Below are 51,443 nucleotides of genomic sequence, written 5' to 3'. Positions count from 1 at the left end.
CGAGCAGCAGCAAGCGAGAGGGGTGTGGTGACAGGTAGTCGGCCGAGTGACGGGGGCTCGGGGCCGGCCACCCGGAGGGGCGGACCGAATTGAGGGGGCGTCAAGGTCCGGGATTGGCTGGTGATAAGGCAAGACTAACAGCTGGGAGCCACGTTCGGGGAGATCTCGGCATTCTTTGTGCTTCATTTCTGGTCGCGAGATAGACTCTGGACTCAGAGCACACCACACCGGACCGCTCCGGAGGGTTATCGAGATCCGTACCACGGCCTCGCCGGTGCTTCGGTGAGGCAGAGCACCCACCCGATCGCGTCACTCCAACCGTAGCCCTTACAGCTCGTCTACGTGCAGGTTTCCCGTTTCCCTCCGCTCGAATCGACCGGACGGCACCCCCAGGACAAGGCAGGCAGTATGTCGAGCACAGACCGTGCTGACCAGCGCGAAGCAGCCCAGCGAGAAGCCACTGACGCGGTCGTGCGCGCCCTCGAATTGCCTGCGAGATCACTTGTGCCCGAGCGGGGGCTTCGAACGCAGGTGATCATGGCGACCGGGTCCGGGAAGACCCGGGTGGCGGTCCGCAGCGCAGAGGAGCTCCACGCGGGCCGTGTGCTGGTGCTCGTGCCCTCGCTGGACCTGCTCGCCCAGACCGAGGCCGCGTGGCGCGAGGGAGGCCGCCGGGGCTCGATGATCGGGGTGTCCTCGCTGCGGGGTGAGGAGGTGTCCTTCCCCAACACCACGGACGTGGACGAGCTGGTGGAGTGGACGCGGGGCCTGGACAAGGTCACCGTGTACGCCACGTACGCCAGCCTCGGGCTGGGCACGCTGGAGCGGGCGCACGCCGGGGGCCTCGCGGCCTGGGACCTGATCGTCGTGGACGAGGCCCACCGTGTCTCGGGCCGGATCGGGAAGCCGTGGGCGGTCGTCCACGACAACCAGAAGATCCCCTCCCTGCGCCGCCTCTACATGACGGCCACGCCCCGGCTGTGGCAGCTCGGGGACGAGGACGAAGCCGGCGCACCGGGCGAGCTGGTCGCGAGCATGGAGGACGACCCCGAGGGCCCCTTCGGCAGCCGCTGCTTCACCCTGACCCTCTCGGAGGCCATCGACCGGGGAATCTGTGCCCCCTACCAGGTCGTATGCGTGGACGTCACCGACACCGCCCTCCAGGCCGCGCAGCTCCTCGGCGCCGAAGGCCGCTCGGTAGAGGTCCGCGGGGCCCGGCTCGCCGCTCTGCAGACCGCCCTGGTGAAGGCGTCGGCGGAGGAGAGCTTCCGGCGCACGCTCGTGTTCCACCACGTGGTGAAGGAGGCCGAAGCGTTCGCGGCCGGCCTTCCCGACGTCGCCGCGCAGCTGCACGCCTCCGACCCCGAGCTGTACCCCAAGACGATCTGGGCGGACTGGCTGTGCGGCGACCACAAGCCGCTCCACCGGCGCAGGCTGCTGGGTGAGTTCGCGGCCGGGATCGCCACGGACGGCACCGTGGTGGAGAAGTGCTTCCTGTGCTCGGTGAAGGTTCTGGGCGAGGGGGTCGACACCAAAAACTGTGACTCCGTGTACTGGGCCGACGTACGCGGCTCGATGCCCGACCTGGTCCAGGCGGTCGGCCGGGCGCTGCGGATGCAGCCCGGCGAGGGCAAGATGGCCTCGCTCGTGGTGCCGGTTCTGCTCGGGCCGGGCGAGACGGCGGACAACATGCTCACCTCCCGGGCGTTCGGCGGGCTCGCCAAGCTCCTGGAGGCGCTGCGGGCACACGACGCCAGGATCGTGGAGACCCTCGCGGAGCAGCAGGCCCCGAGCCGCTACAAGCCCGTAGCCAAGGACGACAGCGGGAAAAGCACCGGTGGTGGGAGCGGCGAGGGCTCCGGGGGCGTCAGCGCCCCCGCCAAGGCCCTGCTGAAGTTCTCCACGCCCCGCGACCCGGCCGCCCTCGCCGCATTCATCAACCTGCGGGTCCTCAACCCGGAACACGAGCACTGGCGGCGCGGCGTGGAGGCCGCCGTCATCTACAACCGGCTGCACGGCGACCTGAAGGTGCCGTTCACGTTCCGCGTGCCCGCCACCGTCGACGACCAGGAGGCCGAAAGCGAGGGGTGGCCGACCTCGCTCGCGGGCTTCCCGCTGGGGCAGTGGACCGCTGACGCCCGCCGGTTCTACGCCCGCGGCCGTCTGGACGAGGACCGCATCGCCCAGCTGGAGAAGCTCGGCATGATCTGGTCGCACTACGACGTCGCGTGGGAGGAGGGCCTCGCGGCCGCGCGCGGGTGGGCGGCTGAACACGGGCACCTCCTGGCCCCGCTGGACGCCACCTTCCAGGGCGCGAAGGTAGGCATCTTCCTGAAGAACGCGCGGGCCGCCGCCCGGAAGGCTGCCGAGATCGAGCAGCGGCGTGCCGAGGGGCTGCCGGTTCAGTCGTCGGCCGGGGCGCTGTCGGACGAGCGGCGCGAGCAGCTGGAGGAGATCGACGCGTCCTGGTGCCCGAGCTGGCCGGTGACGTGGCAGCGTGCCTTCCACCTCGTGCGGATGCACCTGGACGCCGGTGAGGCGCTGCCCACCGAGGCGGGCGACGTCGTGCGCCAGGGCGAGGACCTGGGGCGGTGGGTGCAGTCCGTGCGGCTCGGCTGGGACCAGCTCACGACCGTGCAGCAGTGGATGTGCGAGCAGGTCCTCGGGATCGAGCCCGCGACCGAGGACGAGAAGCCCAAGCGCCGTACACAAGCCGACAAGTGGGCGATGAACTACGAGGCCGCCAAGCAGTTCTACGAGCGCGAGGGGCACCTCCAGATCCCGAGGAAGCACGTCGAGCGGATCGTCGGCGAGGACCAGGAGGAGCGGGAGCACAAGCTGGGTGCCTGGATCGGGAACCAGCGCTCCCGGGCGGCGACGCTGACGCCGGAGCGGATGGAGCTGCTGTCCGCGATCGGGATGCGGTGGTCCTGACGGTGGGCGTCCTCGTCACCGCGGCCGCCGCGCTCGCCGCCGGCTACCTGCTCGGACGGCTGCGCCCGCGCCAGCGGACGGGCGACTGAGCGGCCGATCAGGTCCGCCACGCCGGGGCGTGAGTCCGGGGCAGCGCCGCCCGCCAGACCGCCGCCGTCCTAACCCACGTTCTCGTCCGTTCACGCACCAGCCGACGCATAGCTGGAGCGAATCCGTCGCGCGGATCGGCGGTGTGACGCGATCGTGGACGACGTCGGCGTAGGACTATGAGCCAAAGCCGCAGATCACCAGGACCGCATACTCGAGCCAGCCGGTCAGCGGCTGCCGCGGACTGTCCTTCTCCGCAGCGCCCCTACACGGCGTGCGACTGGCCGCTCGTACTCCAGAGCGGAGCGCCCCCGCGGCCGACAGCCGCACCACCCTTGTGGGTGCTGACTGCCGCCCGGCCCTGCGAGACGTTCAGTAGAAAGTCGAGCACACCACAGACCACTCAAGGCACGGTCGCTCAGCGCGGCCGGGCCCCGCTTTCAGGCGAGCCAGCCGTGCCGCAGCGGCACCGCGCCGCACCCCGAGGCCCAGGACCGAGTTCGTCGGGTCCGTGGCTTCGTCCGCGAGCCGTGTGCCGTTCATGATCGTCTTCACGACAAACCGGGCATCAGCTGGTTGTCAGGTTCACGCGCCATCACCTGGCATCTGGTCGCTGACTTCATACCGGTCCCTTGCATTGAGGGACACGTGAGCACTGCGATCGACAACAGGGACAGAGATCGATCGGTAGCGGTCACAAATAACGGAAGAGTCGTCCTGTATGTGCAGGACGACTCTTCCGATGCCCTTTCGCGCGCCAACGCATCTGGGCTGTTATCCCTGTTCAGGCGTGGCGTGAGCCAAGCACACAAGGCACCGTCGGATCAGTTCGGCGATGTAAAGCAAGTATCGACTCTCGGGCAAGGGAACTTGAATAAATGCGAGACATAGTGAATCAACCGGCGTTCAAGGGCAGGAATATCGGCCACTCGTACCGTCACCTTCGCAGGTCAGCGATTGATTCAGGTTGTCCCATCGCACCTGCGGGCTTCTGATGCCATGAGACAGGCCTGCAATAAGAACTCCTATCGCAATGACTTCAGGCGTCGCCAGCAAATGAGTGCGCAGCCGAGGGTGAGGGCGGCTTCGTGGATGTCGTCACGGATCTCCCAGCGGATCCGCAGGCGGCGGAACCCGTGCAGATGGGCGAACGCGCGCTCCACGAGCGAGCGTTGGGTGCACAGGCCCGGTGCCGCGGCGGGCGATCAGCGGCTTCACCCCGAGGTCCCGGACCAGGCGCCGGTACTTGTCGTGATCGTAGCCGCGGTCGCCCAGCACCACGTCGGGGCGGCGCCGGGGCCGGCCCCGCTTGCCCCGCACCGGCGGCACGGCCTGGAGGAGCGGGATCAGCTGGGTGACGGCGAGCGGGATGCCGGTGGCGTCGGTGATCAGATGGTGTTTGCTGCCGGTTCTGCCCCGGTCGACGGGACTTCGTCCGGTCTTGGGTCCCCTTTTTACGCCCGGATGTGGGAGCCGTCGACGGCCGCCCAAGAGAAGTCCAGGGCGTTCGCGCCGCGCAGCTTGGCGAGGAGGACCTCATGCAGCCGACGCCACACCCCGGCCTCGGTCCATTCGGCCAGGCGGCGCCAGCAGGTCATGCCCGACTCGAAGCCGAGTTCCTGCGGCAGATGTTCCCAGGAGATCCCGGTATGCAGCACGAACAGGATGCCCTGGAACACCAGCCGGTCCGGATGGCGCTTGCGTCCCGGATGCCGGGTCCGGCGCACCACCTTGGGCAGCAGCGGCTCGATCACCGCCCACAACTCATCATCGACTTCCCACGGCTTCGGCCGAGCCGCCCCGCACCCCTGATCACCATGCCTGGATTGATCCAACCACCTCGAAGATCATTTGATTAGGAGTTCTAAGTGCCAAGCTCCTGCGGAGGAGGCGCCGCGGATGGCAATATGTGTGCCGCCTGAGCGGTAGCGCCAACTACCGTTCTATGGCTGCCTTTTGGCGCCTCTCGACGTGCGACTGCGTTTTTGCCCTCGCCAATCGGAGGCACCTGCAAGGCACATCTGAATTTCGTCGGATCAATGTTCTATTAGAGAGGCGATGTTTTCGGATGTCACGCCCTGAGAAACCGGTCCCGGATCCCGAGAGTCCACTCGGCCAGTTCGCTACGACATTACGCAACGGCCGCCGTGCACTGGGGATCTCCTACGCTGCTCTTGCGGACCGCACGCGCTTCCAGAGTCCCGTGACCCTGCAACGGGCAGCATCGGGCAAGGCTTTACCCAAACTCGAGGTCGCGCAGGCGTTCGCACACGGGTGCGGACTGGATGTCGATGAGATCACCCATCTGTGGCACTCCGCCCACCGCGGGAGTACAAAGACACGGTGGGCCACCGCCACCCGGCCCGCAGCGTCGGTTCCAAGGCCTCACCTTGTCGAAGACGTTCCCGGCCTGTGCGCGGCTCTGCAGGAGCTGCGGCAACTGAACGGAGCTCCGTCCTTCCGCGTCATGGAGAACAGGGCGCAGGCGGCCAATCTGAAGCTGTCGCGCAGCACCGCCTACCGCATCTGCGCCCACCGGCAGCCGCCAGCGTCGCCCGACTCGCTGGAAGCCTTCCTCGTCGTCTGCCAGGTGGCGCCCCGCCAGCGTCCGGAGTGGCACGAAGCCTGGCGCCGGGCGCAACGCCACGCCAGTCTGGACGACCAGAGGGCCGCACGGCGCGAAGAGGCCAGGCAGCTGGAGGCGGTGGCCGCCGACAACTTCGGTGGCAGGGTGGTGCAGGACACGGCTGTCCGTCTGCTCCGGAAGGCCGGCTTCGAGGCCATGGAGCGCTATCGCGGGTTCGAGAGGCCGTGGACGGTGGAGTGCGCGCAGTGCGCCGCCACGTTCAGACTGCGGCTGTCCGATGTGCTGATGGGACGGGCCGCCTGCATGGAATGCCCGAGGGTCAACGGTCAGGTACAAGAGGCCTGGGCCGAGCTGCTGGCCAGCCGGCCCGAGGCTCTCGACCGGGGCTGCCAGCGCGCCCTACGTGCCGCCCGGGTGCTCCCGGCTCGCATGCAGCACGGCCATCTGGACGTGCCCGTCTTCGTCCCCGACCCGGACACGGCCCGCGCTCTGCAGGTGTCGTCATGGCACCTGGCTCTCGACGTCGTCCTCCAGCGTCATATCCGCAGGCCGTTCCTCCTGAACGTCATGCTCGTACAGGACTACAGCTTCCGGAACGGGCAGCGTCAGCGCCGGATCGCCAAGGCTGCCGGCCTGGTGAAGGGCCCTGTAGAACCACTGTCTACCGCAGCAGACGAGGACTCGTCGCAAAGTCACCCCGTGAACGGTCCACAGCCGACCGCGCATGCAATCCCGGGCACCACCCCCGCCCGGCGGACGCCTGCCCAGCCGTCGTTCACTGGGCCGGCCACCAGCAACAGCGGCCCCTGACACACCACACGCCCAGAGCCGCGTCCCGCTGCACCAGCGCTCTGTCATCTCGAAGGCACGCGGCACAGCACGCGCACACCGGCGAAACACAGGCATCCGCACCACCAGCGACACCCGCCTTAGAACCCGTGCCGGACGAATCGGCCCGTTGCGCCGGCGTCGCGCACAACGGACACCGTCCCGGGCGGTCCCGGCAAGTTACCTTTCCCAGAAGGACAACTCGACATGTACCGCTCAACGCCGCAGTTGACGGCGAGCACCTCACACCCAGACATCCGCCTGCTACTGGGCAACGACGCCCCCCAAAGCACCTTCAGCGACACCTGGACCTGGACGACCGCCGTCGGCCTGGCCAGCCTCACCGTCACCATATGCTTCACCGTCTACCAGGTACGCAAGAAGAATCGTGCCAAAGAAGCCGATCGGTACCAGCCCGACTACCATCTGCTCGACGAAACCGTCGTCGAGCTCGAAAAGTTGCTCAGCATCGCCGCACGCAAAGCGGACACGACAAGGCTCTGCGAACTCCTCAGCCGCGTCAAACAGGCCGAACGACGTTTCCCCGGTCTGCCGTTCGGCGCCGTCGTCGCCCACATCGATGCCTACAGGAAGTGCGCGCTGCCCGATGACTTCGCCCGGAAGCTCACCGCCAAGAAGGTTTCAGCCGACACCCTGCTGGACCTGTCGCGCCAGCAGGGCGCCTCGATCGCGGGTGCCCTCGTAGCCATCGAGTCAGTACAGGGCGAGATCGACCGCCGTACGTCCTGACCGTCGCCGCAGCCACGCCGACGATGGACAGGACGTCCGGGAGCGTCTCGCGGGCGTGGCCTGGCAGTTCGCGTCCGATGCCCGCGGCCTACGGGAAGAGGCAGACCGGCCACGGCGGCTCGGCGCCGCTCACGGACGGCTCCCGAGGACCTGTCCAGGGTCCATGTCGATCGCCGTGTTTGGCGGAGTGTCAGCTGAGCAGGATGCGCTGGACGGAGGAGCGGGAAACCGGCCCGGCCGTAGGTCTGGCGCTTGAGCAGTTTGATCCTGTGGTTGACGCCCTCGGTGCGTCCGTTGTGCCAGGGCAGGGTGAGGGCAGCGTCGACGGCGGCCCGGTCGCGTTCTAGGCCGGTGGCGAAGGAGTGCAGGAAAGACAGGTCGGCCGGGGGTGAGGAGTGCGGCGAAGTCTGCGCCGCTCGCCGACACGCTGGAGCAGTCCGAGGTCCGGCTCTCGAAGCCTTCCTTCGTGTCTACCGCCCCGGCGTTCGAGGCGTGTGGACGGAGTGCAAGCCACGCGAGACGGCCGAGGGCATTGTGGGTGCGGTGACGGGTTCGGCGGCAGTGTCCTGAACGCTCCCGACTGGGCCGGTACGGCGACGACGGCCGTCTGCGCTGCGCCGGTGGGGCGCGTCGGGCGAGTTCGGTATCAGGCTGGAGCAGTGCTCTTCTCCGCAGTTGCGCCGGAACCCTGACCTCCGCACCACCCATGCTCCACGCTGAGTCCGTGGAAGCTCTCGGTCTTCTTCTCGCCTTCGTGGCAACTGTGTACACCGTCGTTGCGTACCACCGCCCGCCGTGCGGGCAGCGAGGACACCCCACTCCCCTCGTCGCCGCGACTCTGTCCTGCGGCCGGTGCAGTACGCGCTGCTCATCGCCGGCATCGCCACTGGTGCAGCTACCGTGCACACCCTCCGTGTACACGGTGGGAACTGGAGCAAGGTGCGCCACATCTACTTCGACCCTGATGCGTTGCGTATCGTCCCTGTTCCTTGCGTGCGCGCTCGGAATCTGGCTCTACCGCAGGTGACGGGAGCTTACGGCGCACGGCGGTGCGGTGCACGCGCCCTTGATTCGGCGCGATCACCGGCCCGCCCCAGGACGCTGAGCATGATCTTCGCGTCGTCAGCCGGAGGGTTCTCGATGGCCGTGCTGACGCACACGCAGTACTCCGAGCACTTCGGCAACTGGTAGGTCGGCGGCTGCCCGTCCTGCCGGTACACGTCCGGGCCGGACTCGCGCACACCGCACGGGGCGGGCCCGGCCGGTGTGGCCGGGTCCGCCCCGTGCGGTGTTCGGATGTCGCGGTGTGGGGCTAGTCCAGTTCCATGTCCCCGAAACCGAAGATGGTGTTCCAGCCGTGGCTGACGATGTCGCCGCCGGTCTGCGCGGACTCGCCGATGGCTGCGGTGTTGCCGTCGTCGGCGACGGCCGCGCCGGTGCCGGCGACGGTGGCGGCGGCCGCCAGGACGGCGGCGGCCAGAGCGGTGCGGATACGCATGGTGCACTCCCTGTGGAGGTGGATGGACCACCTCATTTCACACGGGCGGTGAGTGGATCGGGGGCGAGGCGCGGGACCGCATACGGGTGATCGTTCAGGGGAATCGTGGTGCGTGTCAGATGAGTGAGCCGGCCGAGCCGCCGTCCAGGCGGCCGAGGTCTCGCAGGTGGCGGATGGTCCGGAAGCAGGACGCGTAGTCGATGAGTTCCTCGATCACCAGGTCCGGGTTGGACCGCTTGAGGTACTTGCGGGTGACGTCCTCCTCGTCGGCGCCCAGTTTCACGGCGATCGCCCGGAGGTCGGCCCGTTTGCGCTCGTCGTCCAGCGGTCCCAAGAACAGGGTGGACACCGCTGCCCGGCGTTCCCGGCAGGTTTCGGCCAGGCCGGCGGTCAGCAGCCGGAGTGCGGCCTTGCTCGCCGCGTAGGGCGCGGACTGGCGGTCCGCGTGGTACATCGCCTCGGAATTCACCACGACGACGGAGCAGAACCGTTCCGGTGGCTGCCGGTCCAGGATCTCCAGGGTGAGGTGGTAGGGGGCCAGGGCGTTGACCCGGAGCATTTCCTCGGTGTCCGCGAATCCGAGCCGGGGCCGCTGGTGGAAGTCGGCGTAGTACACGGCGCTGTGCACCACGAGGTCCCATCCGTCGCCCGCCGCTGCGGCGACCTCCGGACAGGTCTCGGGGCGCGACAGGTCGGCGGAGCGGTAGTCGAACGGCACCGGCCTCTCGACGGCCGCGGCGGGACGCCGCCCCGCTCCCGTCACCGACCAGCCCTCGGCGGCGAGCCGGCGGGCCGTGTCGAGCCCCAGGCCGTGGCTGGCCCCGGTGACCAGGGCGCGTCCGGTGCCGTCAGCGGTCATCGGGGTGCTTCTTCCGCCTCACCAACAGGCCCGCTTCCGTCGCCACGAACGCGGAGAACAGCTGGGGGCTCCGGCCTACCGCTCCGGCGTACGCACGGACGGCTCGTGTCTCCCGCTGCGGATCGGCGTCTGGGTCGCTCTCCGCGCCGAAGTCGCCGTGTGCGAAGGCGTCGTCGGCGATGAGCAGGCCGCCGGGCTGGAGCAGCGGGAAGCCCAGTCTGAGGTAGGACGGGTAGGACTTCTTGTCGCCGTCGACGAAGAGCATGCCGACGCTCTCCCGTTCCATCTCCGCCAATGGCCGGCGGCGTTGCCGCGTTCGCCGGTGGCGGCGAAGCCGCCGTCGGGCAGGGCGGTGAGCGAGGTGCAGGAGCGGGGGGCGCCCTGCGGGGCGGTCCACAGCGGGGTGCGGGTGCGGATGTCGACGCCGGTGGTGACGTCGAGCTGGGTGCCGATCGCCAGTACGCCGCCGGAGACGGCCGGGCTGCCGGTGTTCTTGGCGTCCAGGGCGAGTTCACCGCGTACGGCGCCGGTGCGGGCGTCGAGGAAGAGGCAGTGGCCGTCCACCGGGCAGACGGCGATCTCGCCGGTGGCGTGCAGGGCGGCGGGGGTGGCGCGGACCGAGGCGCCGGCCTCGGCCCGCCACAGTTCGGTGCCGTCGGGCGCCAGGCACAGGACGTGCTCGGCGCAGGCGACGACCGCGGTGCCCTCCGCGGTGCCGACCGGCCCGGCGTACGGGTCGCGGTAGGAGGCCGAGCCGCCGTGTGCGGCGTGCCAGGGCTGGGGAAGGGTCCGTTCGAAGACGACGGCGCCGGTGCGGACGTCCAGGCCGGTGCAGCGGCTGTGGAAGGCGCTGACCAGCAGGACGCCGGAGCCGGGCAGCAGGGTGGGGGTGGCGAAGACGGGGGTGGCCGGTTTCACCGACCAGACCAGGCCGCCGCGCAGGTCGAAGCAGGCGATCAGGCCGCTGGTGGCGGCGACCACCACGTGCCGGCCGGCGGGGGCGAGTACCGGGGAGGCGTAGACGGCGCTGTCCATGCGGCGCTCCCAGTAGACCTTCGACAGGTCGCGGGAGTACAGGCGGACCTGGCCGTCGTCGCTCGCGACCACCGGGCCCACGCCCGCGATCAGTGCCGGTGTGGCGCTGACGGAGACCGGGACGGTGCGGTCCAGTGTGCGGTTGTGGTAGGTCAGCGTGCGGTGGCCGGCCACGACCGGTTCGTGGTCCCAGCGGCGGGCGGTGGCGGCGGCCGCGGGCAGGACGTTCTTGACCGGGTCGTGGCGGAAGGCGGCGGGGGCGGGGCCGGGTGTGGGGTCAGACATGGGCGACCTCGCGGGGGGCTGCCCAGTGGTCCCGGCGCAGGGCGCGGTGGAAGACGTACGCCAGGACCGCCGTGGACACCCCGTTGCAGGCGATGGCGAGGAACGGGGAGTCGAGGACGAAGACCGCGTACCAGGCCAGCGGGATGGTCAGGAGGTAGGTGGTGAGGGTGGAGGCGCCGAAGAGCAGGCCGCCGCGCTGGTGGACCGTCAGCATCTCGCCGTGGACGGCGGAGAGGACGTAGACGGGCAGGGGCAGCAGGAAGGCCAGCAGCAGGTCGCGGGCGAGGTCCTGGTCCATTCCCGCGCTCGCGAAGACGCCGACGGTCCCCGGGGCGCAGAGCAGCAGGACCGCGGCCGCGACGGCGGTGGGGACCGCCGTGCAGGCCAGCAGCCGGCGGGCGATGGCGGGCAGCGCGGTGTCCCGGGCGCCGACGGCGTAGCCGTAGAAGGCGAAGGCGCCGGACGCACAGGCCTGCGGGACGCGGCAGAACAGGGTGTAGATCTTCGTGGCCACGCCGGCGGCGGCGACCGCCTGGATGCCGAGAGTGCCGATGAACAGGCTGGGCACGATGGCGCCCGCGTAGTCGTTGAGGTGGCGGGCGCCCACGCCGGGGGCGGCGCGCAGCATCGAGCGGAACTCGGCGAGTATCCCGCCGCTCTCGGGCCGGGCCGTCAGGGGCACGTTCCGCTGCCGGTTCTGCCGCAGGAAGTAGCCGAGGCCGGCGCCGGCCATCAGGATCTGCGCGCCGACGGTGGCGGCCGAGACCGCGCCGGCCGGCGAGGCGAACAGCGCGGCCGCACCGGTGTACAGGAAGACCCAGTTGAGCAGGACGTTGACGCCGAGGCCCGCGCCGAGGATCAGGAACGAGGCGTTCTTCATGCCGCAGATCTTCAGGGTTTCGCCGATGACGACGTACGCGAGGACGGCGGCGGTGCTCCAGGCGCGGATCTGTACGTAGTCACCGACCAGCGGTACCAGTTCGGGCTGCTGTCCGGTGAGGCGGAGGAACGGCTCCACGCCCGCGCCCACCAGCAGGCCGAGCACCTCGCACAGGGCGAGCAGCGGCAGCAGTGCCCAGGCCGGCGTCGGCAGCCGGCGGGCGCGGGCGTTCTCGCCCTCGGCGACGGCCAGCCGGGCGGTGAAGATGTCCACGACGCCGGTGAAGAAGGCGAACACGCCGGAGACGATGAGTTCGCCCTGTCCGACGGCGGCCACGTGCAGCAGCCCCTTGGGGGTCACCATCAGCAGGTCGACGGCTCCGAAGCCGACGCTGACGCAGCTGATCAGCAGGACGACCCAGGCGAAGCCGGCGAAGTTGCGGGTGGTCAGTTCCGTGTGCGTCGTCACCGGCCGGACTCTCCCTGGGCGTCGGGGGCGGGACGCTGCGGGCGCTCCCGCAGCCGGGCCAGGGCGTCCTCGAAGTAGGGCCGGAGCCGTGTCCCACGGAGCGGGCGAGGCGCAGGCCGTTCTCCAGGAGCGGTGCGCTGTCCGGGGCCAGCCGGGCGAGTGTCTCGTAGTGGCCCAGGGCCTGTTCGGCCTGGGCTTTCTTCTCCCGCATTCGGGCGGCTTGGAGGAGGTGGTGGCCGTAGTAGGGGGCGCCGAGGGCGACGGCCTTCTCGTACAGGCGGGCGGCCGCCTCGGGCCTGCCGAACCGTGCCATCACGTCGCCGAGTTCGCCGTAGCTGGGTGACCAGTGGGGGTCGAGGGCGATCAGCGCGCGGCCGGCCTCGACGGCCCGGTCGAGGTCGCGGGTGACGTACATGTGCTCCTTGACGGAGGATTCGTAGTACGTCTTGAGCAGGTGGAGTTCGCAGGCGCGGGGGCTGCGGGTGTACGTGTCGTCGGCGAAGTCGCGGGCGTTCTCCATGTAGCGGCGGGTGGTGGCCGCGTCGCCCTCGGCGGCGGGGAGCATGGCCAGCGCGCGGTACCGGGAGGAGACGCCGCCGGAGGGCATGTCCGGGTGGTCGCGGACGAGTTCCAGGCCGGTGTCGAGGAACCAGCGGTAGGCGGTCTCCGGCAGTTCCCGGTGCTTGAGGTACCGGACGACGGCCTGGGCGCAGGCGTCCAGGGAGCGGTGCGGGACGAGCCGCCCGGTCTCCATGGCCTGCCGCGTCCGGGCGAAGGCGTGGGGCGAGCCGGCGCCGTCGTCGCGGCGGTTGGCCACCACGAAGTCCAGCATCGCGGTCTCGAAGATCTCCTCGAGTGTGCGGGCGCGCGTCCGCGCGTCGGCGAGCACCAGGCGCGCGGCGTCGAAGCGGGAGACGCTGATCAGTGCGGCGGCCAGGTTGACCAGGGTCACCGCGGGGAGGTCGGCGCGGCCCTCGACGTGTTCGGCGAGCGCGGTCATCGAGGGGGTGGGGCGGTGGGTCAGGTCGGCGGCCGCCTCCGGGCTGACACCTTCGAGGAGTGCCACCTCGGTGAGGGTGTCGGGCTCGAAGACCTGGGCGAAGACGTAGCCGAAGCGGTCGGGCCGGTACTCCTGGTACTGCTCGACGCAGGCTCGGGAGAACAGGTCGGCGCCTTCGGGGCGGGGGGTGTACTCCAGGCCGAGAAGGGTTTCCTGGAAGGTGTTCCGCAGGGGCGGACGGCTCGCGGGGGCGTCTTCCGGCCCCTCCGGTCCCCGGCTCCCCGACGGGTGCGCGGTCTCGTTCGCGGTCCGGTCTGTCAGCGGGCCTGGCACGTCTCGCTCCTCTTGTCGGGCTTCTCTCCGGCCTGCCGGGAGATCCAGCTCAGTACGTGCGGGAAGACCGCCGTGGCGCGCCCCGCGTCGGAGAGGGTGCCCTCGGACCGGTCGGACCGGTCGGCGGCGAACTCCACGAGGTCGAAGCCGACCAGCCGGTTGCCGTCCAGCACGAGGTCGATCAGCCGCAGCAGTGTAGGGGTGCTCAGTCCGATCTCCGCCGGGTAGCCGGTGGAGGACATCTCGGCCCGCTGCAGTACGTCGATGTCGAGGCTGAGGTAGATGTCCTGGCCCTGGCCGATCGCGGCGCGGAACAGGGCGGGGTCGTGCAACTCGGGGTCGGTCGGGCAGAGCTGACGGCCGGTCGCGTCGAGGAAGGTCCGCATGGCGTCGAGGCTCCCCGCCTCGACCGTGGCGAACGGGGAGACGCCGACCTGGACGAAACGGCCCGGCCCGACCAGGTCGGACACGTGCGACATCACGTTGGTGTCGAAGACCGGCTCGCGCTCCGCCCGGGGGTCGCCGGGGGCGCCCTCCCAGATCCGGAGGTCGAGGTGGTGGTCGAACTGGACCACCAGGAAAGATTCCGTCCGGCGTTCGGCGAGGGCCCGGACCACGGGCAGGGTGATCTGTCCCCGGAGCAGACGGCCCGGCTGGACCTGGCGGGTGCCGAACCGGTCCGTTACCCGTACACCTTCCTCACGGCGGAACACCAGCGGCTGGTCCATGGGGAGCGTTCCGCGCCGACTCTCCCGTAGGCGCGGTTCCGCCGGGCGGTGTCAGGAGGCGGGGCGGGTGGGGTGTTCCGTCGCCGGTGGGCGGTCGCGGGCCGCCTCCAGCGGTGGGGACGCCACCCCGCAGTGCACCCGGCACTCGGGGGCGCCCAGCGCCTCGCGCGGAACCGGGGTGCGTACCGCCGCCCAGGCGATCACCGCGCCCGCGACCAGCAGGCCCGCGCAGATCAGCATCGCCGACCTGAACGTCTCGTCGAACTCCTCCGGCACCCGGTACGCCTCCGGCCCCATGCCGGTCAGCAGCGGGAGGGCCGCCACGGCAAGCAGTCCCGCGGCGCGGGCGGCCGCGTTGTTGATGCCGCTGGCGAGCCCGGCCCGGCCGGTCTCCACCGACGCCAGCACCGTGGCGGTGAGCGGTGCGACCAGGGTGACCATGCCGAGGCCCAGCACGACGAGGGCGGGCAGCACGTCCCGTACGTACCCGGCGCCCTCCCCCACCCGCAGCATGAGCGCCATCCCCGCCGCGCACAGCAGGGGGCCGACGGTGAGCGGGAGGCGCGGCCCGATCCGCTGGGCCAGCGCGCCCGAACGGCCGGAGAGCAGCAGCATCAGCACGGTGGTCGGCAGCAGTGCCGCACCGGCGCCCAGCGCGGAGTACCCGACGACCACCTGGAGTTGCAGGGCGCAGAGGAAGAAGAACCCGCCGAACGCCGCGTACACGCAGAGCGTCACCAGGTTGACGGCGGTGAACAGCCGGGACCGGAAGACGGACGGGGGGAGCAGCGGATCCGCCCGGCGCCGTTCGAGCATGATGAAGACGGCGCCGACGAGGACACCGGCGGCCCCGGAGAGGGGGTCGGCGTCGATGAGCGCGTAGGTGACGAGGGCGAGGACAGTCGCGCCGAGGACCGCGCCGGGCACGTCGAAGCGGCCGTGCTGCCGCGGGTCGCGCGACTCGGGGACGTGCCGGAGCGCCACCGGGACGCACACCGCGGCCACCGGGACGTTGAGCAGGAACACCCAGCGCCAGCCGGGCCCGTCGACCAGCCAGCCGCCCAGGAACGGGCCGATCGCCGCACCCACCCCGCCCAGGCCGGACCAGAGGCCGACGGCCTTGGAGCGGTCGTCCGGGTGGAAGGACGCCTGGATCAGCGCCAGGGACCCCGGGGTGAGCAGCGCGCCCCCGATGCCTTGAAGGACCCGGGCGACGATCAGTACCCCGGGGTTCGGGGCGAGCCCGCAGAGCAGGGAGGCGAGCGCGAACCACACCACGCCGACGACGAACACCCGCCGCCGTCCGTACCGGTCGCCGAGGGCCCCGCCGAGCAGGATGAGACCGGCGAGGGTGAGCAGGTAGCCGTTGACGGTCCACTGGAGCGCGGCGAGGTCGGCGCCGAAGTCACGCCCGATGCGGGGCAGGGCGACGTTGACGACGGTGGAGTCGAGCATCGCCATGGCCGAACCGAGCACGGTGGCCAGCAGGACCCACCGTCCCACGGCCGTTCCCGTCCGCACGCCGCCCGCGGTGCCGCCGCTCATGCCAGGATCATCTCCTCCCCGGGCCCGGACGGCCAGCCCTGCGGTACAGGGGCGGACCGCGACTGGCAGGTCGAGCCGTGTGCGCAGCCCCCGGTCCGCCTGCCCTGCCCGGACCGGACCGGTCCTTGCGTCGCTCGGAGCGGCTCGGTGGCGGTCGGCCCGGATCGCGTGGAGGGTGTGAGGAAGGGGTGGGCCGGGCGGTCCGCCGACGGCCGCCGTGACGAAGGGAGCGCCGTGAGCGGGTCCAGTGCTGACGTGGCGGTGGTGGGCAACGGGGTACTGGGGCTCTCGGTGGCGTTGGAGGTGGCCCGGCGCGCGCCCGAGCTGCGCGTCGTGGTGATCGGTCCGCCCGGACGGGAGGCGGCGGCCGGCGCCGCGGCCGGGGCGATGCTCAACTGCTTCGGAGAGGTCACCCACCGCACCGGCCGTCACCCGGCGACGCGAGCGAAGTTCGCGCTCGCCCGCGACGCGCTGGACGCGTGGCCGGCGTGGCTGGACCGGCTCGCCGACGATGCCGGGCCGCAGGAGGGAGAGGCGGCGTCGCGCTCTCACGTCCCGGGCACGTTCGTGCTGCTCGGCGCCGGGTCCGGGACCATCGCCACCGCCAACTTCACCGCCTTGCGCCAAGCCCTGCTGGAGCACGGCGAACCACATGACCTGGTCGGGCCCGACGATGTGCCCGGTCTGGTGCCCGCCCCGCGGGCCCGCCCGTTCGAGGTCGTGCACCTGCGCCGTGAGGGCTGCGTCGACGCACGCGCGGTCCTGGCCGCCCTGGCCGCCGCCGTGCACCGGCTCGGGGTTCGCACCGTACCGGGCACCGTCCGTGAAGTGCTGGTCTCCGCCGGCGCGGTGCGGGGCGTGCGGTTCGCCGACGGCGGCGCCCTGACCGCCGGAGCCGTCGTGCTGGCCGCCGGCAGCCGCAGTGGCGAACTGGCCGGTGCCGCGCTGCCGCCCGGGGCGGTGCCGCCGGTCCTGCACGGTGCCGGTTCCGCGCTGCTGACCCGCCGGACCCGGCCCGGCGGCGCCGGACAGGTGATCCGTACCCCCAACCGGGCGGCGGGCTGCGGTGTGCATCTCGTTCCCCTGCCGGGCACCGGCCGGCAGTACGTGGGTGCCACCAACTTCATCACCTGTCACCGCCCGGACGGACCGCCCGTCGGCTCCGCCGAGACGCTGATCCACGCGGTCCGGGAAGAGATCGATCAGTCCGTGGCCGCCAGCCGGCTCACCGGCTGGCTGTGGGGCACTCGTCCCATCACCCTGGACGGTCTGCCGCTGATCGGCCCCTGCCCGGTGGAGGGTCTGCTGATCGCCACCGGCACCTACCGCGACGGCTTCCACTGCTCACCCGTCATCGCCCGTCAGCTGGCCGCCCGCCTCCTCGACCCCGCCGCCGTCCCCGACGAACACCTGGCGTGGTTCGCTCCGCACCGGGCGCCCATCCAGACGACGACGGTGGAACACTCGGTGGAGGAGACCGTCGCCCACGCCGTCGAGAGCGCCCGGGAACACGGCCTCGCCCTGCCGTTCTTCCTGGACGAGGAACCCGTGGCCGCGTACGTACGGCACCACGCGCGGCGGCTGCACGAGCGGCTGGGCCACTCCCTCGCCCTGCCACCCGAGATCATGTGGCTCGCCTTCATCCTCGCCGCCCGCGGTGACGGGCCCGATCCCGCCGGACCACTCGCCGACTACCTTCGCGCGGCCCGCGCCCACCACGGCTGACGGCCCCCGCGGCCGCCCCGCGCCGGGCAGAGGGAGGACCGGGATCCCGGTTCTTCGGAGCCTTCCGGGTCCCACGTCCGGTTCTCTGGTGTGGCGGCTGCCCTGCTCGACGCACCTCTCGCGCCCCTCGCTCCCTCCTCCGTACCGAACGACGAGACCGCTCAGGGGACACCGGGCGGCCTCGTCGCCGAGGTCCAGGGGTCGCTCGAGGCCGACCCGGCCCATGTCCGTCTCACGGTCGACGAGTTGCCGGCCGAGCGACTGCTCGTCACGGACGGTCCGCACCTTCGCGCGACGGATGCGGGGCGCGCACTGCTCGACACCGTCGGCGCGGAGACCGCCCCGTTCACCGCACGCATCCGGGGCGGGACACCCGCCGAGGACCTGACCGCCGTCGGCCGCGTCCTCGCGCTGGTCACCGAGCGGGCCGACGCGATACTCGCCGCACTGACCGCCTGACAGCTCTCGGCGGCCGAGGCACCAGAGCCTCCTGGGCGCCCCGGAGAACATCCGCCTCAGCTGTCGTGGGACACCGCGTCCAACGGTTCGGCGTGCGCGTCGAGTGCGTCGAGCACGGCGTCGCCGTGGGTCATCGCCCACTCGGTCAGCATGTGGATCGGGTCGATCAGCGTCGCCCCGAGCGGGGTCAGTTCGTACTCGACACGGGGCGGTGCCTCGGCGTAGGCGTGGCGGGTGACGAGTCCGTGTGCCTGGAGCCTGCGAAGGGTCTGGGTGAGCACCTTGCGGGAGAAAGGCACTACCCGGACGACCGAAACCGCTCATGGCGCCCAAGGTACCCGCTGGTTCCTGTCGCGTTCGTAGCGTGGTTCTCGACTTCCCCCGGAGAACGCGGCAGGAGAATCATGCGAGTCACGCAGGCCGAGCGCGTCATGCGCGTCATCACCCAAGAGACGTTCGGCGGTCCCGAGGTGCTCACCGTCGTGGAGGCGCCCGCGCCCGAGCCCCTCCCCACGGAGGTCCTCGTCCGGGTCGAGGCGATCGGGCTGAACCCGCTGGAGGCGCTGCTGCGCGCCGGTGAGTTCCCCCCGCTGCTCGGCCCGCCGCCGTTCGTTCTCGGCTGGGACATCAGCGGCGTGGTCGAGGAGGGGTCGCTGACGTACCGGTTCAGGCCCGGCGACGAGGTGTTCGGGATGCCGCTGTTCCCGCGGGCGGGGAACGCCTACGCGGAGGTCGTGGCGGCGCCGGCGCTGCACCTGGCCCGCAAGCCCGCGGCGCTCTCGCACGTCGAGGCGGCGGCGCTGCCGGTCGTCGGGCTCACCGCGTGGCAGGGGCTCGTCGACCTCGCCGGCGTGAGTGAGGGCGACCGCGTCCTGGTCCACGGCGGTGGCGGCGGGGTCGGCCATGTCGCGGTCCAGATCGCGAAGGCGCTCGGCGCGCACGTCGTCGCGACCGCCGGGCGGAGCAAGCGGGAGTTCGTCGAAGGGCTCGGCGCCGACGAGGTGATCGACTACACGGCGGCCGACTTCACCACGGCCGTCCGCGGCATCGACGTCGTGCTCGACACGATCGGCGGCGACACGGCCGAGCGGTCACTCCACGTGCTCCGTCCGGGTGGTCACCTGGTGACGGCGGTCGCCGAGGAGAGCGCGGGGCTCGTCGCCGAGTACGGGGCGGCCGGGATGCGTTTCAGCCGCATCGCGGTCGATCCCGATCCGGTCGCCCTGCGCGGTCTCGTCGACCTCGTCGAACGGGACAGGCTCCGGGTCCACGTGCAGGAGACGTTCCCGTTCGAGCGCGTCGCCGACGCGCACCGGCTGCTCGACGGCGGTCACCTCCGGGGCAAGCTCGTCCTCACCGTCCGGTGATGTCGTGGTGAGGTGCTCTCCGCCGGCCGCCGGCCCTCGCGGGCGCCGAGGGCCGGCGGCCGGCGGCTCACAGGGAGGCTCCGACGAGGAACTCGTCGTGGACCGCGCGGACGTGCGCGGTGACGTCGGCAACGGCGATCGGGCGGGGCGCGGTGGCGAACAGCGGGGCGAGTCCGTCGACGGCCTCCTCGGCGCGCGGCCGCCACTTCGTCACCCAGCCGTCGAGTACCTCGGCGACGTCCGGATTCCGCTCGATCGCGTAGCCGGTGAGTGCCTGGGTCCAGTCCCGGCTGCGGCGGGCGTCGCGGCCGAACTCGGCGCACAGCTCGGCCAGGAAGGGGTCCCCGTTGGCGTCGGCCAGCCGCCCGAGTTCCTCGTCCACGAGGGTGTCCACCGCGGGTTTGACCGCGAGGCCGAGTCCGGCGAAGGACTCTCCCCAGTCGTAGGCGATCAGGAGGTGTTCGAGGGTCCGCCGCAGCGGCTGCCAGGCGGGGCCGTCCTCCCAGGCCCGGCGCGCGGTGTCGGTCAGGGCCAGGTCGTCGCCGTGGGCGTCGGCCAGCACCCTGGTCCAGTAGGCGATCCGCTGGATGCGGCGCACCTCGTCGGCGGCCTGGAAGTGCGCGCAGTTGGTGATGTACGACGAGGGGGCCATCTGCCCGACGTACAGCGCGACCATCTGGAGTACGTGCAGCGGGAAGCGCAGGGGGATGAACAGGGTGCGTAACGTGTCCACCCATCCGGGGTCCAGCGTCGCCGCCGTCGCGTTCTCCTCGTGCCGGTCGACCAGGGCGTCCAGATAGATCTCGCGGTCGTGCTGGAGCGCGACGTAGTCACGGTAGGTCAGCTTGGCGGGGTCACGGAAACCCTCCCAGTCGTCCACCTGGAGGGGCGATCCTTCGCGGTGTTCGAGGTACCAGGCGTTCAACGACCATTCGGGGTCCATCTCGAACGGGACCGGGTCGCGCCGGAAGTGGTAGTGGAACCGGCCGGTGACCACCTCGTACGGCGTCGGCCTGCGCCGGACGTCGCCGAACATGCTCCAGGTCCGCCGCCGTTCCCTGCCCGATGCGCTCGTCACGGCTCAGTCCCGCCTCTCCAGGTACCAGACCCACTGCTCGTCGGTCTGCTCGATGCGCCCGGCGAACGCCGCCAGCGCGGGCTCCAGCGCGCTCAGCCGGAACGTCCGGCCCAGTTCCTCCTCCAGGGTGTCGCGCGTCAGCACACAACGCCGGGGGACACTGATCCGTACGTATCCGCCCTGGTCGTCGACGACCACCTCGGCGTCGGGGTTGTCCCGCTCGATCGTCGCGGCGACCGCCTCGGCGAGGTCGCCGTCGATGCCGCGGATGATCGGTCCTACCAGCTTGTCGGTGCCGGGGCCGGGTGCGGTCATCGTCTCGTCCTCACGTCTCTCGGCAGCGGTTGACGTGACTCGCGCCGTCCTGCGGTACGCCGATCCGCACGGCGCCGTCGCCGTCGGGGGCCCTGACCGGGTACCGGTAGAGCCGGCATCCGGACGGGTTGACTCCCGCGCCGGACCCCAGGTCGAACGCCCAGCCGTGTCCGGAGCAGGTCAGCGTGGCCTTCTCCTCGTCCCACGCGCCGTCGGCGAGCGGGAACTCCTGGTGGGGGCAGGCCCCTTGGTACGCGGCGAAGGTTCCGTCGAGGTGGTGGACGACGAGTACGTCCTCACCGGCGACCTCGGCCTCGACGAGGTCGCCCTCCCACAGCCCTTCGGCCTCCGGTACGTCGAACCACCGCACCGGGGCCCCGCTCATGGCGCGTACCCCACTTCCACCACGTCCAGCGGCTTCATGCCCAGGGTCACCACGGTGGCGTCGTCGGGCAGCGTCCTCCCGTCGTGGCGGACCCGCAGCGGCCGGTCCCGGGCCGCCACCCGGCGGCCGACCACGTGGTGGGCCACCTTGCCGGCGACCACGGTCATCGGGTCCGCGTCGTCGACCGGCACCAGCAGTACCACGAGGTCCCCGTCGAACAGGGCCTGCAGGGGGAACAGTGCCATCGCCGGGCCCTCCCTTCACCGTGTCCAGGCGTAGTCGGTGGCGTCCTGGCCGCTCTCCTCGGGGGACACGCCCATGTAGGCCAGCGCGCCTTCCACCGTCGGAGGCTGGATCTCCCCTCCGAGCAGCCGGTCGACGATGCCGGTGTGCCCCTGGAACCGCCGCGGGGACTGTTCGAAGACCCACTGGCAGGGCTCGGAGCAGAAGACGTACCGGCGGCCGTGCCGGTCGAGGATTTTCGGCAGGGGGCTCGCGAGCCTGCCCGCCCGGTGTCCGGCGGGTGCCACCACCGGAATGTGGCACAGGTTGCAGATCACGGGGAACGTCTCGGGCAGGGTGGCCTCCGTGCGGCCCGCCCTGAGGTTGTCGGCGATGACGTCCCAGTGCCGGCCGAACGCGTCGTTCCAGCCCGGGTAGTGCCGCTCCAGCCACTCCCGCTCCTCGGGGGCGACGCCCGCGTCGGGGTTCCACCACACGGTGGGACGCCAGTACCAGACGCCGAGTTGGAGGGCGTGGTGGTACCAGTCGAGTTCGGGCAGCAGGTGCTCGTCCCAGTACCAGGGCTTCTCCAGGCCGAAGTCGCGGAACTGGTCCAGGAACTGCTTGCAGATCCACTCCTGCATGAACTCCTTGAACGAGCGGCCGCGGTGTTCCAGCGGTGTGTAGTAGTCCATCGACAGGCCGGTCAGCAGCGCGAAGAGCCGCCACGACCGCCAGACCATGTGGTCCACCAGCCGCTGCGCGACGTCCCCCCGGCCGTGTTCCACGAGGAGCTTGACGGTCGGTTCGCCCTGCTGGGCGTGGCGGGCCTCGTCGGTCTGGATCGAGGAGATCAGCGCCCCGAAGTCCATGTCCCCGACCTTCATCGCGTCCGCGGCCATCCCGAGGAACTGCAGGTTGGTGAAGCCGGTCTCGAAGGTGAAGGTCAGCTGGACGGCCGTGGAGACCGCGTCGTTGGCCGTAAACATGTCGTCGAAGAGGCTGCGGGCGGCGATCGCGGCCCAGTTGTTGGTGTGGAGGGCCTTGTGCGCCCAGTCCGCGCGGGGCTCCTTGGCGAGGAGACCGTACGGGAAGTAGGTCTGGATCTGGCCGTGGCGGATCTCGTCGAGGGTGCCGAAGGTCGCCATGTTCCGCCACGCCGCCGCGCGTCCGAAGCGGCCCATCCGGGACTCCGCGATGCTGGCCAGGTACTCGGGGACCGCGATCACGCCGTAGTGCGCGAGGATCGCCGACTTCCACCCCGGGTCCAGCTGCTCGTACATCTTCGACCGTCCGACGACGGCGTTGACCGCGTAGACGCCGGCGTCCTTGCCGTACTGGTTGTGCACGTACTCCGGGTACGTGACCTTGTACGGCTCGTCCCACGCCCACCAGGCCTCGACCGGCAGCCCGAACCCGTCGGAGAGCTCGGCCGGCCAGACCTCCTCCTCCTTGACGTAGGACAGGGACCAGTTCATGTCACGGGTCAGGTCGTACCACTCGGAACGGGCAAGACGTGGCATCGCCGTCTCCCTTCGTTCGCTGACCTTCGCGATCGGCGACGTCTCTCCATAGCTAGCACCGCGGCGGTGCCCGCGCCACAGTCACGCCGGTTCGCGCGGCGACCGACTTCGGCCGGTGGTCGGGCCGGTATCGATCGAACATCTGCCTCGCACTACACGATTTCGCCGTAAAGACGCATCCGGAGCACAACCATTCTTCTCTTCCTGTCGTCACATCAGACAGGAGCAAACAGCTCCTACGACCGCAAGGGGGAAATATGCGCATCTCGCGCTCCGTTCTGTCCGTCACCGCCGTGACGGCCCTGGCCCTGGGTACCGCGACGGCGCTCGCCGCACCGGCGTCCGCCGCTCCCGGGACCACGCCCGAGAAGGTCTGCGGCAGTGGCTACAAGACCGTCAACTCGGCCGCTGTCGGCTCGCGCGGCACCGTCTACCTCACCTACAACGCCGCCACCGGCAAGAACTGCGTGGCGACCATCCGCAGCACCCCGGGTACCGCGACGGACATGTCCGCGTGGATCTACGTACCGGACACCGAGGCGTACGACGAGGACTACGGGCAGTACACCTCCTACGCCGGGCCCACCTACGTCTACGGCAAGGCCCACTGCGTGGACTGGGGTGGCGGCATCGGCAACGTCAACGTCCAGATCACCGGCTCCAACTGCGCCGCCATGAAGGAGCACCGGGTCACCACGACCGGCTGATCCACCGTCTTTGACGGCCACCGCCCGCCGCCGGTCGCAGCCGCGGGACCGGCGGGGGGCGGGCTCGCGGTGCTCACGGGAGCAATGTTCCGGATGTTCCGGACAAGCCCTGTCCGACTTGACCGGGCGTGCACAGTGCGAGCCCATCGGTGTCCTGCTTGTGGCGGTGGGCCGTGGCGCGGGGGGGCGGGGGTCTTCTCGGGACACATGATGGGGGGGCGGGCCGTGTGACGGCCCTCCCGTCAGGTGGAAGTGGAGGAACACAGTGGTGGACGATCCGATTCTCGTGCTCGCGGCGACCGGTGGGCAGGGCGGCGCCGTGACGGAGGCGCTGCTGGGCCGTGGCGCGGCGGTACGGGCCATGGTCCGCGACCCGGAGCGCCGCGGGGCACGCGCGCTGGCCGAGCGGGGTGTCGAGGTGGTGCCGGGTTCGCTGAGCGACGGCGACTCGCTCGCGGCGGCCATGCGCGGGGTGCGGAGCGTCTTCGCCTTCACCACGCCTTTCGAGGCCGGTGTGGAGGCCGAGGTCGGCCAGGGCCGGGCGATCCTCGCGGCGGCGGCCCGGCAGCGCGTGCCCCATCTCGTGTTCAGCTCGGTGGCGGGCGCGGACCAGGACAGCGGGGTGCCGCACTTCGAGAGCAAGGCCCGCGTCGAGGCGGAGCTGGCGGCCGGGGACGTCCCGTACACGATCCTGGGGCCGACGTACTTCTACGACAACGCGCTGGGCGGCGCCGACCGCGTCCTCGGCGGTGTGCTCGATCTCCCGCTGCCCGCCGGGCGGCCGCTCCAGCAGCTCGCGAGGCGTGACCTCGGGGCGTTCGCGGCGAAGGTGCTGCTCGACCCGGCCGGGTACGTCCAGCGGCGCATCGAGCTGGCCGGTGACGACCCCACGCCCGAGGGGATGGCCGCCTCGCTCGGCGCGGCGCTGGGCCGCACCGTCCGGCACGAGGAGGTGCCGGTGGCGGCGATCGGCAACCCCGACATGCACGCGATGTGGACGTTCCTGAACGGCCCCGGCTACCGCGTCGACCTCCCCGCGCTGCACGCCGAGCACCCGGACATCCCCTGGACCTCCTTCGCCGGCTGGGCGCGGGAGACCTGGGCGTCCGGGTGACCCGACTCCGTGCTCCGGGCGGCGGTCCCGTGGCGCCGTCCGGGCGGGCCCCGCACAGTGGGAGACATGTCTGTCGAACGAACCTCGCTCATGCGTGGGGCCGCTGCGGTCGCCGTCACCTGTGCCGTGCTCGCGGGCGCGCCGGCGGCACCGGCCGTACCGGCCGACGGGAGCGGGGCCGGTACGCCGCTCACCCGGACGGACCTGCGGCGGGAACTGGAGAGGACGCTGCGGGAGGCCGGATACATCGGCATGTCCGTGGAGGTCCGCGACGGCCGGCGCCGGACCTGGGCGAGCGCCGGGGAGGCCAGGCTGGGCGGCGGCCGTCCGGTGGCCCGCGGCGAACGGTTCCGCGCCGCCAGTGTCACGAAGACGTTCACCGCGACGGTCGTACTGCAACTGGTCGCCGAGGGACGGCTGTCGCTGGACGACACCGTCGACCACCTGCTGCCCGGCGTGGTCAGCGGCAACGGCAACGACGGCAGCCGCATCACGCTGAGGAACCTCCTCCAGCACACCAGCGGCCTCTACAACTACGGCCCCACCGGTGACACGGCCGCGGACTTCGAGCGGACCAGGTACGACCATCTGGACGCCGAGGAGAGCGTCGCCCGCGCGGTGGCACACCGGCCCGACTTCCCGCCCGCCTCCGCCGACGACCCGGAGCCGGACTGGAACTACTCCAACCCCAACTATCTCGTCGCCGGGATGGTCGTCGAGAAGGTCACCGGACGGTCCTGGGCCGAGGAGGTCCGTGACCGGATCGTCCGGCCGCTGGGGCTGCGAGACACCTACGAGCCGGGGGACGACCCGCGTATCCATGGTCCGCACGCCCGTACGTACCAGCGCTTCCCCGGTTCCGCGGAGTGGACCGACACGACCGAGCGCAACATGTCCATGGCGAGCGCCGCCGGGTCGCTGATCAGCGGAGAGCGGGACCTGGACAGGTTCTTCACGGCGCTGTTCGACGGGCGGCTGCTGCCGCCGGCGCAGCTCGCGGAGATGCGCCGCACGGTCCCGGCCAGTGCCGAGATCCGGCAGGCGTTCCCCGCCCTCGACTACGGGCTGGGACTGATGCGGCAGCCGCTGGCCTGCGGCGGCCACCGGTGGGGACACGGCGGTGACCTGGAGGGTGCCACGGTCCGTACGGGGTTCACCGAGGACGGGCGGCGCTCCGTCGTCATCACGGCCACCGGCAAAAGGTCCGGCGACGAGCACCTGCTCCGCGCCGAACGCGCCGTCCAGCGGCTCACCGATCTCGCGTTGTGCGGCCGTCCGAGGAGCTGACGCAGGAACTCGGCCGAGGGGTACCCCGCCCGTTCCGTCGTCCGGCACCGGATGGCAAGATCAGTCCCATGGGACGGGACGAACACACGCCGCTCGTGACCGTGCGGGAGGAGAACGGGCGGTTCCTGATAACGGCGACCGGCGAGATGGACCTCACCGAGGACGATCTCTTCGCAGCCGCGTGGGCCGAGGCGCACGAGCGGGCGCTGCCGGTCACCGTCGTCGATCTGTCCGGCGTCTCCTTCGCGGACAGCGCACTGCTCAACAGCCTCCTCGACGCGCGGAAACACCACGCGGCCACCGGGCGGACACTGGTCCTGGCCGGACCGCTGCGGCCCGCCGTCACCAGGCTCCTGGAGCTGACCGGAACGCTCGGTCACTTCACGGTGACCACGTCGCTCGCCGAAGCCCTGCGCTGACCCTGGTCATCGCCGGGCCCGCCGAGGAACGCGCCCGCTACGCCCACGCCACGGCCACCGTGATCGTTCCCGACCTGGACGAGGCGCGCGCGGCGCCGGCCGAGGAGGGTGCCGGGATCACCACGGAGGAGGCGACCAGCGCGACCGGCCGTTTCCTCTACGCCTGTCACCGGGGCGGGGTGGAGGCCGAGTACGTCGAGTGGACGCCACAGGTGCGGTGTCAGGTGCTCGGCGCGTAGCTGTCACCCGGTCCCGTGGGCGCCGGCCCGTGGCCGGGTCAGTTCACCAGCGTGCGGGTGCCGGTGCGGAAGACCGGTGTCGCCGTCAGGGCGAGGGCGGCGGCGAGCAGCGCGGCGAAGACGCCCGTGGTCGCCGCGAGGCGGGTGTGTTCCGTGAGGAAGCCCGCGGTCAGCGCGGCGAAGGGGTACATGCTCGCGCCGACCAGGAAGAGCGAACTCTGCACCCGGCCCATCAGTTCGTCCGGAACGCGGGCGTACAGAAGGGTGTTGACGGGGACCGTCACCAGCGGCGTGAGGAGTGCGACTCCGGCCATGCACACCGCGAGTGTGAGTGGTCCCGGCAGCAGGACGGTGGTGGCGGCCAGCGCGGTCATCGCGGCGGTGACGGTGCGGACCCGGGCGGCGACGGGAACGTCCCGGCCGCCCTTGGCCAGCAGTGCCCCGGTCAGTCCGCAGGCCGCGGCGACGGCGGAGGCCAGGCCGAGGCGGTGGGCGCCGCCGGGTCCGAGGGTGACCACGAGCGCGAAGGAGAGACCGGCGGTGGCGAAGTTGACCAGCGCCGCCCACAGCATGAGCAGGAGCAGCCCGGTGGCGCCGGCCAGGTAGCGCACCCCTTCGGCGACCGTCGCCGCCAGGGACGTCCTCGTGGCCGCGGTGCCGCCGCCGAGCGGGGTGCGCACCGACGCCAGCAGCGCGAGCGAGACGAGGAACGACACCGCGTCCAGCAGGAACGCCAGCGCCGGCTGCCAGGCGAACACCGCGCTGCCCAGCAGCGGACCGGCCAGCAGGACGGCGTAGGTCTGTGCCTGGATGAGGGCCACCGCCGCGGACCTCTCCGCGCGGGGGACGACGTGCGGAGTGGCCGCGAGCGCCGCGGCGTTGGCGGCGGCGCTCAGCGGTCCCTCCAGCAGGGCGGCGACGATCAGCACGGCGAGCGGTGCGCCGAGCGCGCCGACGGCCGCCGCGGTGACCAGCAGCATGGCGGCGGCCCGGCCGGCGTCCGCCGCGATCATCACCAGGCGCCGGGGGCAGCGGTCGGCGAGCGCACCGGCCGGCAGTTGGGCGACGGTGAACGCCACCAGCCGCACCGTGCCGACCAGGCCCGCCTGGGTCGCCGATCCGGTGAGGTGGAGGACGAGCAGCGGCAGGGCGAACATGGTGAGCTGGTCGCCGAGTCCGGACAGTCCGTAGCCGTACCAGAGGAGGCGGAACGGGCGGTGCCGCAAGGGGCGCGCGGGGTCAGTCATGCCGGATCCACTCGGTGACGGTCTTCGTCACGGTCTCTGGCGGTGGCAGCGACGGGGCCGTGGTCACCCGTCGCTGCCACAGTTCGAAGGTGTCGCGGTCGACCGGGTCGACGACGGCGTGCCCGTCCCCGCGGAGGGTCGTCACGTGGCGGCGGGTGGTCGCCCGGTCCCACATGGCGGCGTTCATGCTGGGGAAGAACAGCGCGGGCCGGTCCGCCGCGAGCAGCGCGGTCTGCGCCGGGCCGCCGGCCAGGCCCAGGGCGGCCGAGGCGAGGGTGTGCGCGGTGGCGGGCAGTACGACCAGGGCCCGGGAACGGCGGGCGAACTCGGTGGGGTTGAGGTCCGGCGTGTCGGAGCGGTACAGCTCCTCGGCGCAGAAGGCCAGCGCTTCGGCCCGGACGAACCGTTCCGCGCTGTGGGTGAGCAGCACGCGCAGGGGCAGGTCGGTGGCCTGGCGCAGGGGTATCAGGTACGCCGACACCAGTTGCGCGGCGCTCGATCCGCAGACGATCACGCTCAGGGCGTCGTCACGCACAGCGGGCCTCCTCCCCGGTCTCCGGTGCCTCGGTCGCCGTCGGTGCCGGCCGTGCCGCCGGGCGGGCCGGGAGCAGCGTGTCCAGCGTGTAGTTGAAGTCGCCGCCGCCCCGGTGCACCCGGTCCAGGGTGAGGGCGATGCCCGCGCTGCCGGTGGCGAAGTCGGTGCTGTAGCGCAGCAGGGTGTGGCCGGGGAACGCGGTGCCCTCCGGCTGGGGTGTGCTCAGCGCGGCGACGTCGCGGGCCAGCCGGGCGGCGAGCCGGCGGAGTCCGGGGGCGTCGCCGAGGTCGGCGTGGTCGAGGGCGAGGTTGATCTGTCCGCAGGCGCCGAGGAACAGGCCGGGGAAGACCGAGGTCCCGCCGATCAGTTGCCGCGTCATCCGGTCGAGCACGTGGCGCAGTTTCTCGTCGTCGACGACCGCGCAGTAGCGGGCCAGGGCGGTGCCGATGCCGGCGGCGCCGCGCTCCCAGTAGGGGTAGAAGACGTTGCCGCCGGCGCGGGTGGGGAAGCCGGTGACGCCGTCGATCTCGGTGGCGTGCGCGAGGTCGTGGGCGAGGGCCCGGCGGCCCAGGCGCAGGAAGCCGGGGTCCCCGGTGGCCAGGTGCAGGTACAGCAGGAACAGGGCGACGCCGGCCGATCCGTGGCCGTAGCCCAGGGCGCGCGGCTGCCGTCCCGGGGTTCCCGCCGGGGGCCAGTGCAGTCCGGCGCCGTCGTCGCGGGCGTCGGCCGCGAGCCGTGCGCCGATCCGCGCGGCCTCTTCGGTGAACCGGTCGTCGCCGGTGGCGCGGGCGGCGGCGAGGCAGGCCAGGCCGATGCCGGCCGTGCCGGTGAGGACGTGCGCGGGCAGGTCGGTGCGGGTCGCGAGGGTGACGGCCCGGTCCACGATGTCGGCGCCCCTGGCCGTCTGCCCCGTCTCGCAGAGCGTCCAGCCGACGCCGGCCAGACCGGAGTACAGGCCCGGTGGTACGCCGTCCAGGCCGGTGTCGTCCATCCACCGGCGGGCCTCGTCGGGGACGCGGCCGGTGATGCGGTGCAGGGCGCGGACGACGCCCGCCGCGCCGTGCGCGACGGACCAGGGGTTGGTGGCGTACACCGCGCTGTCCGCGGGGAACAGCCGGTCCTGGCGGTCGGGTGTCATCACCGCCTCGGTGAAGCGCATGGCGTCCCGGGCGAGCGCCCCGAGGTCCGGCACGTCCGGTTCGTCCGGCAGGTCGGGTGCGGCGGGCAGTTCCAGACGGGCGAGGAGCGAGGTCACGGGCCGGTCCAGCCGGGCGGCGGTGTGCCGGAGGGAACGGGCGAAGGCCACGGGACTGACGGCGCGCAGGGTCGTGCGCGGGACGATCAGGGCCGCCTCGACCGCGGCGGTGCCGAACGCGTCGTAGGCCCGTCCGTCGGCGGCGGCCGGTGAGCCGGGCGGCGGGGCGAAGCCGACGGTGCGCGGGGAGAGGTCCTGGCGGTCGTCGAGGCCGCGTACGGACTCGAAGTCGATCAGCCAGACGCGGAAGGTGTCCGGGCAGACCAGGACGTTGGTCATCGACAGGTCGCCGTAGACGAGTCCGCGCGCGTGGCAGGCGGCGATCGCCTTCCTGGTCCCGGCGACCACCCGGTCCACGACCGTGTTGTAGCGGGCGGCGGTGTCCTTGCCGGGGACGTTGCGCATCAGCGGGTGGTGGCGGGTGACGAGCTGGATGAGGGGCACGGCGTCCGGGAGGTACTCCTCGGCCAGGAAGAGGTGCTCCCACTCGGTGAACAGCTCGATGGGGCGCGGGGTGACCCCGCTGTCGCTCATGGTGCGCAGCGCGGCGTACTCGCGGCGCAGCCGCTCCTGCGCGTCCGAGCCGTCGTCGGCGTAGGCGGTGTGCGGCCTGGCCTCCTTCAGGACCACGGGGCTGCCGTCGGAGATCCGCTCGGCGAGGTAGGTGCCGCCCGTGCCGTTGAACTGGAGGACCTTGCGCACCCGGTAGCCGTGCAGGTCCCGGGAGACCGGCGCGGCCTCGTCCTCGCCGTCGAGGAGCGGGGGGACCCAGGGCGGACGGCGGTACACGGGGGTGCGGTCGTCCGTCCAGCACCGGCCGTCCGGGCCGGTGAGGGTGGACTCGGTGGTGCCGTCCGGCAGCGTCGTGCCCTCGGCGGTGAACTGGCCGTAGCGGTAGGACAGGCAGGAGGAGTCGCGGTAGCGGCGGTCGGTGAGGACGTAGGGGCCGTAGAGTCCGGCGGTCTCGGTGTGGAGCTCCCCGAGCAGGTGCCGGGCGTGGTCGGCGTCCTGGGCGTAGACGGTGACGCACTTGCCGATCTGGCCGGGGGTCCACCAGCGGGTGGAGGAGAGCCGGACCAGCTTCGTCGAGCGCAGGGCCTTGGCGGTGAAGGGCGTACGGGCGTGGACGCGGGCGACCGCCCGGAGTGTCTCCGCGGCCCGGTGCGGCACCGCCGAGATGTGGATCTTCCACCCGTGCGGCGGCAGCGGGGCCGCGTCCGAGGGCCGCAGCCTGGCCCAGATGCCGTCGGTGACGACCCGGCCGCCGGTGCTGTCGCGGAGCACCGCCGTGAGGTCGTCGCCGTTGTCGGCCGCGGCGAGCGGCTCGAAGAACCTGGGATCGGCGACGACCGCCGCCTGGTACTCGTCGAACTTGCGCATGGGTAACCCCCGTTACTCGTCCTCTTGGGCTGGGCCGGCACGGGGGTCGTGCGGGGCCGCAGCGGCCCCGCACGACCCCCGTGAGGTGGGTCAGCAGCCGATGCTGGCGTTGCTGGTGACCGGGCAGGTCGCGGCCACGACAGAGAAGAGACCCTGCTCCGGGTCCTCTTCCAGGGCCAGGTCCACGAGCGCGAGAACGCTGTTCATGAGTGTTGCCTTTCTTCAGCTGCGGCCACGCGGGGTCCGTGCGGCCGGCGCACCGTCGGCGCGCCAGACCATGCTGTGCCGCGGGGCCGGGCGGTGGCGTCGGTAACGGCTGCCCATGTGTGCCGGGGTGGTTGCCCATGTGTGCCGGGGCCTACGCACGGTGTGCCACCGGCCGGTCCCCCAAGCTGCGCAACCCGCGTAGATTCCACTCGCCAACTCCGCCCGAGCACCGCCACAATGCCCGATATGGGGGATGATCTGCTGGAACGGGAACGGGAGTCGGCGCAGTTGCGGGCCGCCGTGGACGGTGCGGCGGCGGGCCGCGGCACGGCGGTCCTGGTGGTCGGCGAGGCGGGCATCGGCAAGACCAGCCTGGTGCGGTCGTTCGTACGGGACGCCGGCCCGGGGGTACGGGTCCTCACCGGTTCCTGCGACGACCTGCCGGCGCCGCGTCCGCTCGGCCCGCTGCGGGACGCCGCCTGCGGCACCGGCGGGCCGCTGGCCGAGGCGCTGGCCCGGGGCCGTGCCGGAGGGGAGGTCCTCGCCGCGCTGCCCGAGGAGTTGTCGGGCGCGCCGCCCGCGGTGCTCGTCGTGGAGGACGTGCACTGGGCCGACGACGCCACGCTCGACGCGCTCACCCACCTGGTCGGCCGCATCGACGAGGTGGGTGCCGTCCTCGTCCTCACCCTGCGCGACGACGCCGCCGTGGGCGGCGGTCATCCCTTGCAGCGGCTGCTCGGCGCGCTGGTCCGCGCCGCGGCGCTGCGGATACCGCTCGGGCCGCTGTCCCCGGCGGCGGTGGCCTCGCTCGCCGCGGGCACCGGACGCGACCCGAAGGCGCTCTTCGCGATCACCCGCGGCAACCCGTTCTACGTCACCGAGGTGCTCGCCGATCCGCAGGGCGACGTGCCGGACACCGTCGCGGACGCGGTGCTGGCGCGGGTCGGCGCCCTCGGCGAGAACTGCCGCCGGGCCGTCGAGCGGCTGTGCGTGATCCCCACCCATGTCGCGCTGCCGCTGGCCGAGACCGTGCTCGGCGGCCGTCTCGACGACCTGGTGCAGGCCGAGGAGCAGGGCGTGGTGGAGGTGCGCGGGCAGGAACTGGCGTTCCGGCACGAGTTGGCCCGCCAGGCCATCGAGCGCAGTCTGCCCGCGCTGCGCCGCCGGGTCTTCAACCGGGGGGTGCTGCGGGCCCTGAAGGCGCAGCCCCAACCGGACCTGGACCGGCTGGTGCACCACGCGGTGCTGGCCGACGATGTGGACACCGTCGTGGTGTGGGCGCCGCGGGCCGCGCGGGAGGCGGCGCGGGCCGGTTCGCACCGCCAGGCCCTGGCCCACTTCGAGGTGGCGCTGCGGCACCGGGACCGCTTCACCGACGGCGAGCGGGCCCGGCTGATGGACGAGTACGCCTGGGAGCTGTACAACGCCCACCGCTTCGCCCACGCGATCGAGGCCGGTGAGGAGGCGGTACGGCTGCACGCTGCGCTGGACGAGCCCGTACCGCTCGGCGAGGCGCTGGTCCGGCTCTCCCGGCACCTGTACATGGCCGGGGCGACCGATGCCGCCGAGAGGGCCGTCGACCGGGCCGTCACCGTCCTCGACCCGACCGGCGACCTGCCGGCGCTCGCCCTGGCCCTCACCCACCGCGGCGCCCTGCTCACGCTGACCGGGCACGGCGCGACGGCCTTCCCGGTGCTGAACCGGGCGCTCGGGATGGCCGCCCCGGCGCACCGCTTCGACCTGGTCGCCCTCTGCCTGAACCACCTCGGGACGGCCGCCGCCGACCGGGGCGACCCGGCCGGTGCCGTCGCCCTGGTGCACCGGAGTCTCGACGTCTCCCGGCGCGCGGGCTCCCGCGAGAGCACGGCCCGCGCGTACACCAGCCTCGGTGAACTGCTGTACCGGTTCGGTGAGTTCGAGCGGCTCGACCGGGTGGTCCGGGAGGGGCTGGCGTTCACCCGGGAGCACGGTCTCTGGTCGCACGCGTACAACCTGGAGGTGCACCGCTGTCTGGTGCTGCTGCGGCGCGGCCGGACGGAGGCCGCCGAGGAGGGGCTGCGGGCGCTGCTGGACGGGGTCGACGACCCCGGGATGCTGTACGCCTTCAGCGTCCCGCCGTACGCGCGGCTGCTGGCGCGGCGCGGCGACGTGCGAGCGGAGGGGCTGCTGGCCGAGGCGTGGCGGCGCGCGCTGCGTCACCGCTCGCTGCCGGGTCTGGCGTACGCGGGTGTCGCCCGCGCGGAGTGGGCGTGGCTGGCCGGCCGCCCGGACGTGGCGGCCGAGGTGAGCGACGCCCTGTTGCCCCGGCTGGCGGCACCCGGCTGCGCGTCGTTCCGCGCCGAACTGCTCGATTACACCGCCCGCTGCGGTCTGCCGCCGGGACCGGGGGGAGATCCGGCGGCGGTGGACGGCCGCTCTCCGGACGCGGTCGCCCCGGGGGGCGGCCGCGACTGGCGGGACGCCGCCGCGCGCTGGGCCGCGGCCGGTGCCCCGTACGAGGAGGCCCTGGCGCTGGCCGGGTCGGGCGAGCGGGAGCCGACCGTGCGCGCGGTGCGGCTGCTGGAGGGGGTGGGGGCCCACGCCACCGCCGCGCTGGTCCGCGAGCGGCTGCGCGGCCTCGGACTGCGGCGGCTGCCGCGCGGGCCGGCCACCCGGACCCGGGCGCACCCGGCGGGCCTCACCGCCCGCCAGGCCGATGTGCTGGACCTGGTGGCGCGGGGCATGACCAACGCCCAGATCGCGGAGCGCCTCGTGCTGTCGGTCCGTACCGTCGACCATCACGTCGCCGCCATCCTCGGCAAACTCGCGGCGTCCTCCCGCCACGAGGCGGCGAGGATCGCCGGTGCCCTGGGGGTGCTCCGCCTGGGCACGCCCCTCGCCGAGTCCTGAGCGGACACCGGGAACGCCGGGTACCGCCGCCAGGCCGGACGGCACCGGTGCGACCGCGCGTGGGAACGCTCACGGGTGTGCGGTCCGCCCGGCGCCGGAGGTGCGGGGCGGGTGCACGGGCGGCGCGCCGCGGGCGTCCTGCGGTCTACGGGTGCGGGTCGCCGGCCACCAGGTCGGACGGGTCGGTGTTGGCGCCGCAGAGGACCACGCAGACCTGTTCGTCGGCGGCGGGCCGGTAGCCGGCGGCGGGGGCGTCCGCCGGGTTCTCGCCGGGGGCGGCCAGCCCGGCCAGGGCGGTGGCGGCGGCGTGTTCGACGACCACTCTGCGCTCGTCCCAGAGGACCTGGCGGGCGCGGACGATCGCGGTGTCCGGGACCAGCACCGAGCGGACCCCTTCCTGCCGGGCCGCGTGCAGCGCCATGGCACTGGCGCGGCGGGCACCGAGGGAGTCGGCGGCGACCGACTCCACGGGGACGTCGACCGGGCGGCCGGCCTCCAGGGCCGCGTTCAGCGCCCGGCACTTCTCCGGCTCGACCGCCACGGTGCGGACGCCGTGGTGCCGGGCGGCGGTGGCGACACCCGTGAAGAGGCCGCCGCCCCCGACCGCGACGACCACGGTGTCCAGGCCGGGTATCCGCCGGCGGATCTCTTCGAACAGCGTGCCGGCGCCCGCGGCGATCAGCGGATGGTCGTAGGCGTGGGAGGCGAGCGCGCCGGTGGCGGCGGTGAACTCCTCGCAGGCCGCCGCGGCCTCGGCGTACTCGGAGCCGACGAGCCGCACCTCGGCGCCGTAGCCACGGAGTCTGGCCACCTTCACCGCCGGGGCCGTCCGGGGCAGGAAGACGGTGGCGTGGACGCCCGACCGCTGGGCCGCCCACGCGCACGCCAGCCCGGCGTTGCCGCCGGAGGCGATGGCCACGCCGCTGTCCGGCAGGGTGCCGGCCTTCCGGTGGGCCTGGAGGAAGTTCTGCGCGCCGCGGGCCTTGAACGAGCCGGTGTACTGCATGAACTCCAGGGCCAGCCAGACCCCGCCCGGCCCCTCGGCCAGGGAGACCGGGCGGATGTGGCCGGCTGTCCGGTCGGCGGCGGACGCGACGTCGTCGTAGGTGAGTCGATGCATTGTCACTGCTCCCGCGCTGGAACGATCGCGCCCAGGCTACGCCCTGCCGGAACCCGCTCCCGGGAGGGGTGTCCGGGCCGGCTCACACGCGTCCGGCGCCGGTCGTGCCGGAGGACAGGCGCTGGGCCACGTAGACGGGGACGACCGAGAGCAGGACCAGGACGGCCGCGACCACGCTCACCACCGGGGCCTGCTGCGGCCGGGTCATGTTCTCGAAGATCCAGATCGGCAGGGTGCGGACGCCGGGCCCGGCGGTGAAGGTGGTCACCACGATCTCGTCGAAGGACAGCGCGAAGGCGAGCAGGCCCCCCGCCAGCAGGGCCGAGCGCATCAGCGGGAAGGTGATGTCGGCGAACGCCCGGAAGGTGTGGGCCCCCAGGTCCTGTGCGGCCTCCTCGTAGGAGCCGGTGGTGCGGCGCAGCCGGGCGGCCACGTTGTTGAAGACCACGACGACGCAGAAGGTGGCGTGGCCGACCACCACGGTGAACAGGCCGAGCCCCACGCCGAGCGGTTCCAGGACCGTGCCGAAGGCCGAGTTGAGGGCGATGCCCGTGACGATGCCGGGCAGCGCGATCGGCAGGACGACGACGAAGGAGATGACGTCCCGGCCGAAGAACCGGTACCGGGCCACGGCGAACGCGGCGAGGGTCCCGAGAAGCAGGGCGATGACGGTGGCGCCCACTCCCGCCTTGACCGACACCCACAGCGCGTCCCGGGCGCCCTGGCTGTGCCCGGCGACCGACCACCAGTGGCCGGTGAGGCCCGGTGGCGGCCAGCTCGCGCTGCGGTCGGGGTTGAGGGAGTTGACGAGGACGAGCAGCAGCGGGACGTAGATCACCGCGAAGCCGAGGCAGGCGGCGCAGCGCAGTGCGACGCGGGCGCGGCGGGTGAGGTGCACGGCTTGGTCCTCCGGTTCGCTGCGAGTGGCCGGCTAGAGGTTGCTGAGGGCGCCGGTGCGGCGCATCGCGAGCAGGTACAGCACGATGACGACAACGGGAACGGTGCCGAGCGCGGCCGCCATGGGCAGGTTGAGTTCGATGTTGGAGTAGACGAGGTTGCCGATCAGCTGGGTCTTGCCGCCGACGATCTGCACCGTGATGTAGTCGCCGAGGCTGAGCGAGAAGGTGAAGACGGACCCGGCGGCGACCGACGGCAGCACCATGGGCAGCACCACCGACCGGAAGGTCCGGCCGGCCTGTGCGCCGAGGTCGGCGGAGGCGTCGAGGAGCGCGGCGGGGAGCTGCTCCAGGGCGGTGTGGATGGGCAGGATCATGTACGGCAGCCAGAGGTAGGTCAGCGTCATGACGGCGGCCGTCAGTCCGTATCCCGGTCCGCTCAGGCCCAGCGGGGCGAGCATCCAGTCGGCGAGCCCGCCCTCGGAGAGGATGAGCCGCCAGGCGTACACCTTGACCAGGTAGCTCGCCCACAGCGGGGTGAGTACGGCGACCACCAGCAGGGGGCGGCGGTGCGGGGCCGCGACCCGGGCCGTGTAGAAGGCGACCGGGAACGCGATCACCACGCACAGGGCGGTGACCGCGAGGGCCACACCGACGCTGCGCAGGACCACCTGGCGGAAGACGGGTGTGGTCAGCAGGGTGTGTAAGTTGTCCGTGGACCAGACCCGGACCACCTCGGAGGTGAAGGAGTCCGTGGTCCAGAACGCGGAGGCGAACAGCACCGTGAGTGAGCCGAGGTAGAGCACGGCCAGCCACAGCAGCGGCGCCGTCAGCAGGAGGGCCAGCCGGAGGCGGGGACGCCGGTGCAGCGCTCCCGCGATGCGCCGTACGGTCATGGCTCAGCCCTTGATCTCGGTCCAGGCCTGGACCCACCGGGCGTAGGGCACGCAGCGGACGTCGGTGCGGCCGTCCAGGCACTGTTCGATGGGAGTGTTCCAGAACGCGATCCGCTTCCAGTACTCCTCGTCGGCGGCGTGGTAGGTGTCGCAGAAGTTCTTGTCGCTCGTCTCGGCGCACGCCTTCTCGTTGGCCGGTGCCTCGCCGAAGTACTCGGCGACCTGGGCGTTGACCTCCGGGGAGACGATCCAGTCGAGCCACTTGTAGGCGCAGTCGGGGTGTTCGGCCTTCGCCGCGACCATCCAGGTGTCGGACCAGCCGGTCGATCCCTCCTCGGGGACCAGGGCCTTGACCTTGGCGCCCTCGTCGGCGGTGAGGTTGGCGATCACCTGCCAGGTGGTGCCGATGACGGAGTCGCCGCTCTTGAACGCGGAGACCTCCTTGAGGTAGTCGCTCCAGTACTCGCCGATGCTGGCGTTCTGCTCCTTGAGCAGGTCCACGGCGGCGTCGAACTGCTCCTGGTCCAGGGCGTAGGGGTTCTCGATCCTCAGCTCGGGCCGGGCGGTCTTGAGGTAGAGCGCGGCGTCGGCGATGTAGATGGGGGAATCGTAGGCGGTGACGTGTCCTTTGTGGGTGGCGGCGTCGTCGAAGACCGCGGACCAGGACGTGGGCGCCGGTCTCACCTTGTCCGTGTTGTACATCAGCAGGTTGGCGCCGCGGCCGTGCGGGATGCCGTACATCCGGCCGTCGACGGAGTTCCAGTCGCCGTCCTTGAGGCCGCTGAAGACGTCCTCGTAGTTGGGCACGAGGTCGGTGTTGACGGGGGCGGCGTCGCCGGAGGCGATCAGGCGCAGGGAGGCGTCGCCGGAGGCGGAGACGGCGTCGTACCGGCCGGTCTTCATCAGTTTGACCATCTCGTCGGAGCTGGCCGCGACCTTGGTGTTCACCTGGCACCCGGTCTGCTTCTCGAAGCCGGTGACCCAGTCCGCCTCCGGGTCGTTGGAGCCGTCCTCGACGTAGCCGGCCCAGGCGATGAGGTTCACCTCGTCTTCCGTCTCGCCCAGGGCGGTCGGGGGTTCGAGGTCGGGCGGGTTGAGGCCGGAGGTCGCGGACCGGCCGTCGCCGTCCTCGTCGGACGAGCCGCAGGCGGTGGCGGTGGCGGTGAGCAGCAGCGCGGCGAGGGCCGCGGCGCGGAGCGGTCGGGTGAGGCGCACGGTGTTCTCCCCTGGGTGAGCGGTGTGGGGCGGGAACCGGTTCGTGGGAGGGGCGCGGTCGGTGGGTCGGGGGCTGCCGGTGGGTCGGGTGCGGTCAGTGGGTCGGGGGCGGTCAGTCGGGGACGCGGACGGTGTGGCGGTGGTGCCAGGCGAGGCGGACGCGGGTGCCGCGGCAGGCGGCGACGTCCTCGGCGGAGGTATCGGAGTTCTGCCGCTGGACGGTGAGCCGGCCGCCGCCGTCGAGGTCGACGAGGAAGCGGCTGACGTCGCCGAGGTAGACGGCCTCGGCGACGGTGCCGGTGACCGTCGTGTGTCCGGGTCCGTCCGCGCTCGCGGACTCCTTCAGGACGCGGATGCGCTCGGGCCGGACGCTGTAGGTGCCCGGGGCGCCGACGATCCGGCGGGCGGACTCGCCGTCCAGCAGGTTGGAGGTGCCGACGAAGGACGCCACGAAGGACGTCGCGGGGCGTTCGTAGATCTCGGCGGGGGTGCCGACCTGCTCGATCCGGCCGGCGTGGAAGACGGCGATGCGGTCGCTCATCGTCAGGGCCTCGTCCTGGTCGTGGGTGACGAGGACGAAGGTGATGCCGACCTCCCGCTGGAGCGCCTTGAGTTCGCTCTGCATCCGCTCGCGCAGCTTGAGATCGAGGGCGCCGAGCGGCTCGTCCAGGAGCAGCACCCGGGGCCGGCCGACCAGGGCGCGGGCGAGCGCCACGCGCTGGCGCTGGCCGCCGGACAGCTCGGCCGGGCGGCGCGCGCCGAAGCCGTCGAGGCCGACCTGGGCCAGCGCGTCACTGACCCGTCTCCGCCGCTCGGCCTTGGGCGTGGAGCGGACCTTCAGGGCGTAGGCGACGTTCCGCTCGACGGTCATGTGCGGGAAGAGGGCGTAGTCCTGGAAGACGGTGTGGACGTCCCGTTGAAAGGGGGCGAGCGCGGTGACGTCCCGTCCGGCCAGTTCCACGCCGCCCTCGGTGGGGGTCTCGAAGCCGGCGATCAGCCGCAGGACGGTCGTCTTGCCCGAGCCGGAGGGGCCGAGCAGGGAGAAGAACTCCCCGTCCCGGATGCCGAGGTCGACACCGGCCACGGCGGTCGTGCTCCCGAACGACTTGCGCAGACCACGGAGCCGGACCGCGTGTGCCTCCATGGGCGGTACCTTTCGGTGCGGCGGAAGAACGAAAAGATATGAAGTCATAGTTCAGATCTCAAGACCCCTTTAAGGTAAAGCTTGAGTCAATGCGCGTAGGGGGTGACCGTGAAGCAGCGGCACATCGAGGTCTTCGCTCCGGTGGACAACCGGGCACGGGTCGACACGGTCGTCCGCCGGATCGGCGACGCCATCGAGCTGGGACTGCTCGCCGAGGGGGAACAGCTGCCCGGCGAGAGCGAACTGGCCGGGCAGCTCGGGGTGTCGACGGTGACCCTGCGGGAGGCGCTGATGGCGCTGCGCCAGCAGGGCCTGGTCACCACCCGCCGGGGGCGGGGCGGCGGCAGTTTCGTGTCCCTGCCCGTCTCCCCCGGTCAGGCGCGGCTGAAGACGCGGCTGCGCGGCTGGAGCACGGAGGAGCTGCGGGACCTCGGCGACCACTGGGCCGCTCTGTCCGGTGCCGCCGCCCGGCTGGCCGCGGACCGCACCGGCCCGGCGGACCTGCGGCAACTGGGGCGAACTGTCGAGGAGTTGACGGAGACCGACGGCGCGGCGGCGCGCGGCCGGCTGTACGGACGGTTCCATGTCGAGCTGGCCGCGGCCGCCCAGTCGGCGCGGCTGACGCGGGGGCAGGTGTCCCTCCAGACGGAGGTGGGGGCGCTGCTGTGTCTGGTGCTGGGCAACGACGAATATCGTGAAGAAGTGGCGGACCGTCATCGTTCCGTCATCTCGGCGGTGCAGGATGAGGCACGCGACGCGGCCAGGGAGCTGGCCGAAACCTGTGTGCGGGAGTCGACTGCGCGCCTGATCGCCCTGCGCCTGACGCTGTAGAACCGTTCGTTCCGGGTTCGTTCCGGTCGCACCGGGAGGGCACATGGGTCTTGCCACGGCACCATTCAGCGGCTCGTCGGCGGGCAGGGGCCCTGTGTCTTCTGACGGTACGGCGTTGGAGCGGGCGGTCGCGGAGGGCGTCCGCTCGGTCGTGGAGTCCGTCTTCGCCGCCGTGGCCGACACCGCCGCCGACACCGCGGCCCTGCTGGCCCGCGGCCGGGCGCGGGGCCGCCGACCGGCCACCGCCGACCTGGCCGCGCTCAGGCCCGGCCTGCACGCCCGGCTGGTACGGCACGCCCTCGTGTCCGGGATCGGCTTCGTGGCCTCGCCCGGCCTCTTCGACGGCGTACCGGCGTGGCTGGAGTGGTGGCAGGACGGTCCCGGCGGAGAGGTACGGCCCCTGCTGCCCGACCTCGACCCGGACCGCTCGGCGTACGCCGACTACACCCACTGGGACTGGTTCGCGCTGCCCCGCGACACCGGCGAACGGGCGGTCGCCGGACCGTACGTCGACTACCTCTGCTCCGACGAGTACAGCCTCACCCTGTCCGCGCCGGTGGCCTTGGCCGGCGCCTTCGCCGGGGTGGCCGCGGCCGACGTCTACCTGCGGCACTTCGAGACGGCCGTCGTGCCGCTGCTGCACCGGCTCCCCGGCCCGGCCCGGCTGGTCAACACCAGCGGTCGCGTCGCCGCCTCCACCGACCCCCGCCACCTCGTCGGCTCCCTCGACCGGTCCCCGTCCGCGGCACGGGGCGGGACACCGCAGCGGCCGGGGCGGGGCGCGGACGTACGGCGCGTGCCGTGCGCGGGTGTGGCGTTGTGGCTGCTGACGGGGGGCGGGCCGGGCACGTCGGACCAGGCGTCGCGGTGACGGTTGAGGCCCTCTTGACGCTGGTCAGCGGGCGGCATAGCGTCGCCGGACCCGTGCGGACGGGCTGCCGCTCCCGCCTCCCCCGCCGTCCCGGAAAGGCACCCGCGTGAGCATCGACACCCTGCGGATCTCCTCCGTCACCGTCACTCCCGTCGCCTTCCGGGACCCGCCGCTGCTGAACTCCGTGGGCGTCCATGAGCCGTACGCCCTGCGCGCGGTGGTCGAGGTGCACACCGACGGCGGTCTGACCGGGCTGGGCGAGACCTACGCCGACGCCGCACATCTGGAGCGGCTCCGGGCGGTCGCCGAGGAGGTGGTCGGCCTGGACGTCTACGCCACCGAGCGGCTGCACCGCGTCACCGCCGACGTCATCGCCCGCGTCGGCGGCGCCGGCGGTACCGGCCTCACCGGCGTGATCACCACGAGCGCCACCGTCGACCGGGTGCAGTCGCCCTTCGAGGTGGCGCTGCTGGACATCCAGGGCCAGGCCGTCGGCCGCCCCGTGTACGACCTGCTCGGCGGCGCCGTACGCGACGCAGTGCCCTTCAGCGCCTACCTCTTCTACAAGTGGGCCGGGCATCCGGGCGCGGAGCCGGACGACTGGGGCCCCGCCCTCGACCCCGACCGACTGGTGGCGCAGGCACGGCGGATGGTCACCGAGTACGGTTTCACCGCGCTGAAGCTGAAGGGCGGTGTGCTGCCGCCGGAGGAGGAGGTCGAGGCCGTCCGTGCCCTGCACGCGGCCTTCCCCGGTCTTCCGCTGCGGCTGGACCCGAACGCGGCCTGGTCGGTGCCCACGTCCATCGCGGTGGGCCGCGAGCTGGACGGCGTACTCGAATACCTGGAGGATCCCACGCCCGGCATCGACGGGATGGCGGCGGTCGCGCGGGAGGTGTCCATGCCGCTCGCCACCAACATGTGCGTCGTGGCGTTCGACCACTTGAGGCCGGCCGTGGTCGCCGACGCCGTGGGGGTCGTCCTCTCCGACCACCACTACTGGGGCGGCCTGCGCCGCTCCAAGCTGCTGTCGGGGATCTGCGAGACCTTCGGCCTGGGCCTGTCCATGCACTCCAACTCCCATCTGGGCATCAGCCTCGCCGCCATGACGCATCTCGCCGCGGCCACCCCCGACCTCACCTACGCGTGCGACACGCACTGGCCGTGGAAGACCGAGGACGTCATCCGCCCGGGAGCGCTCACCTTCAAGGACGGTTCGGTCGTCCCGCCGTCCGCTCCCGGCCTCGGTGTGGCCCTCGACCGCGACGCCCTGCTGCGACTCCATGAGCAGTACCTGACGTGCGGGCTGCGCGACCGCGACGACACCGGCTACATGCGGTCCGTCCACCCGACGTACCGCACGGCCACGCACCGCTGGTGACACTCTCCTCAGGCGCCGGCCGCGGCGGCGTACTCCTCGACCCGCTGGCGCACCCAGGTGAGGAACGCCCGGACCTGCGGGCCGGGCAGCGGCAGCGCGGCGCCGCGGGGCCGTTCGAAACTGCGGACCGCGGCCTCGATCAGCGGACGGAACTCCTCCTCGGCCTCGGCGATCCGCGCCGCGGCCCCCCGCTTGGCGAACCAGCGGCCGGTACGGCCGTAGGCCACGGAGCGGCAGCCGTTGAGCACCCGGTTGTCGGCGAGGTGTCCCGCGCCGTCACCGTGCTCGCGCACCGACGCCCGGATCGCGTCGAACAGCTCCGCCGGCCGGGGCGCCGCGATCACCTCCGGTGCGGGCGGACCGTACAGCGCGATGCCGTCCTGGTGGGCCACCGAGCGGTCGATGACGTACCAGAACGACGGCCCGTCGGCCGTGTCGAAGGCGGCGCGGGCCGGCAGTCGCGCGCCGGTGTTGAGGTCCAGCAGCCAGCCTGCCGCGCCGGACGGGGTGCGGGCGATGCCGGCCGGGTAGACGACGAGTTCGAGTCCCGTCGAGGGACACGGCAGCCGCTCGTGGCTGAGGACTCCGGCCAGTTCCCGCAGGGCCTCGGCCGGTGACGGTTCCTCCACGACGACCGTGACGTCGACGTCGCTGCGCCCGTGCCGGTAGTCGCCGAGCGCGAGGGAGCCGACCGCGACCACACCGGTCAGCCGGGGCCCGAACACCGCGCGCGTACGGTGCACGAGTTCCGTCAGATAGGGCCGCACCTCGGCGGGGACGGCGCCGAACGGGTCGGTGGCGGGGCTGCTCATCCGCCCAGTATGCGCACGGCACCGGCCGGCCGCCGCGTACAACCGTCCGCCCATGTCGTGGGTCTTGGCCGTGTGGGCGAGCCGGACGTGCCGGTTCACCGCCCCGATCCGCGTCGCTCAGCAGGAGGAATGCGTGACCCAGCGTGCACTTCGTCTCACCGTGGCCGCCGCCGTGGCCCTGGCGGCCACCTCGGCGGCCGTACCCGCCGTACAGGCGGCGGGGGCAACGCCCCGGGCGGCCGCGGCCGGGCCCGGCACGGGCGACTTCAACGGCGACGGGGTCACCGACGTGGCCGTGGCCGCGCCCGGTGACGCCGTGAACGGCCGGACCGGCGCCGGATACGTCGCCGTCACCTACGGCATCGCGGGCACCGCGCCCTCTGAGGCGGCGGCCCGGAAGGTCTACCACCAGAACTCCCCCGGTGTCCCGGGCAGCGCGGAACAGGACGACGCCTTCGGGTCGTCGCTCACCTCCGCCGACCTCGACGGCGACGGGTACACCGACCTCGTCGTCGGTTCCGCCGGGGAGGACACCGACGCGATCGACGACGCGGGCAGTCTCACGGTGATGTGGGGCGGGGCGAACGGCCTGTCCGGCGGTACGGTCCTCAAGGGCGACCGTGCGGCACAGCGCCTCGGGGAGGCCCTGGCCACCGGCGACTTCGACGGGGACGGGCGGCCGGACGTGGCCGCGGGCACCTCGGTCTCCTACGGCCCCTTCGACCGGGTCGCCGGGGCGGACCGCACCGAGGCCCTGGAGCTGGAGGTGGGCGGCCCGGAGGACGTGCTGTGGAACCGGCCGGTGCTGGCCGCCGGTGACGTCGACGGCGACGGGAGCGACGACCTGGTGGCCGTCGTCTCGCACGGTTCCGGCGAACTGCCGTACCACGGGCCCCGGTTGGTGCAGTACCTGGCGGGCGGCAGCGGCGGTCTCTCCCCCGCCCGCACACTCACCGACGGACCGACCGGTAGGACGCTGGACGGCGGCGTGGCCGTGGCCGTGGGCGACCTGGACGGGGACGGCCGGGCCGACGTCGTACTGGGGCGCACCGGCGACGGGGACATGACCGGCACCGAGGACGTCGAGCCGCTCGGCGGTGCGGTGGAGATCCTGCGCGGCACCGCCGCCGGCCCGGACACCACCACCTCCCGCACGCTGCTGCACCAGGGCACGGCGGGCATCCAGGGCTCCACCGAGTACGGTGACGACTTCGGTGCCGCCCTGTCGCTGGGCGACGTCAACGGCGACGGGCACCTCGACCTCGCGGTCGGCGCTCCCGGTGAGGACGTGGGGGACGCGGTCGACGCGGGTTCGGTGACCGTGCTCCTCGGCACCGCGAGCGGCCCGACGGGGACCGGGGCCAAGACGTTCACGCAGGACACCGCCTCGGTGCCGGGGGCCGCCGAGGCGTCCGACCGCTTCGGCGGGGCCGTCCGGATCGGCGACGTCGACGGCGACGGCCGCGGTGACCTGTTCGCCGGGGCCCCGGGCGAGAACGACCGGTCCGGCGGGGTGTGGGTGCTCCCGGCGGGAACCGGCGGCCAGGTGACGGCGGCCGGTTCGGTGACGTTCGGCTCCGGCTCCCTGGGGACCGTGGCGGCCGAGGCGCACCTGGGCAGCGGGTTCGACGACTGAGCGACGCACTGACCGGAGGTCCCGCGTGAGGTGCCGGGCGGCCGTTATGCCGCCAGGTCCACGCGCGTCCCGGTGCCGGAGGCCGTGGCGAGCCGGATCAGCAGGCGGGCGAGGGCCAGGTCCTGGAGGCCGATGCCGACCGAGTCGAACAGGGTGATGTCGTCCGGTCCGGTGCGGCCCTCGGCCTGTCCCTCCAGCACCTGGCCCAGTTCGACGGTGAACTCCTCCTCCCCCAGGGCACCTTCGGCCAGCGGGAGGAGGACGTCACCGGACTTGCTCCGGGCCGTCGGACCGTGGTCGACGACGATCCGGGAGCGGACCACACCCGCCGTGTCGATCTCCCGGTGATCAGGACGCGGCGGCGCGCCCACGGCGTTGACGTGCTGCCCCGCCCGCAGCCAGGCACCGTGGACGACGGGCTCCCGGGACGGGGTGAGGGTGCACAGGACGTCCGCCGCCTCGGTGACCTGGCGCGGACCGTCCAGCAGTTCCGCGGACAGGCCGAACTCGCCGGTGATCCGCTCGACGAGGGCCGCGGCGTTGGCGGGGGTGCGGCCCCAGACCGCCACCGACTTCCACTCCCGGACGCCGGCCAGGGCCCGGACGTGGGCGAGGGCCAGCGGTCCCGTGCCGATCAGGCCGAGGACGGCGGCGTCCTCACGGGCGAGCGCCCGGGTGGCGACCGCCGTCGCCGCGGCCGTACGGAACCGGGTGACCTCGGCGCCGTCCAGCACCGCCTCGACCTCGCCGGTGCGCGCGGAGACCGCCAGGACGGCGGAGCGCTGCGCGGGCAGGCCGTGGTCCCGGTTGCCGGGGAGGTCGGCGAGGAGTTTGACCGCGGCGAGCCGGGAGGGGGCGGAGGTGGCGGCCATGGCCAGGAAGACGCCGTCGGTGCCGGGAACACCCATGGCCGGCGGGGGCGGCAGCACGGCCCGGTTCCGGGCGAGGTCGCGGTGGGCCTGTTCCACCGCGGCCTCCACCTCGCCGGTGGCGGTCTCCAGCAGGCGTCGGATCTCGGAACGGGTCAGGAGGAGGGTCATGCGGTGCGTCTCCGGTGGGCGAAGTGGATGGGTGAGCTGAGCGGGTCGCGGCGCGTGACTGTCACGCGCCGCGTACGAACGGCCGTGTGAGCGCCCCCGGTGCCCGGCTCCGGCCCACCAGGCCGCTCACCGCGAGCAGGGCGAAGACGTAGGGCAGCGTGGTCAGCAGCGGGGCGGACAGGTGCAGGCCGAGCGCCGGCGCGGTGAACTGCAGCGCTTGGGCGACGCCGAAGAACAGGCACGCCGCCACGGTGGGCCAGGCCCGCCAGCGGCCGGCGATGACCGCGACGACGGCGAGGTAGCCGATGCCGGCGGTGATGTTGTCGCTGAAGGCGTGCACTTCGGAGAGGGCGAGCTGGGCGCCGGCCAGGCCGGAGGTGAGGCCGGTGAGCAGGACGACGGCGTAGCGGACGGCGCGTACGGGCAGTCCGCAGCGGTCAGCGGTGGCAGGGTCCTCCCCCACGGCGTCCACCGTCAGGCCCCAGGAGGTGCGTCGGGCGCAGGCGACGGCCAGGACGGCGACCAGGGCGAACGCCGTGTAGCCGAGGGCGCTCTGGGAGAACAGCGCGGGGCCCAGGACCGGGATGCCGCTGAGACCGGGGACCGGCAACGGGTCGAAGCCGGGCACCGGGTCGGTGCCGCCGTCGCCGAACAGCAGCCGGGCGCCGTACGTCGTGCCGCCCAGGGCGAGCGCGTTGACGGTGATGCCGGTGACGATCTGGTCGGCGCGCAGCGTGACACTCAGTACCGCCTGGAGCAGCGCGACGGCGAGTCCGGCGGCCAGCGCGCAGACCACGCCCACCGTGGCGCTGCCCGAGGCGAGGGCGCCGGCCACCCCGGCGAACGCGCCGGTGAGCATCATGCCCTCCACCGACAGGTTGAGGACGCCGGCGCGTTCGCTGAGCAGTTCCCCGGCGGAGGCGAGGAGCAGGGGGACGGCGAGACGGACGCCGCCCGCGGCGAGTTCTTCGAGTACGGCGCTCACGCGGCACCCCCGGCCGTCCCGGTGCGGCGTTCGCTCCAGAGCATGGCCGCGGCGATCAGCAGCACCAGGACGCTCTGCACGATCTGGACGGAGGAGGCGGGGACCCCGGCGGCGAGCTGGAGGTTGATGCCGCCGCTGGTGAGGAAGCCGAACAGCAGGGACACGGCGGCGACGGCGGTGAAGGAGCCGCGGGCGAGCAGCCCCACCACCAGTCCGGCGAAGCCGTACCCGGAGGAGAAGTGCTCGGCCAGGACGTAGGGCGCGCTCGCGACGAGGCTCGCGCCGGCGAGACCGGCCAGGCCGCCCGCGACACCGAGGCCGGTGTGTCGCAGGCCCGCCACCGGCAGTCCGAGCCGGGCCGATGCGGCGGAGGAGTGCCCGACGGCCTTCAGCCTCAGGCCGGCCGGGGTACGGCGCAGGACGACGGCGGTGATCACCAGGGCGGCCGCGGCGACGGCGACGACGGCCGTCGCGGGCGAATCCGGTCCGGCGATCAGGGGCAGCCGGGCGCCCTCGGGCAGCGCCGCGGACTGCGGGAGGGTCTCGGAGGAGGTCACGGGCTGGCGCAACAGGCCCTCCTCGTGGACGGCGAGCGACACGGCACCCGCGCCCACGAAGTTCAGCAGCAGGGTGGTGATGACCTCGCTGGTGCCGCGCCGGTTGTACAGCAGGGCGGCCACCGACGCCCAGGCCGTCCCGCCGAGGAACCCGGCGAGCAGCGTGAGGGGGATACCCACGGCGGCGGGCACGCCCGCGGGGAGGGCCAGGGCGGTGGCGGCGGCCGCGAGTCCGCCCGCGCACAACTGCCCCTCGCCGCCGACGTTCACGAGTCCGGCGCGGTGGGCGACGGTGAAGCCGGTGGCGATCAGCGCGAGTACCGCGGCGGAGTCGAGGGAGCTGCCCAGGGAGTACGGCGAGCCGAACATGCCCTCGTCGAGGGCGGCCCAGGCGGTGGCGGGATCGGCACCGGCCGCGACGACGAGTACGGCGCCGACACCGAGGGCGAGGACGCCCGCACCGGCCGCGAGGGCGAGGGGGTGACGCAGGCGCCCGCGGAGGCGCGGGGGCGCGAGGGACAGGGTCATGACGGTCCTTGCGGAAGCGGGAGCGGGAGCGGGAATGGAGAGGGTGAGGGTGAGGTGAGGTGTGGGGTGTGAGGCCGGGTCACGAGGGCGGCGGCGCAGGGGTCATGTGCGCCCGGTCCGCCCGGTTCGCCCGGCCCTCGACGGGAACCTCCGCCAAGGCGGTGCCGTCGGTGCCGTCGGTACCGAGCATCAGCCGGCCGATCCGCTCGCGGGCGTGTGCGGTGCCGGTGGTGACCGGGCCCGACAGGCGGCCCCGGTAGGCGACGACGACGCGGTGGCAGAGGGTGAGCAGTTCGTCGAGTTCGCTGGAGACGAGGACGACGCCCGCGCCGCGGGCCGCGGCCTCGCGGACCCGGGTGTGCACCGCGTCGACCGCGCCGACGTCGAGGCCCCGGGTGGGCTGGGCTGCCGCGAGGCAGACCAGCGGGTCCAGGGCCAGTTCCCGGGCGAGCACCACTTTCTGCTGGTTGCCGCCGGACAGGGCGGCCACCGGTGTGTCGGGGCCGTCCGCGCGGATGCCGTGTTCGGTGAGGACGGTGTCGGCGGCCCGGCGCAGCGCGGCCCGGTCGAGGAAGAGCCGGGCGCGGCGGAAGTCGCCGAGGCGGCCAAGGAACAGGTTCTCCGCGACGGACATCTCGCCGACGCAGCCCTCGCGGTGACGGTCCTCGGGGACGATGCCCAGTCCGGCGGCGGTGCGGCGCGCGGGGGCGGAGCGGGTGACGTCGGCCGTCCCGACCACGACCCGGCCGGTGTCCGGTGCGAGAGAGCCGCCCAGGACGGCCATCAGTTCGCTCTGTCCGTTGCCCTCCACTCCGGCGACGCCGACGATCTCCCCCGGGGCGACGGTGAGGGAGACTCCGTCGAGGGCGTACGTGCCGTCGGACCGGCGCACGGTGACGTCCTGCACGTCCAGTGCGGGAGCCGCCGGCCCGCCGGAGGGTTCGCCGGACGGCGGCGCGGGCGGCGATGCGGGCGGTGGGACGGACGCCCCTGGCCCGGACGGGTCCGTGGCGACCCCGAGCGTGCCGGACAGTGCCGGGTCCAGTTCCCTCACGGACCGGCCGATCATCATCGGTACGAGCCGTTCGGGCGGGAGTTGGGCCAGGGGGCCGCCGCCCGCCACCGTGCCGCCGCGCAGGACGGTCGCCTCGTCACCGGCGCCGGCGACCTCGCCGAGCTTGTGGGTGACCAGGACGACCGCGCCGCCCCGGTCGGCGATGCGCCGGCACGTCGTCAGCAGGGCGTCGACGGCCGCCGGGTCGAGGACGCCGGTCGGTTCGTCGAGGAGCAGCAGCCGCGGTTCGCGCAGCAGCGCCTTGACGATCTCGACGCGCTGGCGCAGCCCGACGGGCAGCGCGGACACGCGCGCGTCGAGGTCGAGGGCGAGGCCGTACTCCTCCTCGACCCGTTCCAGGCGTCCGGCCAGGCCGGGCAGGCGCAGCAGCCGGAGGTTCTCCCGCACGGTGAGGGTGGGGACGAGGCTGAAGTGCTGGTGGACCATGGCGATACCGGCCGCGAGCGCGTCGGCGGGGCGGCGGGGTGCGTACGGTTGGCCGTACAGGCGCAGGCTTCCGGTGTCCGGGGTGAGGGAGCCGGCGACGAGGTGGCACAGGGTCGACTTGCCGGCGCCGTTCTCGCCGAGGACGCAGTGCACGGTGCCGGCGGCCACGGTGAGGCCGACGCCGTGCAGGGCGCGTACGCCGCCGAAGGACTTGGCGAGGCCGCGGATCTCCAGGGCGGGCGCCGGGGCGGTGGTGTTCTGTGAGGGCTGCCGCGTGTTCATCGGGTGGTGACGTCCCCGGAGACGATCTCCGCCTTCAGCGCGTCGAGCTTCTTCTCCACGCCCGCGGGCGGTTCGCCGCAGAGCACGATGTCGTTGTGCGGTTCGTCGGAGGTGAGCCCGAAGCGGACCGCCTCCGCCTTCCAGGTGCCGGCGGCGAGGTGGTCGGCGGCGTACTCGATCTCGGCGCCGATGTCGGTCTCGACGTACCCGGCGTAGGAGCCGTCGGCCGGGCAGGGGTGGGCGATCGGGCCGCCGATGAGGGAGGAGCCGGTCTGGGCGGCGGCCTGGGCGAGACCCTTGTGGCCGAGGTTGAGGACCTGGCCGAGGACGTCGGCGCCGGCGCCGTAGTCGGCGAGGGCGGACTGCTTGGCCTTGGCGGCGTCGTTGAAGTCGCCGACGTACTGGGGGGTGAGCACTTTGACGCCGGGGTCGGCGGCTCGGGCGCCGTTCTCGAACTCCTGGGCGGCGTTGACGATGGCGGGCAGTTCGGCGCCGCCGACGAAGGCGACGGTGTTCTTCTCCGACAGCAGGGCGGAGGCGGCGCCGGCGAGGTAGGCCGCTTCGGCCTGCCGGGGGTCATAGAGCGCGAGGTTGGCGGTGGGCCTGCCGTCGGCGGGGCCGCCGATCTCGGCGAACCTCACGTCGGGGAAGCGGGCGGCGACCTTGCGTACGGCGGCGTCCGTCTGTCCGCCGAGGGAGATGACGAGGTCGGAGCCGGTCGCGAAGCGGACGAGGGCCTGTTCGTAGTCGGCGGTGGCGACCTGTTCCGCCTTGCCGAACACGAGGGTGCCGTCGTGGGTCTTCGCGGCCCGCTGGTAGCCGCGGTACGCCGACTCCATGAAGCCGTCGTCGGAGAGCGAGCCGGGGAAGAGCACGCCCACCTTCAGTGTGCCGTCGTCGGCGCTCGCGGCCGAGGAGCCGCCGCAGCCGGTGAGGGCCGTGACGCCGGCGAGGGCCAACGCGCAGGTGAGGCCGGTGCGGTGGCGTGAGCGAAGGCCGGGGCGAGGGTTCGTCCACGACGGCGGGGCGGCGGCGGGGCGCGGGTGCGGCATGGGTGCCTCCGGGGGACAGGGCACGGGCAGGGCCGTGAACCGGTTACTGGTATACCGTTAAGTGGCAATCAGTGTCGGAGCCCCTTGTTTCCGCCGTGTTAGCGCGCGGTTAGCAGTCGCGGCGCCCTCGTCGGGGCGGCCTACAGTGGTGCGGTCCCGAGACATGGAGGAAAGCCGTGGTCACAAGCGCGGAGTCGTCCGGTGCGCCGCGCGGTTCGCTGTGCGGGCGCGCCTACGACACGCTGCGCCGGCGGATCGTGGAGGGCGAACTGCAGCCCGGACAGCGGCTGGTGGAGCGGGACCTGGCCGCCGAGCTGGAGGTGTCCCGCATTCCGCTGCGGGAGGCGCTGCGGCTCCTGGAGGCCGACGGGCTGGTGGTGCTGGTGCCGCGCCGGGGTGCGCTGGTCGCGCCGTTCGCCCCCGCCGACGTACGGCACCTGTTCGACGTACGGGAGTCGCTGGAGGCGCTGGCGGCGCGGCTGGCCGCCGGGCGCACCGGTCCGGCCGGGCTGGCGCGGCTCGCCGCGCG

General features: G+C 72.8%; 43 protein-coding genes and 4 pseudogenes. 18 read left to right on the top strand and 29 right to left on the bottom strand.

Features of this window, described 5'->3' with window-relative positions:
- Positions 1-408 precede the first annotated feature (408 nt).
- Complete coding sequence (locus UW392_RS49870) at positions 409-2,934, top strand: DEAD/DEAH box helicase (protein WP_320782039.1); 2,526 nt, start codon at positions 409-411, stop codon at positions 2,932-2,934.
- Between the two features lie 1,112 nt (positions 2,935-4,046).
- Here the strand turns inward: UW392_RS49870 and UW392_RS49865 are convergent.
- A pseudogene (locus UW392_RS49865) lies at positions 4,047-4,856 on the bottom strand (IS5 family transposase).
- Positions 4,857-4,966: 110 nt separating this feature from the next.
- Between UW392_RS49865 and UW392_RS49860 the strand changes: the two are divergent.
- The gene (locus tag UW392_RS49860) at positions 4,967-6,418 is read left to right on the top strand and encodes a helix-turn-helix transcriptional regulator (RefSeq protein ID WP_320782038.1); all 1,452 of its coding nucleotides are present in this window, start codon (positions 4,967-4,969) and stop codon (positions 6,416-6,418) included.
- 225 nt (positions 6,419-6,643) lie between these two features.
- On the top strand, positions 6,644-7,186 hold the full coding sequence (locus tag UW392_RS49855; RefSeq protein WP_320782037.1) for a hypothetical protein: 543 nt from the start codon (positions 6,644-6,646) through the stop codon (positions 7,184-7,186).
- A gap of 212 nt (positions 7,187-7,398) precedes the next feature.
- On the opposite strand, the pseudogene UW392_RS49850 reads toward UW392_RS49855, so the two are convergent.
- Positions 7,399-7,569: pseudogene (locus UW392_RS49850) on the bottom strand (transposase); the annotation flags it as partial.
- Positions 7,570-8,038: 469 nt separating this feature from the next.
- On the opposite strand from UW392_RS49850, the gene UW392_RS49845 reads away from it, so the two are divergent.
- On the top strand, positions 8,039-8,377 hold the full coding sequence (locus UW392_RS49845; RefSeq protein ID WP_320782036.1) for a hypothetical protein: 339 nt from the start codon (positions 8,039-8,041) through the stop codon (positions 8,375-8,377).
- Positions 8,378-8,498: 121 nt separating this feature from the next.
- Here the strand turns inward: UW392_RS49845 and UW392_RS49840 are convergent, their stop codons facing one another.
- From UW392_RS49840 to UW392_RS49815, 7 genes and pseudogenes are all read right to left on the bottom strand, one after another.
- A complete protein-coding gene (locus tag UW392_RS49840) occupies positions 8,499-8,684 on the bottom strand; it encodes a hypothetical protein (protein WP_320782035.1) in 186 nt (61 codons plus the stop codon).
- 115 nt (positions 8,685-8,799) lie between these two features.
- Positions 8,800-9,543, bottom strand: a complete 744-nt coding sequence (locus UW392_RS49835; protein ID WP_320782034.1) for an SDR family oxidoreductase — start codon at positions 9,541-9,543, stop codon at positions 8,800-8,802.
- Positions 9,533-9,808: an O-methyltransferase gene (locus UW392_RS67175; RefSeq protein WP_414497538.1), complete on the bottom strand. Its 276-nt coding sequence runs from the start codon at positions 9,806-9,808 to the stop codon at positions 9,533-9,535. Before UW392_RS67175 ends, UW392_RS49835 begins: the two co-directional genes overlap by 11 nt.
- A 98-nt stretch (positions 9,809-9,906) precedes the next feature.
- Positions 9,907-10,863 (bottom strand): annotated as a pseudogene (locus UW392_RS49830) (PQQ-binding-like beta-propeller repeat protein); the annotation flags it as partial.
- Positions 10,856-12,106 carry an MATE family efflux transporter gene (locus UW392_RS49825; RefSeq protein WP_320782032.1) on the bottom strand — a complete coding sequence of 417 codons (1,251 nt, stop codon included), beginning with the start codon at positions 12,104-12,106 and terminating at the stop codon, positions 10,856-10,858. The gene UW392_RS49825 and the pseudogene UW392_RS49830, both read right to left, overlap by 8 nt.
- A gap of 1,422 nt (positions 12,107-13,528) precedes the next feature.
- Positions 13,529-14,272, bottom strand: a complete 744-nt coding sequence (locus UW392_RS49820; protein ID WP_320782031.1) for an arginase family protein — start codon at positions 14,270-14,272, stop codon at positions 13,529-13,531.
- 51 nt (positions 14,273-14,323) lie between these two features.
- Positions 14,324-15,817 (bottom strand): MFS transporter, encoded by a 1,494-nt coding sequence (locus UW392_RS49815; protein ID WP_320782030.1) that lies wholly within the window; start codon positions 15,815-15,817, stop codon positions 14,324-14,326.
- 234 nt (positions 15,818-16,051) lie between these two features.
- Here UW392_RS49815 and UW392_RS49810 point away from each other — a divergent pair, with 234 nt between their 5' ends.
- Entirely contained in the window at positions 16,052-17,542 is a 1,491-nt protein-coding gene (locus UW392_RS49810; protein WP_320782029.1) for an FAD-dependent oxidoreductase, read from the top strand.
- Between the two features lie 90 nt (positions 17,543-17,632).
- Positions 17,633-18,001: a hypothetical protein gene (locus UW392_RS49805; protein ID WP_320782028.1), complete on the top strand. Its 369-nt coding sequence runs from the start codon at positions 17,633-17,635 to the stop codon at positions 17,999-18,001.
- Between the two features lie 56 nt (positions 18,002-18,057).
- Here UW392_RS49805 and UW392_RS49800 read toward each other — a convergent pair.
- Positions 18,058-18,291 (bottom strand): annotated as a pseudogene (locus UW392_RS49800) (winged helix-turn-helix transcriptional regulator); the annotation flags it as partial.
- 141 nt (positions 18,292-18,432) lie between these two features.
- On the opposite strand from UW392_RS49800, the gene UW392_RS49795 reads away from it, so the two are divergent.
- Positions 18,433-19,368 (top strand): NADP-dependent oxidoreductase, encoded by a 936-nt coding sequence (locus UW392_RS49795; RefSeq protein ID WP_320782040.1) that lies wholly within the window; start codon positions 18,433-18,435, stop codon positions 19,366-19,368.
- A 67-nt stretch (positions 19,369-19,435) separates the two neighbouring features.
- Here the strand turns inward: UW392_RS49795 and UW392_RS49790 are convergent, their stop codons facing one another.
- The 5 genes from UW392_RS49790 to UW392_RS49770 are packed head-to-tail and all read right to left on the bottom strand — an operon-like array spanning position 19,436 to position 22,891.
- Positions 19,436-20,446 (bottom strand): hypothetical protein, encoded by a 1,011-nt coding sequence (locus UW392_RS49790; protein WP_320782027.1) that lies wholly within the window; start codon positions 20,444-20,446, stop codon positions 19,436-19,438.
- 3 nt (positions 20,447-20,449) lie between these two features.
- Complete coding sequence (locus UW392_RS49785; protein WP_320782026.1) at positions 20,450-20,761, bottom strand: MmoB/DmpM family protein; 312 nt, start codon at positions 20,759-20,761, stop codon at positions 20,450-20,452.
- Positions 20,762-20,771: 10 nt separating this feature from the next.
- Entirely contained in the window at positions 20,772-21,146 is a 375-nt protein-coding gene (locus UW392_RS49780; protein ID WP_320782025.1) for a Rieske 2Fe-2S domain-containing protein, read from the bottom strand.
- A complete protein-coding gene (locus tag UW392_RS49775; RefSeq protein ID WP_320782024.1) occupies positions 21,143-21,391 on the bottom strand; it encodes a toluene-4-monooxygenase system B family protein in 249 nt (82 codons plus the stop codon). The genes UW392_RS49780 and UW392_RS49775 overlap by 4 nt, the downstream gene beginning before the upstream one ends.
- 15 nt (positions 21,392-21,406) lie before the next feature.
- Complete coding sequence (locus tag UW392_RS49770) at positions 21,407-22,891, bottom strand: toluene monooxygenase (RefSeq protein ID WP_320782023.1); 1,485 nt, start codon at positions 22,889-22,891, stop codon at positions 21,407-21,409.
- A gap of 257 nt (positions 22,892-23,148) precedes the next feature.
- On the opposite strand from UW392_RS49770, the gene UW392_RS49765 reads away from it, so the two are divergent.
- The 5 genes from UW392_RS49765 (at position 23,149) to UW392_RS49745 (ending at position 26,657) form a co-directional block, all read left to right on the top strand.
- Positions 23,149-23,598, top strand: a complete 450-nt coding sequence (locus tag UW392_RS49765; RefSeq protein WP_320782022.1) for a spore-associated protein — start codon at positions 23,149-23,151, stop codon at positions 23,596-23,598.
- Between the two features lie 265 nt (positions 23,599-23,863).
- Positions 23,864-24,712: an NmrA/HSCARG family protein gene (locus UW392_RS49760; RefSeq protein WP_320782021.1), complete on the top strand. Its 849-nt coding sequence runs from the start codon at positions 23,864-23,866 to the stop codon at positions 24,710-24,712.
- Positions 24,713-24,778: 66 nt separating this feature from the next.
- A complete protein-coding gene (locus tag UW392_RS49755; protein ID WP_320782020.1) occupies positions 24,779-25,999 on the top strand; it encodes a serine hydrolase domain-containing protein in 1,221 nt (406 codons plus the stop codon).
- Positions 26,000-26,067: 68 nt separating this feature from the next.
- Positions 26,068-26,418, top strand: coding sequence for an STAS domain-containing protein (locus UW392_RS49750; RefSeq protein ID WP_320782019.1), 351 nt, complete (start codon positions 26,068-26,070; stop codon positions 26,416-26,418).
- Between the two features lie 59 nt (positions 26,419-26,477).
- On the top strand, positions 26,478-26,657 hold the full coding sequence (locus UW392_RS49745) for a hypothetical protein (protein WP_320782018.1): 180 nt from the start codon (positions 26,478-26,480) through the stop codon (positions 26,655-26,657).
- A 38-nt stretch (positions 26,658-26,695) separates the two neighbouring features.
- Here UW392_RS49745 and UW392_RS49740 read toward each other — a convergent pair whose 3' ends face one another.
- From UW392_RS49740 to lanKC, 3 genes are read right to left on the bottom strand one after another with little or no spacing between them, the layout of a single operon-like run.
- Entirely contained in the window at positions 26,696-27,904 is a 1,209-nt protein-coding gene (locus tag UW392_RS49740) for an MFS transporter (RefSeq protein WP_320782017.1), read from the bottom strand.
- A complete protein-coding gene (locus UW392_RS49735) occupies positions 27,897-28,439 on the bottom strand; it encodes a flavoprotein (RefSeq protein WP_320782016.1) in 543 nt (180 codons plus the stop codon). Before UW392_RS49735 ends, UW392_RS49740 begins: the two co-directional genes overlap by 8 nt.
- Positions 28,432-31,074, bottom strand: a complete 2,643-nt coding sequence (gene lanKC, locus UW392_RS49730) for a class III lanthionine synthetase LanKC (RefSeq protein ID WP_320782015.1) — start codon at positions 31,072-31,074, stop codon at positions 28,432-28,434. The genes UW392_RS49735 and lanKC overlap by 8 nt, the downstream gene beginning before the upstream one ends.
- 453 nt (positions 31,075-31,527) lie before the next feature.
- On the opposite strand from lanKC, the gene UW392_RS49725 reads away from it, so the two are divergent.
- Entirely contained in the window at positions 31,528-34,170 is a 2,643-nt protein-coding gene (locus tag UW392_RS49725) for an ATP-binding protein (RefSeq protein ID WP_320782014.1), read from the top strand.
- A 145-nt stretch (positions 34,171-34,315) separates the two neighbouring features.
- Here the strand turns inward: UW392_RS49725 and UW392_RS49720 are convergent, their stop codons facing one another.
- The 5 genes from UW392_RS49720 to UW392_RS49700 all read right to left on the bottom strand — a co-directional run bounded on the left by UW392_RS49720 (position 34,316) and on the right by UW392_RS49700 (position 39,441).
- The gene (locus UW392_RS49720) at positions 34,316-35,290 is read right to left on the bottom strand and encodes a serine/threonine dehydratase (RefSeq protein WP_320782013.1); all 975 of its coding nucleotides are present in this window, start codon (positions 35,288-35,290) and stop codon (positions 34,316-34,318) included.
- Between the two features lie 82 nt (positions 35,291-35,372).
- Positions 35,373-36,188: an ABC transporter permease gene (locus tag UW392_RS49715; protein WP_320782012.1), complete on the bottom strand. Its 816-nt coding sequence runs from the start codon at positions 36,186-36,188 to the stop codon at positions 35,373-35,375.
- Positions 36,189-36,221: 33 nt separating this feature from the next.
- On the bottom strand, positions 36,222-37,082 hold the full coding sequence (locus tag UW392_RS49710) for an ABC transporter permease (RefSeq protein WP_320782011.1): 861 nt from the start codon (positions 37,080-37,082) through the stop codon (positions 36,222-36,224).
- A gap of 3 nt (positions 37,083-37,085) precedes the next feature.
- Entirely contained in the window at positions 37,086-38,297 is a 1,212-nt protein-coding gene (locus tag UW392_RS49705; RefSeq protein WP_320782010.1) for an ABC transporter substrate-binding protein, read from the bottom strand.
- 112 nt (positions 38,298-38,409) lie between these two features.
- The gene (locus UW392_RS49700) at positions 38,410-39,441 is read right to left on the bottom strand and encodes an ABC transporter ATP-binding protein (protein ID WP_320782009.1); all 1,032 of its coding nucleotides are present in this window, start codon (positions 39,439-39,441) and stop codon (positions 38,410-38,412) included.
- 108 nt (positions 39,442-39,549) lie between these two features.
- Here UW392_RS49700 and UW392_RS49695 point away from each other — a divergent pair, with 108 nt between their 5' ends.
- The 3 genes from UW392_RS49695 to UW392_RS49685 all read left to right on the top strand — a co-directional run bounded on the left by UW392_RS49695 (position 39,550) and on the right by UW392_RS49685 (position 42,521).
- Complete coding sequence (locus UW392_RS49695) at positions 39,550-40,272, top strand: FadR/GntR family transcriptional regulator (RefSeq protein ID WP_320782008.1); 723 nt, start codon at positions 39,550-39,552, stop codon at positions 40,270-40,272.
- A 43-nt stretch (positions 40,273-40,315) separates the two neighbouring features.
- On the top strand, positions 40,316-41,143 hold the full coding sequence (locus UW392_RS49690) for a hypothetical protein (RefSeq protein ID WP_414497537.1): 828 nt from the start codon (positions 40,316-40,318) through the stop codon (positions 41,141-41,143).
- 106 nt (positions 41,144-41,249) lie between these two features.
- A complete protein-coding gene (locus UW392_RS49685) occupies positions 41,250-42,521 on the top strand; it encodes a glucarate dehydratase family protein (RefSeq protein ID WP_320782006.1) in 1,272 nt (423 codons plus the stop codon).
- Positions 42,522-42,529: 8 nt separating this feature from the next.
- On the opposite strand, the gene UW392_RS49680 is transcribed toward UW392_RS49685, so the two are convergent.
- Positions 42,530-43,333 carry an aminoglycoside adenylyltransferase domain-containing protein gene (locus UW392_RS49680; protein WP_320782005.1) on the bottom strand — a complete coding sequence of 268 codons (804 nt, stop codon included), beginning with the start codon at positions 43,331-43,333 and terminating at the stop codon, positions 42,530-42,532.
- A 133-nt stretch (positions 43,334-43,466) separates the two neighbouring features.
- Between UW392_RS49680 and UW392_RS49675 the strand changes: the two genes are divergently transcribed.
- Positions 43,467-44,969, top strand: a complete 1,503-nt coding sequence (locus UW392_RS49675) for an FG-GAP-like repeat-containing protein (RefSeq protein WP_320782004.1) — start codon at positions 43,467-43,469, stop codon at positions 44,967-44,969.
- Between the two features lie 44 nt (positions 44,970-45,013).
- Here the strand turns inward: UW392_RS49675 and UW392_RS49670 are convergent, their stop codons facing one another.
- From UW392_RS49670 to UW392_RS49650, 5 genes are all read right to left on the bottom strand, one after another.
- Positions 45,014-46,009 (bottom strand): ornithine cyclodeaminase family protein, encoded by a 996-nt coding sequence (locus UW392_RS49670; protein ID WP_320782003.1) that lies wholly within the window; start codon positions 46,007-46,009, stop codon positions 45,014-45,016.
- 61 nt (positions 46,010-46,070) lie between these two features.
- The gene (locus tag UW392_RS49665) at positions 46,071-46,994 is read right to left on the bottom strand and encodes an ABC transporter permease (protein ID WP_320782002.1); all 924 of its coding nucleotides are present in this window, start codon (positions 46,992-46,994) and stop codon (positions 46,071-46,073) included.
- A complete protein-coding gene (locus tag UW392_RS49660; RefSeq protein WP_320782001.1) occupies positions 46,991-48,079 on the bottom strand; it encodes an ABC transporter permease subunit in 1,089 nt (362 codons plus the stop codon). Before UW392_RS49660 ends, UW392_RS49665 begins: the two co-directional genes overlap by 4 nt.
- A gap of 79 nt (positions 48,080-48,158) precedes the next feature.
- Positions 48,159-49,862, bottom strand: a complete 1,704-nt coding sequence (locus tag UW392_RS49655) for an ABC transporter ATP-binding protein (RefSeq protein ID WP_320782000.1) — start codon at positions 49,860-49,862, stop codon at positions 48,159-48,161.
- Positions 49,859-50,914: a BMP family ABC transporter substrate-binding protein gene (locus UW392_RS49650; RefSeq protein ID WP_320781999.1), complete on the bottom strand. Its 1,056-nt coding sequence runs from the start codon at positions 50,912-50,914 to the stop codon at positions 49,859-49,861. Before UW392_RS49650 ends, UW392_RS49655 begins: the two co-directional genes overlap by 4 nt.
- A gap of 176 nt (positions 50,915-51,090) precedes the next feature.
- Here UW392_RS49650 and UW392_RS49645 point away from each other — a divergent pair.
- Positions 51,091-51,443, top strand: a 353-nt coding sequence (locus UW392_RS49645) for a GntR family transcriptional regulator (RefSeq protein ID WP_320781998.1), incomplete at its 3' end; no start/stop codon positions are given.

The sequence above is a fragment of the Streptomyces sp. CRN 30 genome (assembly GCF_034105845.1).
Note: the sequence above shows the minus strand (reverse complement) of the source record. Positions and strands in the feature narration are given on the sequence as shown.

Excerpts from the sequence above, each read along its gene's own strand:
- UW392_RS49870 (WP_320782039.1), top strand. The coding sequence starts at position 409 with ATGTCGAGCACAGACCGTGCTGACCAGCGCGAAGCAGCCCAGCGAGAA.
- UW392_RS49860 (WP_320782038.1), top strand. The coding sequence starts at position 4,967 with ATGGCTGCCTTTTGGCGCCTCTCGACGTGCGACTGCGTTTTTGCCCTC.
- UW392_RS49855 (WP_320782037.1), top strand. The coding sequence starts at position 6,644 with ATGTACCGCTCAACGCCGCAGTTGACGGCGAGCACCTCACACCCAGAC.
- UW392_RS49840 (WP_320782035.1), bottom strand. The coding sequence starts at position 8,684 with ATGCGTATCCGCACCGCTCTGGCCGCCGCCGTCCTGGCGGCCGCCGCC.
- UW392_RS49835 (WP_320782034.1), bottom strand. The coding sequence starts at position 9,543 with ATGACCGCTGACGGCACCGGACGCGCCCTGGTCACCGGGGCCAGCCAC.
- UW392_RS67175 (WP_414497538.1), bottom strand. The coding sequence starts at position 9,808 with ATGCTCTTCGTCGACGGCGACAAGAAGTCCTACCCGTCCTACCTCAGA.
- UW392_RS49825 (WP_320782032.1), bottom strand. The coding sequence starts at position 12,106 with ATGGTGACCCCCAAGGGGCTGCTGCACGTGGCCGCCGTCGGACAGGGC.
- UW392_RS49820 (WP_320782031.1), bottom strand. The coding sequence starts at position 14,272 with ATGGACCAGCCGCTGGTGTTCCGCCGTGAGGAAGGTGTACGGGTAACG.
- UW392_RS49815 (WP_320782030.1), bottom strand. The coding sequence starts at position 15,817 with ATGAGCGGCGGCACCGCGGGCGGCGTGCGGACGGGAACGGCCGTGGGA.
- UW392_RS49795 (WP_320782040.1), top strand. The coding sequence starts at position 18,433 with ATGCGCGTCATCACCCAAGAGACGTTCGGCGGTCCCGAGGTGCTCACC.
- UW392_RS49785 (WP_320782026.1), bottom strand. The coding sequence starts at position 20,761 with ATGACCGCACCCGGCCCCGGCACCGACAAGCTGGTAGGACCGATCATC.
- UW392_RS49780 (WP_320782025.1), bottom strand. The coding sequence starts at position 21,146 with ATGAGCGGGGCCCCGGTGCGGTGGTTCGACGTACCGGAGGCCGAAGGG.
- UW392_RS49775 (WP_320782024.1), bottom strand. The coding sequence starts at position 21,391 with ATGGCACTGTTCCCCCTGCAGGCCCTGTTCGACGGGGACCTCGTGGTA.
- UW392_RS49770 (WP_320782023.1), bottom strand. The coding sequence starts at position 22,891 with ATGCCACGTCTTGCCCGTTCCGAGTGGTACGACCTGACCCGTGACATG.
- UW392_RS49765 (WP_320782022.1), top strand. The coding sequence starts at position 23,149 with ATGCGCATCTCGCGCTCCGTTCTGTCCGTCACCGCCGTGACGGCCCTG.
- UW392_RS49755 (WP_320782020.1), top strand. The coding sequence starts at position 24,779 with ATGTCTGTCGAACGAACCTCGCTCATGCGTGGGGCCGCTGCGGTCGCC.
- UW392_RS49750 (WP_320782019.1), top strand. The coding sequence starts at position 26,068 with ATGGGACGGGACGAACACACGCCGCTCGTGACCGTGCGGGAGGAGAAC.
- UW392_RS49740 (WP_320782017.1), bottom strand. The coding sequence starts at position 27,904 with ATGACTGACCCCGCGCGCCCCTTGCGGCACCGCCCGTTCCGCCTCCTC.
- lanKC (WP_320782015.1), bottom strand. The coding sequence starts at position 31,074 with ATGCGCAAGTTCGACGAGTACCAGGCGGCGGTCGTCGCCGATCCCAGG.
- UW392_RS49725 (WP_320782014.1), top strand. The coding sequence starts at position 31,528 with ATGGGGGATGATCTGCTGGAACGGGAACGGGAGTCGGCGCAGTTGCGG.
- UW392_RS49720 (WP_320782013.1), bottom strand. The coding sequence starts at position 35,290 with ATGCATCGACTCACCTACGACGACGTCGCGTCCGCCGCCGACCGGACA.
- UW392_RS49710 (WP_320782011.1), bottom strand. The coding sequence starts at position 37,082 with ATGACCGTACGGCGCATCGCGGGAGCGCTGCACCGGCGTCCCCGCCTC.
- UW392_RS49700 (WP_320782009.1), bottom strand. The coding sequence starts at position 39,441 with ATGGAGGCACACGCGGTCCGGCTCCGTGGTCTGCGCAAGTCGTTCGGG.
- UW392_RS49690 (WP_414497537.1), top strand. The coding sequence starts at position 40,316 with ATGGGTCTTGCCACGGCACCATTCAGCGGCTCGTCGGCGGGCAGGGGC.
- UW392_RS49680 (WP_320782005.1), bottom strand. The coding sequence starts at position 43,333 with ATGAGCAGCCCCGCCACCGACCCGTTCGGCGCCGTCCCCGCCGAGGTG.
- UW392_RS49670 (WP_320782003.1), bottom strand. The coding sequence starts at position 46,009 with ATGACCCTCCTCCTGACCCGTTCCGAGATCCGACGCCTGCTGGAGACC.
- UW392_RS49660 (WP_320782001.1), bottom strand. The coding sequence starts at position 48,079 with ATGACCCTGTCCCTCGCGCCCCCGCGCCTCCGCGGGCGCCTGCGTCAC.
- UW392_RS49655 (WP_320782000.1), bottom strand. The coding sequence starts at position 49,862 with ATGAACACGCGGCAGCCCTCACAGAACACCACCGCCCCGGCGCCCGCC.
- UW392_RS49650 (WP_320781999.1), bottom strand. The coding sequence starts at position 50,914 with ATGCCGCACCCGCGCCCCGCCGCCGCCCCGCCGTCGTGGACGAACCCT.